51 protein-coding genes and 1 pseudogene (1 of these 52 only partly in view) are annotated in these 56,766 nt (G+C 55.1%); 23 read left to right on the forward strand and 29 right to left on the reverse strand.

The window, feature by feature from the left end; all coding sequences use genetic code 11:
• Positions 1 to 87: 87 nt before the first annotated feature.
• A complete protein-coding gene (locus tag HEQ34_RS08085) occupies positions 88 to 1,086 on the reverse strand; it encodes an NAD(P)H-quinone oxidoreductase (protein ID WP_296199515.1) in 999 nt (332 codons plus the stop codon).
• Positions 1,087 to 1,168: 82 nt separating this feature from the next.
• Between HEQ34_RS08085 and HEQ34_RS08090 the strand changes: the two genes are divergently transcribed.
• Positions 1,169 to 1,366 (forward strand): DUF1192 domain-containing protein, encoded by a 198-nt coding sequence (locus HEQ34_RS08090; protein ID WP_296199516.1) that lies wholly within the window; start codon positions 1,169 to 1,171, stop codon positions 1,364 to 1,366.
• Between the two features lie 146 nt (positions 1,367 to 1,512).
• Positions 1,513 to 3,855, forward strand: coding sequence for an ATP-dependent Clp protease ATP-binding subunit ClpA (gene clpA / locus HEQ34_RS08095; protein WP_296199517.1), 2,343 nt, complete (start codon positions 1,513 to 1,515; stop codon positions 3,853 to 3,855).
• A 62-nt stretch (positions 3,856 to 3,917) separates the two neighbouring features.
• Here the strand turns inward: clpA and recF are convergent, their stop codons facing one another.
• Positions 3,918 to 4,976 carry a DNA replication/repair protein RecF gene (recF, locus tag HEQ34_RS08100; RefSeq protein ID WP_296199518.1) on the reverse strand — a complete coding sequence of 353 codons (1,059 nt, stop codon included), beginning with the start codon at positions 4,974 to 4,976 and terminating at the stop codon, positions 3,918 to 3,920.
• A gap of 380 nt (positions 4,977 to 5,356) precedes the next feature.
• Here recF and HEQ34_RS08105 point away from each other — a divergent pair, with 380 nt between their 5' ends.
• On the forward strand, positions 5,357 to 5,533 hold the full coding sequence (locus HEQ34_RS08105) for a PspC domain-containing protein (protein ID WP_296199519.1): 177 nt from the start codon (positions 5,357 to 5,359) through the stop codon (positions 5,531 to 5,533).
• Positions 5,534 to 5,688: 155 nt separating this feature from the next.
• Here HEQ34_RS08105 and HEQ34_RS08110 read toward each other — a convergent pair whose 3' ends face one another.
• Positions 5,689 to 6,828: a beta-ketoacyl-ACP synthase III gene (locus HEQ34_RS08110; protein WP_296199520.1), complete on the reverse strand. Its 1,140-nt coding sequence runs from the start codon at positions 6,826 to 6,828 to the stop codon at positions 5,689 to 5,691.
• A gap of 119 nt (positions 6,829 to 6,947) precedes the next feature.
• Here HEQ34_RS08110 and HEQ34_RS08115 point away from each other — a divergent pair, with 119 nt between their 5' ends.
• Together HEQ34_RS08115 and HEQ34_RS08120 are read left to right on the forward strand one after the other, a co-directional pair.
• Positions 6,948 to 7,553 carry a lysophospholipid acyltransferase family protein gene (locus HEQ34_RS08115; protein ID WP_296199521.1) on the forward strand — a complete coding sequence of 202 codons (606 nt, stop codon included), beginning with the start codon at positions 6,948 to 6,950 and terminating at the stop codon, positions 7,551 to 7,553.
• Entirely contained in the window at positions 7,550 to 8,359 is an 810-nt protein-coding gene (locus HEQ34_RS08120) for a DUF1295 domain-containing protein (RefSeq protein WP_296199522.1), read from the forward strand. The genes HEQ34_RS08115 and HEQ34_RS08120 overlap by 4 nt, the downstream gene beginning before the upstream one ends.
• Here the strand turns inward: HEQ34_RS08120 and rimO are convergent, their stop codons facing one another.
• Positions 8,360 to 9,724, reverse strand: coding sequence for a 30S ribosomal protein S12 methylthiotransferase RimO (gene rimO, locus HEQ34_RS08125; RefSeq protein ID WP_296199523.1), 1,365 nt, complete (start codon positions 9,722 to 9,724; stop codon positions 8,360 to 8,362).
• A 90-nt stretch (positions 9,725 to 9,814) separates the two neighbouring features.
• Between rimO and HEQ34_RS08130 the strand changes: the two genes are divergently transcribed.
• Complete coding sequence (locus HEQ34_RS08130; protein ID WP_296199524.1) at positions 9,815 to 10,216, forward strand: DUF1761 domain-containing protein; 402 nt, start codon at positions 9,815 to 9,817, stop codon at positions 10,214 to 10,216.
• 78 nt (positions 10,217 to 10,294) lie between these two features.
• On the opposite strand, the gene HEQ34_RS08135 is transcribed toward HEQ34_RS08130, so the two are convergent.
• From HEQ34_RS08135 to serS, 3 genes are all read right to left on the reverse strand, one after another.
• Complete coding sequence (locus HEQ34_RS08135) at positions 10,295 to 11,323, reverse strand: TrkA family potassium uptake protein (RefSeq protein WP_296199525.1); 1,029 nt, start codon at positions 11,321 to 11,323, stop codon at positions 10,295 to 10,297.
• Positions 11,324 to 11,412: 89 nt separating this feature from the next.
• Entirely contained in the window at positions 11,413 to 12,180 is a 768-nt protein-coding gene (surE, locus tag HEQ34_RS08140; RefSeq protein ID WP_296199526.1) for a 5'/3'-nucleotidase SurE, read from the reverse strand.
• The gene (gene serS / locus HEQ34_RS08145; RefSeq protein WP_296199527.1) at positions 12,180 to 13,460 is read right to left on the reverse strand and encodes a serine--tRNA ligase; all 1,281 of its coding nucleotides are present in this window, start codon (positions 13,458 to 13,460) and stop codon (positions 12,180 to 12,182) included. The genes surE and serS overlap by 1 nt, the downstream gene beginning before the upstream one ends.
• A 460-nt stretch (positions 13,461 to 13,920) precedes the next feature.
• On the opposite strand from serS, the gene dksA reads away from it, so the two are divergent.
• The gene (gene dksA / locus HEQ34_RS08150) at positions 13,921 to 14,286 is read left to right on the forward strand and encodes an RNA polymerase-binding protein DksA (RefSeq protein ID WP_296199528.1); all 366 of its coding nucleotides are present in this window, start codon (positions 13,921 to 13,923) and stop codon (positions 14,284 to 14,286) included.
• Between the two features lie 136 nt (positions 14,287 to 14,422).
• Positions 14,423 to 14,809, forward strand: coding sequence for a PilZ domain-containing protein (locus HEQ34_RS08155; RefSeq protein WP_296199531.1), 387 nt, complete (start codon positions 14,423 to 14,425; stop codon positions 14,807 to 14,809).
• Here the strand turns inward: HEQ34_RS08155 and pgl are convergent, their stop codons facing one another.
• The 7 genes from pgl to HEQ34_RS08190 all read right to left on the reverse strand — a co-directional run bounded on the left by pgl (position 14,810) and on the right by HEQ34_RS08190 (position 23,981).
• Entirely contained in the window at positions 14,810 to 15,517 is a 708-nt protein-coding gene (gene pgl / locus HEQ34_RS08160) for a 6-phosphogluconolactonase (protein ID WP_296199533.1), read from the reverse strand.
• A gap of 16 nt (positions 15,518 to 15,533) precedes the next feature.
• On the reverse strand, positions 15,534 to 16,148 hold the full coding sequence (gene eda / locus HEQ34_RS08165) for a bifunctional 4-hydroxy-2-oxoglutarate aldolase/2-dehydro-3-deoxy-phosphogluconate aldolase (protein WP_296199535.1): 615 nt from the start codon (positions 16,146 to 16,148) through the stop codon (positions 15,534 to 15,536).
• A gap of 13 nt (positions 16,149 to 16,161) precedes the next feature.
• Positions 16,162 to 17,133 carry a glucokinase gene (glk, locus tag HEQ34_RS08170; protein ID WP_296199537.1) on the reverse strand — a complete coding sequence of 324 codons (972 nt, stop codon included), beginning with the start codon at positions 17,131 to 17,133 and terminating at the stop codon, positions 16,162 to 16,164.
• Complete coding sequence (gene edd / locus HEQ34_RS08175; RefSeq protein WP_296199539.1) at positions 17,130 to 18,953, reverse strand: phosphogluconate dehydratase; 1,824 nt, start codon at positions 18,951 to 18,953, stop codon at positions 17,130 to 17,132. The genes glk and edd overlap by 4 nt, the downstream gene beginning before the upstream one ends.
• Positions 18,946 to 20,391 (reverse strand): glucose-6-phosphate dehydrogenase, encoded by a 1,446-nt coding sequence (zwf, locus tag HEQ34_RS08180; protein WP_296199541.1) that lies wholly within the window; start codon positions 20,389 to 20,391, stop codon positions 18,946 to 18,948. Before zwf ends, edd begins: the two co-directional genes overlap by 8 nt.
• 366 nt (positions 20,392 to 20,757) lie before the next feature.
• Positions 20,758 to 21,792 (reverse strand): ACP S-malonyltransferase, encoded by a 1,035-nt coding sequence (locus HEQ34_RS08185; RefSeq protein WP_296199544.1) that lies wholly within the window; start codon positions 21,790 to 21,792, stop codon positions 20,758 to 20,760.
• Positions 21,789 to 23,981: a thiamine pyrophosphate-dependent enzyme gene (locus tag HEQ34_RS08190; RefSeq protein ID WP_296199546.1), complete on the reverse strand. Its 2,193-nt coding sequence runs from the start codon at positions 23,979 to 23,981 to the stop codon at positions 21,789 to 21,791. Before HEQ34_RS08190 ends, HEQ34_RS08185 begins: the two co-directional genes overlap by 4 nt.
• 398 nt (positions 23,982 to 24,379) lie before the next feature.
• On the opposite strand from HEQ34_RS08190, the gene HEQ34_RS08195 reads away from it, so the two are divergent.
• On the forward strand, positions 24,380 to 27,034 hold the full coding sequence (locus tag HEQ34_RS08195; protein ID WP_296199548.1) for a TonB-dependent receptor: 2,655 nt from the start codon (positions 24,380 to 24,382) through the stop codon (positions 27,032 to 27,034).
• Between the two features lie 71 nt (positions 27,035 to 27,105).
• Here HEQ34_RS08195 and HEQ34_RS08200 read toward each other — a convergent pair whose 3' ends face one another.
• From HEQ34_RS08200 to HEQ34_RS08210, 3 genes are all read right to left on the reverse strand, one after another.
• Positions 27,106 to 29,301 carry a 3-hydroxyacyl-CoA dehydrogenase NAD-binding domain-containing protein gene (locus tag HEQ34_RS08200; protein ID WP_296199550.1) on the reverse strand — a complete coding sequence of 732 codons (2,196 nt, stop codon included), beginning with the start codon at positions 29,299 to 29,301 and terminating at the stop codon, positions 27,106 to 27,108.
• Positions 29,302 to 29,446: 145 nt separating this feature from the next.
• On the reverse strand, positions 29,447 to 30,661 hold the full coding sequence (locus tag HEQ34_RS08205; protein WP_296199552.1) for an acetyl-CoA C-acetyltransferase: 1,215 nt from the start codon (positions 30,659 to 30,661) through the stop codon (positions 29,447 to 29,449).
• 2 nt (positions 30,662 to 30,663) lie between these two features.
• A complete protein-coding gene (locus HEQ34_RS08210; RefSeq protein WP_296199554.1) occupies positions 30,664 to 31,821 on the reverse strand; it encodes a CaiB/BaiF CoA-transferase family protein in 1,158 nt (385 codons plus the stop codon).
• Positions 31,822 to 32,165: 344 nt separating this feature from the next.
• On the opposite strand from HEQ34_RS08210, the pseudogene HEQ34_RS08215 reads away from it, so the two are divergent.
• From HEQ34_RS08215 to HEQ34_RS08225, 3 genes and pseudogenes are all read left to right on the forward strand, one after another.
• A pseudogene (locus tag HEQ34_RS08215) lies at positions 32,166 to 32,938 on the forward strand (IS5 family transposase).
• Positions 32,939 to 33,119: 181 nt separating this feature from the next.
• The gene (locus tag HEQ34_RS08220) at positions 33,120 to 34,115 is read left to right on the forward strand and encodes an aspartate carbamoyltransferase catalytic subunit (RefSeq protein WP_296199556.1); all 996 of its coding nucleotides are present in this window, start codon (positions 33,120 to 33,122) and stop codon (positions 34,113 to 34,115) included.
• Positions 34,112 to 35,329 (forward strand): dihydroorotase, encoded by a 1,218-nt coding sequence (locus tag HEQ34_RS08225; protein WP_296199559.1) that lies wholly within the window; start codon positions 34,112 to 34,114, stop codon positions 35,327 to 35,329. The genes HEQ34_RS08220 and HEQ34_RS08225 overlap by 4 nt, the downstream gene beginning before the upstream one ends.
• Positions 35,330 to 35,614: 285 nt before the next feature.
• Here HEQ34_RS08225 and HEQ34_RS08230 read toward each other — a convergent pair whose 3' ends face one another.
• Genes HEQ34_RS08230 through HEQ34_RS08240 form a run of 3 tightly spaced genes read right to left on the reverse strand, consistent with a single transcriptional unit; the run spans position 35,615 to position 38,283 of the window.
• Positions 35,615 to 36,892 carry a tetratricopeptide repeat protein gene (locus HEQ34_RS08230; protein WP_296199562.1) on the reverse strand — a complete coding sequence of 426 codons (1,278 nt, stop codon included), beginning with the start codon at positions 36,890 to 36,892 and terminating at the stop codon, positions 35,615 to 35,617.
• A gap of 33 nt (positions 36,893 to 36,925) precedes the next feature.
• Positions 36,926 to 37,549: a hypothetical protein gene (locus tag HEQ34_RS08235; RefSeq protein ID WP_296199564.1), complete on the reverse strand. Its 624-nt coding sequence runs from the start codon at positions 37,547 to 37,549 to the stop codon at positions 36,926 to 36,928.
• A 17-nt stretch (positions 37,550 to 37,566) separates the two neighbouring features.
• A complete protein-coding gene (locus tag HEQ34_RS08240) occupies positions 37,567 to 38,283 on the reverse strand; it encodes a ParA family protein (RefSeq protein WP_296199566.1) in 717 nt (238 codons plus the stop codon).
• A gap of 254 nt (positions 38,284 to 38,537) precedes the next feature.
• Between HEQ34_RS08240 and HEQ34_RS08245 the strand changes: the two genes are divergently transcribed.
• The 6 genes from HEQ34_RS08245 (at position 38,538) to HEQ34_RS08270 (ending at position 43,492) form a co-directional block, all read left to right on the forward strand.
• Positions 38,538 to 38,879 carry a hypothetical protein gene (locus HEQ34_RS08245; RefSeq protein WP_366934852.1) on the forward strand — a complete coding sequence of 114 codons (342 nt, stop codon included), beginning with the start codon at positions 38,538 to 38,540 and terminating at the stop codon, positions 38,877 to 38,879.
• Between the two features lie 128 nt (positions 38,880 to 39,007).
• Positions 39,008 to 39,892, forward strand: a complete 885-nt coding sequence (locus HEQ34_RS08250) for an IS1595 family transposase (RefSeq protein WP_296199568.1) — start codon at positions 39,008 to 39,010, stop codon at positions 39,890 to 39,892.
• The gene (locus HEQ34_RS08255; RefSeq protein WP_296199570.1) at positions 39,889 to 41,763 is read left to right on the forward strand and encodes an N-6 DNA methylase; all 1,875 of its coding nucleotides are present in this window, start codon (positions 39,889 to 39,891) and stop codon (positions 41,761 to 41,763) included. Before HEQ34_RS08250 ends, HEQ34_RS08255 begins: the two co-directional genes overlap by 4 nt.
• The gene (locus tag HEQ34_RS08260; RefSeq protein WP_296199572.1) at positions 41,760 to 42,716 is read left to right on the forward strand and encodes a restriction endonuclease subunit S; all 957 of its coding nucleotides are present in this window, start codon (positions 41,760 to 41,762) and stop codon (positions 42,714 to 42,716) included. Before HEQ34_RS08255 ends, HEQ34_RS08260 begins: the two co-directional genes overlap by 4 nt.
• Positions 42,717 to 42,725: 9 nt before the next feature.
• Positions 42,726 to 42,869: a hypothetical protein gene (locus tag HEQ34_RS08265; RefSeq protein ID WP_296199574.1), complete on the forward strand. Its 144-nt coding sequence runs from the start codon at positions 42,726 to 42,728 to the stop codon at positions 42,867 to 42,869.
• Positions 42,870 to 42,874: 5 nt separating this feature from the next.
• Positions 42,875 to 43,492: an SPOR domain-containing protein gene (locus tag HEQ34_RS08270; RefSeq protein WP_296199576.1), complete on the forward strand. Its 618-nt coding sequence runs from the start codon at positions 42,875 to 42,877 to the stop codon at positions 43,490 to 43,492.
• Here the strand turns inward: HEQ34_RS08270 and HEQ34_RS08275 are convergent.
• A protein-coding gene (locus tag HEQ34_RS08275; protein WP_296196779.1) for an IS630 family transposase occupies positions 43,438 to 44,501 on the reverse strand; the annotation gives its coding sequence in 2 pieces (ribosomal slippage) (positions 43,438 to 44,007 and positions 44,010 to 44,501; 1,062 coding nt in all). The genes HEQ34_RS08270 and HEQ34_RS08275 overlap by 55 nt on opposite strands.
• Positions 44,502 to 44,515: 14 nt before the next feature.
• On the opposite strand from HEQ34_RS08275, the gene HEQ34_RS14455 reads away from it, so the two are divergent.
• Positions 44,516 to 44,698: an SPOR domain-containing protein gene (locus HEQ34_RS14455; RefSeq protein ID WP_366934853.1), complete on the forward strand. Its 183-nt coding sequence runs from the start codon at positions 44,516 to 44,518 to the stop codon at positions 44,696 to 44,698.
• 35 nt (positions 44,699 to 44,733) lie between these two features.
• On the opposite strand, the gene HEQ34_RS08280 is transcribed toward HEQ34_RS14455, so the two are convergent.
• Positions 44,734 to 45,198, reverse strand: a complete 465-nt coding sequence (locus HEQ34_RS08280; protein WP_296199578.1) for a hypothetical protein — start codon at positions 45,196 to 45,198, stop codon at positions 44,734 to 44,736.
• A 59-nt stretch (positions 45,199 to 45,257) separates the two neighbouring features.
• The gene (hisI, locus tag HEQ34_RS08285; RefSeq protein WP_296199580.1) at positions 45,258 to 45,617 is read right to left on the reverse strand and encodes a phosphoribosyl-AMP cyclohydrolase; all 360 of its coding nucleotides are present in this window, start codon (positions 45,615 to 45,617) and stop codon (positions 45,258 to 45,260) included.
• A gap of 128 nt (positions 45,618 to 45,745) precedes the next feature.
• On the opposite strand from hisI, the gene purF reads away from it, so the two are divergent.
• Together purF and HEQ34_RS08295 are read left to right on the forward strand one after the other, a co-directional pair.
• On the forward strand, positions 45,746 to 47,203 hold the full coding sequence (gene purF, locus HEQ34_RS08290; RefSeq protein ID WP_296199583.1) for an amidophosphoribosyltransferase: 1,458 nt from the start codon (positions 45,746 to 45,748) through the stop codon (positions 47,201 to 47,203).
• Positions 47,204 to 47,205: 2 nt separating this feature from the next.
• The gene (locus HEQ34_RS08295) at positions 47,206 to 47,916 is read left to right on the forward strand and encodes an SDR family NAD(P)-dependent oxidoreductase (protein ID WP_296199585.1); all 711 of its coding nucleotides are present in this window, start codon (positions 47,206 to 47,208) and stop codon (positions 47,914 to 47,916) included.
• A gap of 143 nt (positions 47,917 to 48,059) precedes the next feature.
• Here the strand turns inward: HEQ34_RS08295 and HEQ34_RS08300 are convergent, their stop codons facing one another.
• Both HEQ34_RS08300 and HEQ34_RS08305 read right to left on the reverse strand, forming a co-directional pair.
• Entirely contained in the window at positions 48,060 to 49,457 is a 1,398-nt protein-coding gene (locus HEQ34_RS08300; RefSeq protein ID WP_296199587.1) for a deoxyribodipyrimidine photo-lyase, read from the reverse strand.
• A complete protein-coding gene (locus tag HEQ34_RS08305; protein WP_296199588.1) occupies positions 49,454 to 50,413 on the reverse strand; it encodes a metal-dependent hydrolase in 960 nt (319 codons plus the stop codon). The genes HEQ34_RS08300 and HEQ34_RS08305 overlap by 4 nt, the downstream gene beginning before the upstream one ends.
• A 225-nt stretch (positions 50,414 to 50,638) precedes the next feature.
• On the opposite strand from HEQ34_RS08305, the gene HEQ34_RS08310 reads away from it, so the two are divergent.
• The gene (locus tag HEQ34_RS08310; RefSeq protein ID WP_296199590.1) at positions 50,639 to 51,598 is read left to right on the forward strand and encodes an alpha/beta hydrolase; all 960 of its coding nucleotides are present in this window, start codon (positions 50,639 to 50,641) and stop codon (positions 51,596 to 51,598) included.
• Positions 51,595 to 52,080, forward strand: a complete 486-nt coding sequence (locus tag HEQ34_RS08315; protein ID WP_296199591.1) for an RNA pyrophosphohydrolase — start codon at positions 51,595 to 51,597, stop codon at positions 52,078 to 52,080. Before HEQ34_RS08310 ends, HEQ34_RS08315 begins: the two co-directional genes overlap by 4 nt.
• Positions 52,081 to 52,104: 24 nt before the next feature.
• Here HEQ34_RS08315 and HEQ34_RS08320 read toward each other — a convergent pair whose 3' ends face one another.
• The 4 genes in view from HEQ34_RS08320 to HEQ34_RS08335 are tightly spaced (at most 54 nt apart) and all read right to left on the reverse strand, a layout consistent with a single transcriptional unit that may run on beyond the window.
• Complete coding sequence (locus tag HEQ34_RS08320) at positions 52,105 to 52,632, reverse strand: tetratricopeptide repeat protein (RefSeq protein WP_296199593.1); 528 nt, start codon at positions 52,630 to 52,632, stop codon at positions 52,105 to 52,107.
• A 35-nt stretch (positions 52,633 to 52,667) separates the two neighbouring features.
• Complete coding sequence (locus HEQ34_RS08325) at positions 52,668 to 53,849, reverse strand: RsmB/NOP family class I SAM-dependent RNA methyltransferase (protein ID WP_296199595.1); 1,182 nt, start codon at positions 53,847 to 53,849, stop codon at positions 52,668 to 52,670.
• Positions 53,850 to 53,852: 3 nt separating this feature from the next.
• On the reverse strand, positions 53,853 to 55,313 hold the full coding sequence (guaB, locus tag HEQ34_RS08330) for an IMP dehydrogenase (RefSeq protein WP_296199596.1): 1,461 nt from the start codon (positions 55,311 to 55,313) through the stop codon (positions 53,853 to 53,855).
• Between the two features lie 54 nt (positions 55,314 to 55,367).
• Positions 55,368 to 56,766, reverse strand: partial view of a M28 family peptidase gene (locus HEQ34_RS08335; protein ID WP_296199598.1) — the 3' portion only. The gene runs 86 nt beyond the window's last position; the window shows 1,399 of its 1,485 coding nt (coding positions 87-1,485); the start codon falls outside the window, past its right edge; the stop codon is at positions 55,368 to 55,370.

Raw genomic sequence — 56,766 nt, forward strand, 5'->3', positions numbered from 1 at the left:
AGACGATAATTATCTCGCCTCTGTCCAACTCGCATCAATCCGGATCTGGTTGAGACATAATGAGTCTGTGGCCTAGGGTCAGGACCACTAAACCGCCAACATGATCTTCCCGACATGCGCGCCGGATTCCATATAGGCATGCGCATCGGCGGCTTCGGCCAAAGGAAAAATCTTGTCTATTTCCGGACGCAACGCACCATCGCAGACCAGTGGCCAAACGGTTGCAGATATTTCCTGGGCAAGCATCGCCTTAAACGTGGGGGTTCGAGGGCGCAGCGTTGACCCTGTCAGCGTCAGGCGGCGAGACATGACAAAAGCCATGTTGATTTCTGCTGTCATTCCACCTTGCACCGCGATGGTTACATGCCGCCCATCTTCACGCAAGCACTGCAGGTTTCGCGCCACGTAATTCCCTGCGACCATATCAAGCACCAGGTGAACGCCCTCGCCACTTGTGAGCGCCTTCACACGTTCGACAAAGTCGGAACTGTTATAGTTGATGGCGTGATCCGCGCCAATTTTTTGCGCTGCTTCGCATTTGTCGTCAGAACCGCAGGTCACAATCACAGTCAGGCCGAAAAGCTTGCCCAGCTTGATCGCCATGGTGCCAATTCCGCTGGTCCCGCCGTGAATAAGCACGGCCTCGCCAGGAGAAGCATAGCCCCGCTCAAACACATTATGCCATACGGTGAACAATGTTTCAGGCAAAGCAGCCGCTTCGGCCATCTCCATGCCCGCTGGAACCGGCAAGCACAGTTCCATCCGTGCAAGGCAATATTCGGCATACCCACCGCCAGATACTAAGGCGCAGTAACGGGCACCGACATTAGTCGGGTCGACATCATCACCCACGGCGACGATTATTCCCGACACTTCAAGCCCGGGTAGATCACTCGCGCCCGGAGGCGCGGGATAAAGCCCCTTGCGCTGGATAACGTCAGGCCGGTTGACGCCCGCATAAGCGACTTTCAACAGCACCTCGCCCACACCCGGAACGGGCAGCGGCCGACGCGAAGCGACAAGCACTTCGGGCCCGCCTGGCGTCGAAATTTCGATTACGGTCATTAGATCCGGTAACTGTACCATTACTGAGTTATCCCTTTTAAGTGCTCCTGACCCTAGGCAAGCTTCATATTGACAGCAACTGCCCATCGGTAAAATATGCGTTATGGATATTGACGAAAATCTACCGCGCCGGCGCGACGATCCTGTGGCCAATCTTGTCAAGCAGGATATTGACGCCCTATCTGTAGCGGAACTTGAATTGCGGATCGCTGCGCTAAAGGCCGAAATCACGCGCTGCGAAGCCAAAATTACCTTTGCAAGCAAGCACAGAAGCGTTGCCGACGCGTTATTCAAGAAGTGACTCATCGCGGGCCAATGTTAAGTGGTCCTGACCCTAAGAAAGCGGGAACCGAAACCGTTATCTCTCTCATCATGCTTGAAAGCACCGAAGGCCACGCCGATATAGTGTATAGACCGCGCAGCGACTCATTTTAGGGAGACGAAGTTATGCCATCATTTGCAGAGTCGCTGGAAACCACTCTTCATAACGCATTGAAGCATGCTGGCGACCGCGCGCATGAATACGCCACGCTGGAGCATCTCCTGCTGGCGCTCATCGAAGATGCGGACGCCGCGAAAGTCATGCAGGCTTGCGGTGTCGATCTCGGCGAACTTTCGGACATCATCATTACATATTTGGATACAGAGCTGGAAAGCCTGCGCGTGGAGGGCAAGGTTGACCCATCGCCGACAAGTGGTTTCCAGCGCGTTGTTCAACGCGCAATTCTGCATGTCCAAAGTTCCGGCAAAGACGTCGTAACCGGGGCAAATGTCCTAGTCGCTTTGTTCTCGGAACGCGAAAGTTATGCCGTATACTTCTTGCAACAGCAGGATATGAGCAGGCTAGATGCCGTATCTTATATTAGTCACGGCATTGGCAAGGACGGCAAGTTAGCCGAGCCTCGGCCAGGAGCCGACGCTGAGCTGAAAAACGAAGAGCCAGAAGACGCAAAGGCGAAAAAGGACAAAAAAGAAGGTGCACTGGATCAGTTCACCGTCAATCTGAATGAAAAAGCGAAGCAGGGCCGCATTGATCCCCTGATCGGGCGAACGGCCGAAGTTGACCGTACCGTCCAGATTTTATGCCGCCGGTCTAAAAATAACCCCCTTTATGTAGGCGAGCCGGGCGTTGGGAAAACAGCGATTGCCGAAGGCCTTGCCCGACGCATCGTGGAAAAGCAGGTGCCTGAGGTTCTGTTACCAGCAGTGATCTATTCGCTCGACATGGGCGCGTTACTGGCTGGAACGCGGTATCGCGGTGACTTTGAAGAGCGCTTAAAGGCGGTTGTGTCCGAACTGGAAAAGCTTCCGGATGCAATCCTGTTCATCGACGAAATCCACACGGTCATTGGCGCGGGCGCAACCAGCGGCGGGGCGATGGACGCATCGAACTTGCTAAAGCCGGCGTTGTCAGGCGGGACAATCCGTTGCATCGGTTCGACCACTTACAAGGAATTCCGCAACCATTTCGAAAAGGACCGCGCATTGCTGCGCCGGTTCCAGAAGATTGACGTCAACGAGCCAAGCATTGAGGACACGATCAAAATCCTTGCGGGCTTGCGCAGCGCATTTGAAGAGCATCACAAAGTTAAATACACCCCCGATGCCATCAAGGCCGCAGTGGAGTTGTCCTCACGCTACATCAATGACCGTAAGCAGCCAGACAAGGCCATCGACGTCATTGACGAAGTTGGTGCCATGCAGATGCTTGTTGCCCCGTCAAAACGCCGCAAACTGATCACAGCCCGCGAAATCGAAGCAGTTATCGCCACAATTGCTCGCATCCCGCCAAAGCAGGTTTCGACCGATGACAAGACTGCGCTTGGCACGCTTGAGGCAGATCTCAAGCGCGTGGTGTTCGGGCAAGACAAGGCGATTGAAGTGTTGGCGAGCGCCATCAAGCTCAGCCGTGCCGGCCTGCGCGATACCGAAAAGCCAATCGGCAGCTATTTGTTCAGTGGCCCGACCGGTGTCGGTAAAACCGAAGTCGCGCGGCAATTGGCGTCTATCCTTGGCATTCCGCTCAAGCGGTTTGACATGTCGGAATATATGGAACGCCACAGCGTCAGCCGTCTGATTGGTGCGCCTCCCGGCTATGTCGGCTTTGACCAGGGCGGACTTTTGACCGATGCCGTCGATCAAAGCCCGCACAGCGTATTGTTACTCGACGAAATCGAAAAGGCGCATCCGGACCTGTTCAACATCCTGTTGCAAGTCATGGACAATGGCCGCCTGACCGACCATCACGGCAAGACAGTCGACTTCCGTAATGTCATTTTGATCATGACAACCAACGCGGGCGCCAGTGATATGGCGAAAGAAGGCATCGGTTTTGGCAACAATATCAGCAAAGAAGATGCTGGCGATGAGGCCGTGAAGAAGATGTTTGCGCCGGAATTCCGCAATCGCCTCGATGCGACGGTACCATTCAGTTATCTGCCGACCGAAGTCGTCGCGCGCGTCGTTGACAAGTTCATACTGCAATTGGAACTGCAGCTTGCCGACCAAAATGTCCACATCAAGCTTGATGATGAAGCACGGGCCTGGTTGACCGAGCGTGGCTATGACAAGCTATACGGCGCGCGGCCCATGGGTCGTCTTATCCAAGAAAAGATCAAGCAGCCGCTGGCCGAAGAGCTGTTGTTTGGCAAACTCATTCATGGCGGCGAAGTTGCTGTGCGCATCAAGGACGACCAGCCCACATTTGAAGTGACACCTGCGCCGCCTAAGTCTGCCAAGCCCAGGCCGCCAAAGAAGAGTGCTGTTAAAAAGTCCAGCAAAGCCCGCTAAATGAACGCTCCCCTGTAATCAGGGGAGCATTCTAGGCCGTGAATGCCTAGGGTCAGGACCTCTTAAATCTGGCCGATTGGCAACAACTGGGCTGACGGCCCAATATCCTTAAACAATTCGGGTTCAGTTCCGGTCATCCAGACTTGCGCCCCAGTATCTGCCAACAACCCAAATAACGAAGCACGTCTTGACGGATCGAGATGCGCCGCGACCTCATCCAACAACAAGATTGGCGGGGCATCGCGTTGCGCCGTTACAAGCGCCGCATGCGCGAGGATGAGGGAAAGCAGCAATGCCTTCTGCTCTCCTGTGGAACATTGCTCAGCGATCCGCCCTGAGGCGCTGTGCAATACTTCGAGATCGGTACGATGCGGGCCAAGCAAAGTGCGCCCGGCAGCCGCGTCACGGTTACGTCCCTTACGCCATGCAGACGCAAGATCGCCATCTACAGTTGCAACCTTATCGACCAATCTGATTTGCGGCGTGGCAAATGGTCCGGACGTTGTCGTCAGCAATTGTGCACTTAACGCCTCAATGACCCAAAAGCGGGCCGCCTGAATAAAGTTTCCGCTCTCCACCATCTGCCCCTCAAGCGCATCTAACCAAAGTGGGTCGGCGGCAACACCGCCCGCCAAAAGCCGGTTGCGTTGTTGCATGGCCTTTTCATATCGGCTGCTGTGCCGCGCGTGGCCCGGGTTTATCGCCAATACCAAGCGATCCAGAAACCGCCGTCGCGCGGCTGCGCCATCCGCAAACAAGCGGTCCATCGCCGGGGTTAGCCAGATAACCGACAGCCATTCGGCAAGGCTGTTTATCGTAGCATTGCTCTCGTTCACCCGTACCTTGCGCCGTTCAGGCTGCTCTGCGCTGACGCCCGTGCCAATAACATTGCCACCGGCGTGCGCAACGATGGCAAAGCCGCCGCTGCCCTCGTTGCGCACCATGTCAGACATGGCCGCCCGGCGAAGACCTCGGCCTGGCACCAACAGCGAAACTGCCTCCAAGATATTGGTCTTGCCAGCGCCATTTGACCCGTGAAGTGCAATGAACTGTGCCACTGGCCGGATGTCCAGCGCAGCATGATTTCGAAAATCACTCAGGGTTAGTCGCGACAGCGTCATATCATGCGTCTGCTATAGTATGGCCGCTTTTGGTCAAGCGGCTATTGGCAATCTTCTACTACCAAATATTGGTATTATTTCCCAATATGTGAATTTATTCCAATATTGTAATTGTCCAAAAATTACCTAAAATACTGATTTTAATGTATATATTGATTTTGGCATAGGCCGTGCAAAGTAGTTCGCATAGCCGGAATGGTCCGGGACATACAAAAGGAAATCAACATGACACAATATGCACGCATACAAGTTCTATCGGCTTTCGCAGCAGTTGTCTGCGCATTCATCACCATCGGCATCAGCGTGGCACCTGCAGTTGCGCCCGCCGCAGCATTCATCGCATAACATAAACCCGCGTTTTGGAATTAGGGAGCAATTTAATGGCACGTTTAACACTTGATAAAGCCAACAAGAAAATTCTTGGCGTTTGCGCTGGCCTGGCAAACTGGACTGGCATGGATGCCATGATCATTCGCTTGATCTTCGCCGTTGCAACAGTTGTCGGCTTTGGTTCGCCGGTTTTGATTTACATTTTGCTGGCGTTGATACTCGACTAACGGGCATAAAACCGCCGCCAGCGCGCTTGCGTGAAAGAAAAATGACTTGAACAACCCATCACAGACCTGCCCATCACAGACCGGATTGCGCAAAGAACTATTAGCTGACGTCAACTGGCAACCAAGTTTACCTCGTAAATCCGCAGCCCAATGGATTAAGCAACTTTCCGCACGAATATCGAGCCCGCCGAATATCCCGCGCCGAACGAGCATATTAAGCCAATATCCCCTGCAGTGAGGTCTTCATTATGCTTGTGAAACGCAATGATCGATCCGGCACTTGAGGTGTTGGCATAGGTATCAAGCACTGTGGGACTTTTATCCTCATTTGCTTCATGCCCCAAAACCTTTTGTGCGATCAGCCTGTTCATGCCCGTATTGGCCTGATGCAACCACAATCGGCGCAAATTTGATCCCGATAGGCCCAAGCTTTCGGCATGTTCAACAATCATTTGCCCGACCATCGGCACAACCTCTTTAAACACCTTCCTGCCCTCTTGAACGAATAACTTGTCATTGCGCGGCCCGCTTTGGTTGACCGGGCCTTGCCCATGCGCGCGGTTGAGAAAACCAAAATTGTTGCGGATATTGTTCGAGAATTGCGTTTTCAGCCGCGTGCCCAAAATTTCCCAATGTTGTGCAGGGGCCATATCCTTTGCCTCAACCAATATTGCTGTGGCCACATCACCAAAGATGAAGTGGCTATCGCGGTCGCGCCAGTTAAGATGCCCTGAAGTAATTTCGGGATTTACGACCAATACCGAGCGCGCGTTGCCGCTGCGGATATAGTCCGCAGCAGTTTGAATACCAAATGTCGCGGACGAACACGCCACATTCATGTCGAAGCCAAAGCCGCGCTGCATACCAAGCTCATGTTGGATCTCGACCGCCATGGCAGGATAAGCACGCTGCATATTCGACGCAGCGCATAAGACGGCATCTACATCTTCGATGCTCCGCCCGGCGCGCTCAAGCGCATCACGGCATGCCGCGACACCGATTTCGGCCATTAACGAAATCTGGTCATTTGGCCGCTCGGGGTAACGTGGCTCCATGATGTCGGGATCGACGATGGCACGCTTATCCATCACATGCCGGGATTTTATTCCGCTGGCCTTCTCGACAAATTCAACTGAGCTATGCGTGAGCGGTTCTGCGTCAGGGTTAGCCGCATTGTATCGGTCGGCATAGGCGTTGAAGCTCGCGACCAGTTCCTCGTTGCTGATGGTGTCCGATGGCGTAAACAATCCTGTCGACGAAATGACTGGAGTGGAACCGTGTGCATGTTGCGACATGTATTTTCCCGCGTTGATTTTTATTGCGTCCGGATGCCTAGCCTTTGCGTATTTACGAAACAAGCCGTTTGAAATGCATCGTAACGGCGTTATGTGAGCGACGGGGGAGGAATATCTTAATGTCGTTGAATGAACGCCAGCCAAGCTGGTTGTCCCGGCTGTTTCGGCGGGCGCTGGTCGGTATATATAAACACGGCGGATGGCGGGCGCATGGCGTCGTTCCGGAACCACGCAAATTCGTGCTCATTGCCGCACCGCACACCAGCAACTGGGATTTTGTCTATTTTTTAGGACTGACCGAGGACTTAGGATTTAAGCCACATTTCATGGCTAAAACCTCACTTTTCCGCTGGCCGTTTACCAACTTCATGCTCGATATGGGCGGCGTTCCTGTCGACCGCAGTTCAAACCGCAATTATGTGCAGCAGATGATCGATGAATTCGGCCGTCGCGACGAATTCATGCTGACCATCGCGCCAGAAGGGACGCGTGGCACCGTCAAGGCTTGGAAAACTGGGTTCTACCACATTGCCGTGGGTGCAGGCGTACCGTTGGTATTGGGCATGATGGATTATGGTTCCAAAACCGGCGGGCTTGGGCCTGCCATCTGGCCAACCGGCGATTATAGAGCCGATATGGCAAAGGTTGCAGAAATCTACGCGAAGGTTAAACCAAAGCACCCTGCCAAAGGAATGACAGAGATATTTGCAAGGGACGATGCATGACTGATCTTGGTTCGACGATGCTTATCAATGCTGCGGCGTTGCTGACCGTGATTCTTGCCTTATGGGCTTACTCCGTCAAAATTCGGGATGTGTCATTCATCGATGCCTTTTGGGCATTCGGGATGGTGTTACTGGCTTGGGCGACTTGGGCGCAGTCAAGCGCGCCGGGCGCACGGTCCCACCTGCTGCTTGGCCTGACCAGCCTGTGGGGCTTACGTCTCACATTCCATCTGTGGACACGCTGGCGTGCGCATGGCGAAGACCCACGCTACGCAAAAATTATGGGCAGCGTCATGGAAAAGAAAGGCTGGAGTTGGAGTAAGACATCGCTTCTGTCGGTGTTTCTCACCCAAGCGCCACTGCTCTTCATAACCGCCCTACCCGCGCAACTTGGGATTTGGGCAAGCGAAGGCGGGCGCTCAGTGTTGGGCCCGTTGGCATTCTTCGGTACCATCATTGCGATCATCGGCATATTGTTTGAAACCATCGGTGATGCGCAGCTTAACGCATTCCGCGCCAATCCGGCGAATAAGGGCAAGGTTCTTAATACCGGCCTGTGGCGCTATACGCGTCACCCCAATTATTTTGGTGATGCCTGCACATGGTGGGGCATCTGGCTCATCGCGTGCGAAGTAGGGCTGGTCGGATGGATTAGCGTCATTGGCCCGATATTCTTGACATTCACCCTGACGCGTTGGTCGGGAAAGCCATTATTGGAACGTGGCATGAAGAAGACGCGGCCCGAATATGCTGATTATGTCGCCCGAACATCGGGCTTCTTTCCCTTACCGCCAAAGCGCAAATAATCAGGCGACCACTCCAAACAAGTCGTGTTCGTCAGCGTCTTCAATGTTGACCATCACGACATCACCCGCCTTCAAAGTTGGTGCAACATCGCGCAGATAGACATGGCCGTCGATCTCAGGCGCATCGGCCTGCGACCGTCCGGTCGCACCGATGCTGTTGTCTTCGTCCACGTCGCCGATTTCGTCTATAATTACGGGGATGCTGCGGCCAACCTTTGCCGCAAGCTTGGCGGCGCTGATCGCGGCGGTTTTCGCCATGATACGCTGGAACCGCTCTTCCTTGACTGCTTCGGGCACTGGGTTGGGCAGATTATTCGCCTGCGCGCCGTCCACCGGTTCAAAGCGGAACGCGCCGACACGATCTAGCTGCGCTTCCTCTAGCCAATCGAGCAGATATTCAAAGTCGGCTTCGGTTTCGCCAGGAAAGCCGACGACAAAACTCGAACGTATCGCGATGTCTGGTGCAATACTGCGCCATTTGCGGATGCGTTCAAGTACTTTTGCCTCATTGGCTGGCCGCTTCATGGCCTTGAGGACATTGGGTGCCGCATGCTGGAACGGAATGTCGAGATAAGGCGTCAAATACCCTTCCGCCATTAACGGAATGACATCATCCACATGCGGGTAAGGGTAAACATAATGCAGCCGGACCCATGGCGCGACGCCATCACTGGTGCGCAAGCCGCCTAATTCGCGCGCAAGGTCGGTCATATGTGCACGCACCTGACGCCCCTTCCACGCACGCGGTTCATGCCGCGTATCCACCCCATAAGCCGATGTGTCTTGCGAAATGACCAGCAGCTCTTTGGTGCCAGCGGAAACAAGCTTCTCCGCCTCACGCAGCACAGCGTCAATCCGGCGGCTTGCAAGCTTTCCGCGCAGGGACGGAATAATGCAGAACGCGCAGCTGTGGTTGCAGCCTTCGGAAATTTTCAGATAGCTGTAATGGCGCGGCGTAAGCTTCAATCCGCCTTCAGGCACAAGATCAACGAACGCACCGCGCGTCGGCGGCGCCGCTTCATGGACCGCCGATACGACAGCCTCATATTGATGCGCGCCCGTAATCGCCAAAACATCGGGAAAGCGTGCGCGAATGACATCGGCTTCGTTGCCCATGCAGCCCGTCACGATGACACGGCCATTTTCCGCGATAGCCTCGCCAATAGCTTCCAGGCTTTCTTCCTTTGCAGAATCGAGAAAACCGCACGTATTGACGAGCACGACATCGGCACCGGCATAATCGGGCGACAGCCCATAGCCGTCTGCACGCAGTTTGGTGAGAATCCGTTCGCTATCGACCAGCGCCTTGGGGCAGCCAAGCGATACCATGCCGACCTTGGGCGCTGCTTTAATTACTGTTGCCATGATGATGGGCCGCATAGCGGGTTTCGGTGCGCTTGTCACGGCTAGTGAACAAGCGCATGATTAAGGCCCGAAATGACGAAAGGGATATTGATGGCAAACGCAAATCTGTTGGCGATATTGGTGGCCGCCGCGACGGGCTTTTTGATTGGTGGCTTATGGTATGGGCCATTGTTCGGTAAAGCGTGGATGGCGGAGCATGGATTTACCGAGGAGCAACTGCGCGGTGGCAATATGCTGAAAATCTACGGCCTGACCTTTGCCTTTTCGGTGCTATCGGCCGTTTTCCTTGGCCATTTACTAGCATTTTTTGATACAAATGCACGTTCTACACTGATGATATCTGTCGGCATTTCGCTTGGCTATATTATCCCCGCCATTGGCACCAATTATCTGTTTTCGCGCAAATCAGGCCGGTTGTTCGCCATTGATGCGGGGTATTGGATCGTGTTTTACGCGGCAATGGGATTGGTTTTTCTGTTACTTGGGCATTAGGGTCAGAACCTGTTAAATCCACCTTCGCGGTTTGAGGCCATTTTGACGCCGCGAAGGCGGATTTAAGTGGTCCTGACCCTAAGCTTCTGAAGGGATGATCTGCACTAGCAAATCGCCGGCTTCCAATTTTTGCGCTTCGGGCTGCCAAAAGCCAAAGTTCACGCCGTTGCGGTAAATGCGAAGGCCAATTCCCTCGGGCAAATCGCGTAAGCTTTTGCCAACTTCGCTTGGCGTTACTTCACGTTCCTTGATAATGACCTCGCCGCCGACAGACGCCAAATCTGTCAAATATTCCGAAATATGTTCGCCATGGCACGAACTGGCCAACAACAACCCGGTAAAACTGACCGGATTGATAACCGTCGTTGCCCCGGCCTGACGCGCGAGCAATTCATTATCGTCAGCACGTATAACGACGCTGATTGGCACATTGGGCGACAGATGGCGTACAGTCAGCACCATCAAGATTGACGCATCATCGCGTCCGGCAGAAACAATCACCGACGACGCCTGCTTAATGCGAACGGCGTTTAGAATTTCGTCTCGCGTACCATCACCGCACAAAATATTGCAACCCAGATATTCTGCCTCGGCAAGCCGTTCCTCGCTGCAATCAATTACCACGATGTCTTTGGGCTTGGTTCCGCGCTTGATGAGCTCATTAACGGCTTGCGAACCGCTGATGCCGAAACCCAATGTCACAATATGTCCGGACAAGGTTTGCTGAATATTTTTCATGCGCCATTTTTCCCAACTGCGTTTGATGACAAAGTTATAGGCTGTACCTACGAAAATAAAGATGACGGCAATGCGTACCGGCGTCACGATAATCGCTTCGATAAAGCGTGATCGGTCTGAGACAGGGGCAATGTCGCCAAATCCCGTCGTCGTGACCGAAATCATCGTGAAATAGACGACATCCAGAAAGCTGATTACACCGTCATGATTGTCTTTCAAACCAGCCCTGTCAAACCAGTGAATGATGATGACCAGCACAATCAGGAAGAACGCCAGCGATAGCCGAAGGAGCACGTCCGCCCATACCGGCAACTTGCTTGCACGACGAAGCGCAACTCTGAATTTGGAAGGGACGTCAGGATCAGCCATGAATGGACCCATATAGCTTAGAGAACTTACCTCCGGCAGGATTTGTGGACTTCGACGCTGCCATCAACCTCAACCGCATCCTCGACCCCCTAGCCGCCATATCTTTGCTGCAATGTTCCCAAAGATTCATGGTGCGTCAGGTCAAGTTGCAAGGGGGTCACGGCAATATAACCATCTTCAATAACCTCAAGGTCGGTGTCATGGCCCGGCGTGTGCAACATGCCATGGAGGCCAAACCAATAATAATCATATCCGCGCGGATCAGTACCTTTGACAATTGACCCACGACTATAGTCGTGAAAACCCTGACGTGCGACTTTGATCCCCTTCACGTCTTGCGGCAGCAGAGGCGGAAAGTTGATGTTGGTCAATGTCCGCGGCGTATTTGGCATATCGAGCAGCGGACGAAGGACGCGTTCGCCCCATGCTTCCGCCGCCGAAAAGGGGACAGCGTCGGCCATGCCTTCTTTGCTATAGACTTGGCTCAGTGCGATAGAACGAATGCCCGCCAACGCCCCTTCCATCGCGGCAGACACAGTGCCGGAATAAGTAATGTCATCCCCCAAATTGGCACCACGGTTCACGCCGGACAGGATCAGGTCAGGTTTCGCATCCTTCATGATCACGCCAATGCCAAGCATTACGGAGTCCGTAGGCGTGCCTGCAACCGAGTAATGCTTATCCCCATGCTGGCGAATGCGCACAGGCTTGGTCAAGGTAAGCGAATGACCGGCGCCCGAGTTTTCCTCCGCAGGCGCAACGATCCATATATCATCGCTGATCGTGCGGGCAATCGCCTCCAACACCTTAAGGCCTGGCGCATTCACGCCATCATCATTGGTCAACAATATACGCATCAGGCGGTCGCCTCCAACTTTGTAAGCCCGCCCATATAGGACAGCAAAGCCGCCGGAACGGTGACGCTACCATCGGCCTGCTGATAATTTTCAAGCACCGCAACAAGTGTGCGGCCAACTGCAAGGCCGGAGCCGTTCAGCGTATGGACAAAGACATTGCCCTTGCCTTCGGCTGGACGATAACGGCTATTCATCCGACGTGCCTGCCAGTCACCGCAATTCGAGCAGCTGGAGATTTCGCGGTATAGCCCTTGGCCCGGCAACCAGACCTCGAGATCATAGGTCCGCCGTGCGCTTGCACCCATATCACCAGTACACAACAGCATCTTTCGATACGGCAATTCAAGCGCTTGCAATATGCCTTCGGCGCTTTGCACCATGCGTTCATGCTCTGCCGCGCTGTCTTCGGGCCGGACGATGGAAACCAGCTCCACCTTTTCAAACTGGTGCTGGCGAATGAGGCCCTTGGTATCGCGGCCGGCGGCGCCTGCTTCGGAGCGGAAACATGGGGTCAGCGCCGTCAGCCGGATCGGCAGGGCGCTTTCGTCCAAAATCTGTTCCCGCACGCTGTTGGTCAACGACACTTCAGCAGTGGGAATCAGCCAGCGGCCATCGGTTGTCTGAAAATTATCTTCGGCAAATTTAGGAAGCTGCCCGGTTCCAAACAAAGATTCCTGTCGCACCAAATAAGGCGTAGCGCACTCGGTATAGCCGCGCTGCGTAGTCTGATGGTCAAGCATGAATTGGCCAAGCGCGCGGTTCAAGCGCGCCATCTGCCCCCGCATGAAGGAGAACCGCGCGCCCGAAATGGCAACACCGGTTTCAAAGTCGAGACCAAGGGCGGGACCGATATCAGCATGGTCGCGGGGTTCGAAATCAAACTCCCGTGGTTCGCCCCAGCGGGCAATTTCGATATTCTCGGTCTCATCTGCGCCATCGGGGGTGTCAGCAGCTGGCAAATTCGGTAAACCCGCAAGCAAGGCGTCGAGTTCGATGCCCGCCGCACGTTCGCGTTCTTCCAACTGCGGCAAAATATCTTTCAACTGGGCAACTTCGGCCTTTAACACCTCCGCCGTTGCGGCATCGCCCTTGCCCATGGCTGCGCCGATGGATTTTGACGCATCGTTACGGCGGGCCTGCGCATTTTGCATCTCAGTCAAGATTGCGCGCCGGTTTTCGTCCAAAGCGAGGATGGACGCGGCAACGGGTTCAGCGCCCCGGCGCATCAATGCAGCATCAAAGTCTTTTGGATTTTCACGGATATATTTTAGGTCATGCATGACGGCAGGCTATGCCCCGCGAGTGGCGGTTTCGCAATGAAAAAGGGCGACGCAAAGTAGGCGGCGTTTGCGCGGCACTTGCACAAACTGGCTTGCCATCGTTTTCTTAGCGGAACGGCTGCCCGCACAAAGAAGCAACGGATGCTTTCGCAGCGAACTGAGCAATTGAACGCGAAATTGCCCATGCATAAAACGCAAACCAGTCCGCGTTTGGACACCTTCAAAAGCTTTTGCCCAATTGAAGACGCCACGTAACATTTGGCTTGTGCCGCATTTGGCCCGAGTCTATAGCGCCGCCAAGTGTGGATTGGACGCAGACTACTTCGTTCTGGAGGGGCTGCCCTGGGGGTGGAGAATTACGATGGGCGTGAGCGCCAAGCCTCAAGATACGACCAACGAAACAAACGATGCTGACTTTGGCTTCGACGATTCATATGTTCCTGGCGACAACGAACCATTTATGAACGATCGGCAATTAAGATATTTTGAAAAGCAGCTTGTTGACTGGAAGAATAGCATCTTGGCGGAGGCACAAGGAACGCTGAACCAGCTTCAGGATGGCCCCATGCGTGAGCCAGATCTCAACGATCGCGCTTCGAGCGAAACCGATTGGGGTATCGAACTTCGTACCCGCGACCGACAACGTAAGCTTATCGCCAAAATCGAGGCCGCCTTGCGCCGCATCACGGAGGGCGAATATGGTTACTGCCAAGTGACCGGCGAGCCTATTTCGCTCGCACGCCTGCGCGCTCGTCCGATTGCAACAATGACACTCGAAGCGCAGGAGCGCCACGAACGGCAAGAACGCGTTTCACGCGACGATTAAACGGCGCTTGCGTTTACCGCCTTTGGTTAAGAATTAGAGCGGAATACCGGAAAGGTTCGCCGCATTAACCTTTTGGCGATGTTTTAATGCCAGTGTGCAAGGCCGAATTAACACTAATCTTGTTTGGCGCTGTAATATGGACGACCCATTAAGCGATACATTATTCTCTGTCGCAAAGCGTAGCGTGAAACGCGATAGCCTTTTGCTGACGGCTATATTACGTTTTCCAAATACACAAGAAGAACGGCCGGTACGCATCCGAAATCTGTCCGCCGGTGGCTTGATGGCCGAACTCCCAACTGGCCCAATGCGGGGCGAGCTTGTCGAAGTGAACCTGCACAACATTGGCTGGGTCAGTGGACGCATAGCGTGGGTCACCGAGGGGCGCGTGGGCATCGCGTTCGAAAATCCGATCAATCCGAAAGATGCGCGCAAACCCGTTGCGGTCTCCGAATTGGATATCCCGCCTTATCTTAAGAAACTGAACGCAGCGACTATCCCCGGCAAATTGCGCCGAGCCTAATCAGTCGTCGAGGCAGTAAATGTCGACAGGCACGACAATTTTGTCAAGCACGCGGCCAACCGGATAGGTCGACTTTCCACCCTGTTCGATTGCCGTTTCAAGCACTTTGCGCTTTTCGGCACCGTTGATCACCAAAATAGCGGTCCGCGCCGCGCCAATGGCTGCACCTGTTAATGTCACCCGATTGACGGGCGCTTCGGGTGGTAACGGATCGGGCGCAACGCCTACAGCGCGCACATCTTTGCCGCTGTCCATCGCCGATTCCAAATCAGGACCGGGGAAGATTGATGCGGTATGACCGTCTGCGCCCATGCCGAGCCAGACCAAATCCGGCGGCCAGTGGAGGTCGGCCAACCGAGCATTCGCCGCGCTGCCCGCCAGTTTATGATCGGCGGCATCACTTGCGATTGGCAACACCCGCGCACCCTTTGGAATGAAGATTTTGGCAATCATCGCCACATTGGACAAGGGATTGTCCACAGGTACCAATCGGTCATCGGTTGGGATAATCGTAACATTTTTCCAACGAATATTGGCTTGAGCAAGCTTTTCCAAAATCGGTTTAGGCGTTGAGCCGCCGGGGAATGCTACCAGTGCCTGTCCACGGGCATCCAACGCGCTTTCGATGATGAAGCTGACGTCGCCGACAACGGCCTCAATCAGATCTTCCGCAGCGTCAAAATCCCACCATTCGATTTCTTCGGCCATATGCCTTGCGTCTCCGTTAGTTCCGTAATGCCGATGCGGCTCGCGCTGCCGATTCAATCGCGGCAACATCTGGAACGCCTTTACCAACAAGCCAGCTACCGCCAACACATAAAATTTCCGGCACCGCCAACCAATCTGCCGCTGTGTCCTGTTTTATCCCACCCGTTGGGCAAAATTGGCACTGGCCGAATGGACCAATGAGAGCCTTGAGCGCGGGAAGGCCACCATTACCCTCTGCCGGGAAGAATTTGAAATGCGTCAGTCCCAAATCTAGCCCGCGCATGATGTCGCTGGCGCTGGCGATGCCGGGCAAGAACGGTATACCTTTGGCGATGGCTGCCTTACCCAAATTGTTGGTGAGGCCAGGCGATACAATAAACTCAGCGCCAGCGGCGATCGCGCATTCGAGACCGGGTACATCAATGATAGTGCCAGCGCCGACAATCGCGCCGGGGACCTTCTTCATCTCGGCAATCGCGTCCAAGGCCGCAGCGGTGCGCAAGGTGACCTCAAGCACGCGAAGCCCTCCTGCAACTAGCGCCTGCGCTATGTCACGCGCATGCGCGGCATCCTCGATGACCAGCACCGGAATGACGGGCGCGGTGCGCATGATTTTTTCTATTGCGACCATATGGTGTAAATCCTCAAATATATTGCTGGGCGTAGGCGGCCGCTGCGCCAAAAAGGCCGGGTTGGGGATGTGTGATCAGTTTTACCGGGATGGTGGACATCAGCCCTTCGAAGCGGCCCTTTGCCCGAAACCGTTCGGCAAAGCCCGAACGGATGAGGCTATCTTTGATCCGTAAGCCCAGCCCGCCCGCAATCACAACGCCAGCAAACCCGCCCTGCGCGAGCGTAATGTCACCTGCCACACTGCCAAGCGATAGACAGAAGCGGTCAACCGCTGCGGCGGCAAGGCTGTCCTCGCCTGACATTCCCATTTGCCACAAGGTCTTGTCATCATATTGCTGGACCGCACGCCCCTCAATCCCGGCAAGCGTTTCATAGAGATCAACAAGGCCTGGTCCAGACACCACGCGTTCGATCGATACCCGGCGGTAACGTTTGCGCAACCGCGCCAAAACAGCGTCCTCAATCGCATCTAGCGGAGCAAAATCGATATGCCCGCCTTCGGTCGCCTGCACATTATAGGCGCTGCCCCTGCGCCAGACATGTGCCACGCCAAGACCCGTTCCCGGCCCTATAATGCTCAACGTGCCGTCCGTAGCAAAGTCCTGATCCGGCCCCGTCAAATGCTGAAAGTGCTCTGGCCCCGCCTGCGCAACTGCATGGCCCACCGCGCCGAAGTCATTGACGATGACAAAGCTGTCGACGTCCAATTTCTCGCACACCATTGAACGGCGGATAATCCATGGATTGTTGGTAAGCTTGATAACATCGGCGTCCACTGGCCCCGCAATCGCAATTGCCGCCCCGCGGGGAAGTGGCGCACCATTGACCCGTTCAAATTCCTGCCACGCCGTCTGGAAACTCGCATGTTCAGCGGTTTTCAGCGTCACCGCTTCGCCCAAGGCAAGCACGCGGCCGTCCATAACTTCGGCAATTGCGAAGCGGGCATGGGTTCCGCCGATATCGACAGCGACGATAGCAGTCATAGTCCAGCAACCGCCAACATGGCCGACCCGCCTTTCTCCGCCTCATCCGCGCCGGCCTGCAGCAACGCGAACAGCTCACGCCCCGTGCCAACATGCCGTGCCGGCGTCGGCGCTGGCGCGCGGGCCGCCCAAATATCTGCGTCGACCAGAACCGACAATGTTCCGGTATTCGCGCAGAGCCGAATGATATCACCATCCTGAAGCTTGGCGATAGCTCCGCCGCGCGCCCCTTCTGGACTTAAATGGATCGCGGCAGGCACTTTGCCCGACGCGCCGGACATGCGGCCATCGGTTACGAGCGCCACATTAAAGCCCTTATCCTGCAACACGCCTAAGGGCGGGGTCAGCTTGTGCAATTCGGGCATGCCGTTGGCGACAGGCCCTTGGAAACGGATGACGACAATGACATCTCGATCCAATTCGCCCGCCTTGAACGCCGCCAATGCGTCATTCTGGTCATGAAACACGCGGACGGGCGCTTCTATCGTCCAGCGGGCAGGATCGACTGCGCTGGTCTTAAATGTTGCGCGGCCCAAATTGCCCGTCACCAAACGCATCCCGCCATCGGGGCTGAACGGCGCAGATGGTGGACGCAGCATAGTGTCATCGGCAGTGACGGCTGGCGCATCGCGCCAGACAAGCCGGTCATCCTCTAACATTGGCTCACGCCCATAATCGGCCAAATCATTGCCTGCGACGGTCATGATATCGCGGTGCAGCAGGCCGACATCTATCAACTCCCGGATGACATAACCCATGCCGCCCGCCGCGTGGAAATGGTTCACATCACCCGATCCATTTGGATAGACCCGCGCAATGAGCGGCACAGCCGAGGACAGTTGGTCCAAATCTTCCCAATCGATAATGATCCCCGCCGCCCGCGCGATTGCCGGAATATGCAGCGCATGGTTGGTTGAACCACCCGTTGCGAGCAAGCCAACACATGCGTTCACAACAGCCTTTTCATCCACGCAAAGGCCCAAGGGCCGATAATCATCGCCATCCCACCCAATTTTACTGAGGCGATGGACGGCGGCACGGGTCAATTCGGTCCGCAATTTCGTGCCGGGGTTGATAAAGGCGGAACCGGGTATATGCAGCCCCATCACTTCCATCATCATCTGGTTTGAATTTGCGGTGCCGTAAAAGGTGCAAGTGCCCGCGCTATGATAAGACGCGGCCTCCGCCTCAAGCAATTCAGCGCGGCCCACTTTACCCTCGGCATAAAGCTGACGCACGCGTTGTTTTTCCTTGTTGGCAAGGCCCGACGGCATGGGCCCGGCTGGCACAAGGATGGTCGGCAAATGGCCGAAGCGCAAAGCGCCGATCAACAGACCAGGCACAATCTTGTCGCAAATGCCAAGCATCGCGACGCTTTCGAACATGCCATGGCTCAGACCTACCGCCGTTGCCATCGCGATTACGTCGCGGCTGAACAACGACAGCTCCATCGAATCCTGCCCCTGCGTGACACCATCGCACATGGCAGGCGTTGATCCTGCAACTTGCGCGGTAGCACCAACCTCACGCGCGAAAATTTTCATCTGCTCTGGATAACGGCCATAAGGCTGATGCGCGGAGAGCATATCGTTATACGCGCTGATAATGCCGATATTCATTGCCTTGCCATCGCGGATCGACGCCTTGTCCTCGCCACTGGCGGCAAAGCCATGCGCAAGGTTACCGCAGCTTAAAGCCGGGCGGTTAACACCAGCGTCGCGTTGCTTGGCGATCAGGTCGAGATAGGCCCGACGCCCCGGCTTGGAGCGTTCAATAATCCGCGCAGTGACGGCTTCGATGGTAAAGTGCAATTTATTCATGCCAGCTCACTCCATCGCGTTCAGTCAGCGCAATCGCCGCATTCGGACCCCAGCTTCCCGCGCCATAGGCCTTCGGCTTAAGTGCCGTGGCGTTCCACAACGCCCGTATGGCATCGATCCATGCCCACTGTGCCTCAACTTCATCCCGGCGGACAAATAGCGTCTGGTCGCCTTCTATGAGGTCGAGAAGCAGTCTTTCATACGCAATCCGCCTGCGCGATCCGGCAAAGGCTGCCGTTAGCGACAAATCCAGCGGCACTTCGCGCAAAGTAACCCCGCCCCGGTCCAGTCCGGGTTCTTTTGCCATCACCAACAACCGCACATATTCCTCCGGCTGCAAACGGATGATAAGCGTATTTGCCTCAAGTTTACCGCCACGGTCGCGGAATACATTGTGCGGCACGGGCTTGAATTGGATAACAATTTCACTGCGCCGTTCGGGCAGGCGTTTGCCGGTGCGCAGGAAAAACGGAACACCCTGCCAACGCCAATTGTCGACATAAGCCTTTATCGCAACAAATGTTTCGGTGTCGGACGCTTTGCCCAGATCGCTTTCGTAGCTTTTGACCGCATCGCCTTGGACTGCGCCTTCGGTATATTTACCGGTCACAACATCGCCTTCGGCCACAGGACGGAGCGCGCGCAGAACCTTGACCTTTTCGTCACGAATGGCGGTGGCATCAAGGCTGGCGGGCGGCTCCATCGCGGTCAGTGCGAGCAATTGCAGCATATGGTTCTGCACCATGTCCCGCAGCGCGCCCGTATCATCGTAAAAGCCCGCGCGCCCCTCAAGTCCGACAGTCTCGCTCACGGTAATCTGAACATGTTCGATGGCATTGGCATTCCACAATGGTTCAAACAACATATTGGCAAAGCGCAACGCCATCAGGTTCTGAACGGTTTCCTTGCCCAGATAATGGTCAATGCGGAAGGTTCGTTTTTCGGGGAATACGGCATTGACGGCGTCATTGATGTGGCACGAGGACGCAAGATCATTGCCCAAGGGTTTTTCGAGACCAATACGGACATTCTCGCCAGACAGACCGGCATAATGTAGGCCCTTGATCGTCGCCTCGAACAAAGACGGCGCTGTGGACAGGAAGATCGACAAACCCCCCGAGATATCACCAATTGTCGCCGCCAGTTCGGCAAAGCCATCAGGATTGGACGCATCCAGCGCGACATAATGCAAACGCAGGAAGAAGGCATCAATCAACCCTTCGGCCTTGCGATCATCGGGTAGAAATTCGCACAATGCCGCACGCGCCATCTCGCGGAAGGCGTCGTCGGTCAGGGCGCTTCGGGCGGTGCCAAATATCCGCAAGTTCGGATCGATCAAGCCATCGGCATGCAAAGCGTATAAGGACGGCAGCAGCATTCGGCGCGAAAGGTCGCCCGTCGCCCCGAACAGCAGCAAGGTTGAGCTATGGTCGCGCATTCCGTCGATCTCCTGGCAAGGCAGCAGACATTTGCCGTGCAATTCGTCCTTCCCTTTATCCGGAAGCGGCGGGGCGTCTAGCGCTTATTCGTATGCAAGACTTAGGGTCAGGACTACTTAAATCCACCTTCGCGGCGTCAAAATGGCAAAGATATCGAAGGAAAATGTCCGCCGCAGGCAGTTATTCTGCCTGCAAGGGCATTTTGCTTTGAGATCGCAGCCATTTTGGCGTCCTTCGGATTTGACCCATATTGTCCATTGCCACGTTGGCAAGCTTGGACTTAGAACCACTAAGTCCTGCGCTTGCCGCCTTGCACTGAACAATATGGCCTCAAACCGCGAAGGTGGCTTTAAGTAGTCCTGACCCTAGCTTTGTGCCCAAGCGCGCTGTTCGGCCATGCCCATGGAAATGAGGATCGGTTCATCCTGCTGCCGCGCCTGAAAGTCCGCTTTGCTCGACAGACCGCGCCAGCCCGAAGCGATCAGCGCCTGCACCGTTGGTGCGCCTAAGGTTGTTCCGGGGCCGAGGACAATGATCGTGTCGGGCGCGAATTCGGCGGCTGCGACCTGAACTGCGCGGGTAAAATCATAGCTGTCGGTCAGTTGCGCGCCAAGCGTGTAGTTATAAATGGCCTCATGGCTGAACGCGCGGGGGGACCAAATCCGGCCCTGCCCGTCAATCGCGGGAATTTCGCCAGCCCCGAAATCGGTCATTGGGTTTTCGGCCCGCGCCATTGGAACGATGTGGTTTAGCAAGGGGCTATGGAATGCGGCGTGGTGCATAAGGCGCATCGGGAAGCGGTCGTCCTTGGGCAACCGCTCCATCAGCCATTTCAGCCCGGCGTCGTCTGCGGCGAACACAATCATCCCGCCCAAGCGAATGGAAATGTGGACATTAATGTGTGATACTGTCTGCGCTTCCTTCAACAAGTTATTGATAAGAAGTATTTTGTCTTGGATAATTTTCCAGTCATTATCAACGATTGACCAGACAATCTGCCCGCCGGTTCCATGCTGATGCATGATCCCGCCCATATTGTTGACGAGCCGCGCCCCGCCCGCAAGATCGACGATGCCCGCGCAAGCCAATGCCAGATACCAACCCATGGAGTTGCCTGTTATCGCGACAATCTCATATTGTTCGCGGTCAATCGCGGCGAAGTCCGCCATTGCGCAGGCGTAGATCAACGCCGAGGCATTATCGCCGGTCATATGAACCGATGGCGTGTATTTGTCTGCACTATCAAGCTGCGAGACAGTCTCCTGCCCCTTCGCCGCCCGCACGGCGTCCAAGGTGGCTATTATCCCCCCTCGCGCCGCATGATGCGCCCGAAGATAGCCAAGCTCTGCGGCGTTATATGTCCCGCGTCCGGGGCAGATTACTAAAGCGCGTTTTTTCATGCCACCGCCGCCCGTGCGGCTTCGATAATGGACTCTTTGCTCGGCAAAACCAGTTCCGCCGCCGGTCCCAACGGAATGAAGCAGTCCTCGGCAGTAATCCGGCTGACGGCATCGCCGCGTCCTGCCTCGGTCAATAGGGTCATCAACTTCTCGCTGAGGCTTCCCGACTTACGGCATTCATCGACTATCAGGATTTTCCCGCAATCCGCCACCGCCGCAACAATCGCCTCGGCATTTAACGGGTGTAGCCAGCGTAGATCGATAATCCGCAGGTCAATCCCTCCCGCCTTCAACTCATCCGCAGCCTGACGCGACAGAAAATAACCATTTCCGTATGTTATGATCGCAAGTTCATTACCTTTGCCAAATTGACCAAGCGCACCAAGCAAAATAACATTGTCCTGATCCGGTGCCATATAAGGTGCAGTCCACGCACCGTCGCCCGGCTGTTGCAGGTCGGTTATATGATAGAGCGCGATAGGCTCAATAAAGACCACAACCCGCCCGTCCTCATGCGCCAGACGGACGCATTCCCGCAACATCGCTGGCGCGTCAGCGGCGCTGGACGGACAAGCGACGATGATACCGGGAATATCGGTAAGGACGGCCAGGCTGTTGTCATTGTGGAAATGCCCGCCAAATCCCTTTTGATAAGGCAGGCCAGCAATGCGGATGACCATCGGGTTGCGATATTGCTTGTTTGAAAAGAAGGATAAGGTTGCCGCTTCGCCACGGATCTGATCCTCGGCATTGTGCAGATAGGCCAAAAACTGGATTTCGGGAATCGGCACAAAGCCGTTATGCGCCATGCCAATGGCGAGGCCCAAGATCGTTTGTTCGTCCAGCAATGTGTCGAACACACGCACGGCGCCGAATTTCTCCTGCAACCCCTGCGTCACGCCATAAACGCCGCCCTTGCGCGCGACATCTTCGCCAAACACCGCGACATTGGGATATTGCAGCATGATGTCCGCTAAGGCAAAATTGATGCTCTTGGCCAAGGTCGCTGGCTTGGCAAGGTTACGCGCGTCATGCGCGAACAGGGCATCACGTTTCGCCGCATCGGGCATGGGTTGCGGCGGCTTTTCGAATTTTGCGGGTTCAATCGACGCCATAACCTCTGCCGCCGTTAACAGTCGCGGCTTCGCCAGCGCATCGCGTGCCACGCTGTCGACCCGGGCACGCATATCTTCATAGCGCGCCACTATCTCCGCGCCTGACATGCCCGCTTGTTCATGCAAGATACGCGCGCTGTGTAGCAAGGGGTCCTGCGCCTCGGCAGCCTCGATCTGTGCAATAGGGGCGTAGCTTAATTCAACGTCCGCCCCGGCATGCCCCATCAGTCGGATCGTCTGCATGTGCAGGAAAACCGGCTTGCGCCGCGTGCGGGCATAGGTCACCGCTTGTGCGCATCCGCGCAAGGCATCGTTCATGTCCGCACCGTCGCAGCTAATGTAATGCAGCGCCGGCCTATGTGCGAAATTGGCCGCGATCCACCCGCCCGGTGTGCGCACGGAAATCCCAATGCCATTATCCTCACACAGGAACACGATCGGCATAGGCAAATGCTGATACGCCGCCCAACATGCGGCGTTGAACGCACCTTGCGACGTTGAATGGTTCGCAGACGCATCACCAAATGAACATAGGATTATCGAGTCATGCGGCAACACCGCGTCAGCAAGCTGCAGCCGCTGCGCCATGCCAAGCGAATGCGCCGCGCCCACGGCCTTAGGCAGATGTGAGGCAATCGTACTGGTCTGCGGCGGAACAAAGGTGTGGGCGCATCCCAATACTTTGTGCCGTCCGCCCGAAATCGGGTCATCGGCTGACGCGGCGAAGGACAAGGCCATGTCATGCAAGGGCGTCAGGCCGCCGGCTTGCTTCTTACGCTGGATCAGGAACGCAGCATCGCGGTAATGCAGGAATGCCATATCGGTCGAGCGTGTTGCGGCGGCCATGGCCGCAGTGCCCTCATGCCCCGAACTGCCAATGGAATAGAAAGTCTTGCCCTTGGAACGCCGCGCCCAAAGGTCGAGATGGCGACTCATGATTTGTGTGTCGAACAAATCGACAAGCACGTGCGGCGCAACCATTTCGGCGGTGGGGTTGGTGCGCGAAGATGGAAAGTCATGCGCAGCGACGCGACGGGAAAATGTCTCGTCCAAGATCGTGGGGCGGTCAAACATAGCCCGCGATGATTAGCGCCAAAAGACGCAAAAGCCACAGCAAAGTGATAGGGACAGGACCACTTAAATCCACCTTCGCGGTTTGAGGCCATACTGTTCAGTGCAAGGCGGCAAGCGCAGGGCTTAGTGGTTCTAAGTCTAGCTTTGCCAACGCGGCAATGGACAGTATGGGTCAAATCCGAAGGACGTCTTGACGCCGCGAAGATGGATTTAAGTGGTCCTGACCCTAATTTCAATCGCGCGATTAAATTGCTGGATTTGTCAAATTTCGGCGATAAGATGGGACGAAGAGGGTTCTTCTTCCCGGACTTTTCCCACCCGGGAAGCGTTGAGAGCGCCGCCAGCCTTATATGAGCAGCAAATGCCAATGGGTTGTCGGTTAAATGGAGGAGAGAGAAATGCGTCGTTTTAATCGTGTAATCACGGCTGCCTTGTGCGGCACCATCTGCAGCGCGATGTTAGTGCCAGCAGCTTATGCTCAAACAGCCCAAGCCGAAGAAGATAGTGGTGATGAACCCATTATCGTGACCGCCACATTGCGTGCAATGGATGTGCAAGACATTCCGCTTGCCGTGACCGCAGTCGCGCCAGAGGCACTTGAGCGTGAAGGCGTGTCCGACATTAAATCGCTTTCGTCGATTTCGCCAAGCTTTAACATTCAGTCATCACAGACCGAAACGCAGGGCACCTCTATTAAAATCCGTGGTGTTGGCACAACGGGCAACAACACCGGCCTTGAAAGCTCGGTCGGTGTTTTCATTGATGGTGTTTATCAATCCCGCCCCGGTGTTGCGTTGGGCGATCTTGTCGACCTTGAGCGCCTCGAAATTCTGCGCGGTCCACAGGGCACGTTGTTCGGGCGCAATACCTCAGCAGGCGCTTTGAACATCTCGACAAAGCGCGCCAATCTCTCTGAAGTCGAGGGATTTGCTAACGCCTCTTATGGCAACTACAACTTCATGAATGTGCAAGGCGGGATCAGCGTCCCCATTGCACAGGATGTCGCCGCAGTTCGCTTGTCAGGCACCTGGCGCAAGCGTGACGGTTTCTTGAAAAGCTCTACTGGCGCCGAAAGCAATAACCGCGATCGCTATATGCTTCGTGGGCAGTTGTACATGGAGCCAAACGCCGATCTAAGCATCCGCCTGCTGGCGGATTATTCTAAGGTCGACGAAAACTGCTGTGACGCTGTGATAGTTCGCGAAACGGAACTGGCGCCATTTTCTGCGTTCCATGGCTTGGCGAATGATGGCGTTGTCGAATCCGGCCAGTCGGCGCTTAAAAATCTGGCAACGAACAGCCAGACGTTTTTCAATGGCGCAAAACAATGGGGCGTTTCTGGTGAAGTAAAATGGGATTTTGGTGGCGCAAAGCTGACGTACATCGGTTCCTATCGCGACTTTAAATCCAGCTCGACAGCTGAGTCCGATTTCACAAGCCTGAAAATTTTCACAACAGGTGTCGGTGGCTCAATCCAAGCGCCGGGCGTTTTGCCAAACGGTGACCGGATTAAAACCTTCACCCAAGAACTGCGGTTGCAAGGCACGGCTCTTAACGACTCTCTGGATTGGTTGATCGGTGGTTTCTATTCCAAGGAAAAGATTGCCGCTCAGCAAACCATGTCCTTCGGTGCCGATTTTCAAGCGGCAAATAGCGCATTTAACTTTGGCCCAGCAGCAGGTGTGAACCCGCTATTTGCCCTGACTGCTTTGGGATCTGGCGGAACAGCAGCTGCTCCGACGTTTGGTGCGCCGGTCAATTCGAACAATTCTTTTGGCAACAACCTGTTTTCTCAAGATGCCGAAAGCTATTCAATCTTCACCCACAACGTTTTCAACGTAACGGATAAGCTAAGCCTTACCATCGGCGCACGCTATGTTTCTGAGACGAAAAAAGCGGCGTTCAATCAGCTTAGTGCAAGTAATCAGGCATGTCAGGCTATTGCAAATGGCGCACTTACACCGAACGGACCACTTTCGTTATTGACGAACGTCGGTGGCCTCAACCCCACTGGTCTGGCGGGGTATTACGGTGTTGTAGGTCTCTCATGCTTTCCATTCGCCGTGCCTGTTAACTTGACGGCACCCACCGTCGTGGGCGGAGGCCTCGCGAGCAGCTACCTTCCATTACCGCGGCTGTGGTCTAATACCTTCAAAGATGATGAAATCACCTACACTGCGCAAGCTGGTTATAAAGCCAATGAAGACCTGTTAATCTACGCTGGATTTAGTCACGGCTTCAAGTCAGGTGGTTTCAATCTTGATCCAACGGCAGCCAATCTTCAGAACTCGGTGGCAATAATTCAGGCACAGAGACTGGGCCTCCCAGCAGTAGCACCAGTTTACGCCGACCCACGGTTCAAATCCGAAAAGGTGGATCAAATCGAAATTGGCGTGAAGGCAACCTTTGGCCCGATTAAGGCAAATCTTGCATTGTTTGACATGAAGATGAGCGACTTCCAGGTCCTTGAATTCACTGGCGTCCAATTCTTGACCTTTAACGTCAATTCGGCGCGTTCAACCGGCGCGGAACTCGAATTGTTTGGTGACTTCGGTAACTACATGAATGCTAATCTTGCCCTGACCTACGCCGATGCACGTTACCCAAGCAATTGCGCCGACGGTGTTGCCGCAAGCGCTCTTGGCTCTGTGGTGCGTCTCTGCGGACAAGACCTGACCAATGCGCCGAAGTTCACAGGCGTAGCCGGACTGACCTATGATGGCCCACTCAACAGCTCAGGTTGGGGTTTACTGGTTAACGGTAGCGTCAATTATTCGGACAGCCGAACAACCCGGACAATTGATCTCGACACGAACAATCTACCCATCCCGCTCGCTCGGCAGGAAAACTACTTCAAGATGAACGCACGCATTGGGCTTACCACGCCGGATGAACGTTATACCTTTGAACTATGGGGTACGAACCTGACGAATGAAATCACACGCGGCATTACGGCCAATACGCCGCTGCGTGGCGCAGCTGGAACGCGCTCGTTGATCGGTTTCGTGGAAGAACCCCGCATGTACGGCCTGACCGTCCGCGCTAAGTTCTAAATAAACGACACAAACAAAAAGGGCGGCCTCCGCGTGGAGGTCGCCCTTTTTTGTGCCTTGCTTTCTGGTTTTTATGCAGCAGCTTTATACAAAGTCTCGCCCTTGTCCGCCATCTCGCGGAAGCTTTTCGGTGGTGCAAAACGGCTCCCGAAACGTTGCGCAAGATTGTCAGCGGTACGGACAAAATTTTCCAGTCCGACCGTGTCGATATAACTCATGGGACCGCCCGTATAAGGCGCAAAGCCCCAACCAAATATCGCGCCCAAATCGGCGCTTTGCGGGTCTTTGACAACATCTTCTTCAAAGCACTGTGCCGTTGCAATCAGTTGGATATACAACAAACGCTGCTTCACCTCTTCCACCGACGGCTGTTCGGCGGCGAGCGGATAATGCTGGGCCATGCCCTGCCATAGGCTCAAGCGCTCGCCCTTGGCATCATAGTCATAAAAGCCAGAGCCAAAACGCCGGCCCTTGCGGCCAAGCGTGACCACCATCAACTCCATAAAATCTTCGGTGCCGCTTGGTTGATAGGCGTCGCCCAATTCCTTCTTCGTTGACTGCATAACGTCATAGCCCAGTTGCAGCGTGGTTTCATCGAGCAACGCCAGCGGGCCGATGGGCATGCCAAGTGCCTTGGCTGCATTTTCGATCAAAGCGGGCTTCACACCCTCCGTCACCAGCTTCATCGCCTCACCCATATACGGCGGGAACACGCGATTGGTGAAGAAGCCACGGACATCCTTTACGACAATCGGGGTCTTCTTGATTTTGGCGTTATAGTCAAACGCCGCCGCCAAGGCACGATCACCCGTCAACGCGCCAGGGATAATTTCAAGCAACGGCATCTTTTCAACGGGTGAGAAAAAGTGCAGTCCGACAAACAGTTCCGGCCGTGACGAATTTTTGGCGAGGCCAGTGATCGGCAACGTGGACGTATTCGACGCGAACACAACATCAGGGCCGATGACGGCTTCGGCTTTCTTGATAACGTCCGCCTTTACATCGGGACGCTCAAATACCGCCTCAATGATAAGATCGACGTCTTTCAGGTCATCATAATTGTCGGTCGGCGTGATACGCGCCATGAAGGCGTCACCGGCTTCTTTTGTCATCTTGCCACGGCTGACGGCCTTGTCGATGATCTTGCGGCTGTAATTGACTGCCTTGTTGGCGTCTTCCAAGCTGCGGTCGAGAACGACAACATCCATGCCGCCCTTGACGGTGACATGCGTAATTCCCGAACCCATGAGCCCGCCACCCAATACGCCAACCTTCTTGATCTCAACCGGAGGCACGCCTGCGGGACGGCCAGCACCCTTTTCGGCAGCCTGCTTGTTGATGAACAAGGTACGGATCATATTCTTCGCTTGGCTGCCCGAAAGCAACTTGGTGAAATATTTCGATTCCACACGTAACGCAGTGTCGAATGGCAGGATCGAGCCTTCATACAAGCAGGACAAAATCGCCTTTATGGCATCGAAATTGCCCTTGCTTTCCTTATGCGCCATGGCGTTGAGGCCAACGAATAATTGCACGGCGCGCGGGTCCATTGCCCCTGCCCCGCCCGGGAATTTGAAATCCTTCTTATCCCAAGGTGCCGTGACCTTCGGATTGGCTTTCACCCATGCCTTCGCATGCGCAATCAGGTCAGCCGCTGGCACGACGTCATGGACCAGGCCTTGCGCCTTTGCTGTAGCCGGATCGAGCGCCTTACCTTGAATGATCATCATCGCTGCATTCTGCAGGCCAATCAGGCGCGGCGTCCGTTGTGTGCCACCGCCACCGGGCAGCAAGCCAACCATGACTTCTGGCATACCAAGCTGAATTTTCGGATGGTCAATAACGACGCGATAATGGCACGCCAAAGCCAGCTCAAGCCCGCCGCCCAGGGCAAGTCCATTCAGCGCGCAAGCCACTGGCTTGGCCGAAACTTTGCCGGAACTCAGGTCCTTGGCCGACTGACCGCCCGTTTCCATTTTGCGCAGTAATGCGTTCAACGCAAATGCCTGGTCAAAAGCTTCTTTGGTGCTGTTCGCCTTCGCGCCGCCCAGCATAGTCAGGTCAGCGCCCGCCAAGAAACCGGATTTCTTGCCCGAGGTGATGACCGCGCCTTTAACGGCGTCGTTGGTCGTGAAATCATCAACCCATTTGGCGAATTCTTCAATCAACGCGCCATTCCACACATTCATGGAGGCGTCGGGAAGATCGATGGTCAAAAGTGCAATGCCATCGGCGTCGATTTCGACGGAGAAAGTTTTGTAAGTCATATCTTCGTTCCTTGTTCGCGCGTTTTCGCGCCAATCTAAAACTTTGTCACCCCCGGCTTGATCGGCGGTCCATGGCCATATCCGTCGGTTTACGCTGACGTGCCGGACTATGGATCCCCGCGTTCGCGAGGATGACAAAACTAGGTTAATTCACGCGTTCGATGATGGTTGCGGTGCCCATGCCTGCGCCGATGCACAAGGTTGTGAGCGCAGTCGACTTGCCCGACCGCTCCAGCTCATCCAATACAGTCCCTAGGATCATCGCACCCGTTGCACCCAAAGGATGGCCCATGGCGATTGCGCCGCCGTTCACGTTGATGTCCGAATGATCGATGTTCATCGCTTCCATGAAACGCAGGACAACCGAAGCAAAAGCTTCATTCAATTCCCACACGTCAATGTCGCCTTTGTTCATGCCTGCGCGCGCCAGCGCCTTTTGCGCAGCAAATTCGGGGCCGGTAAGCATGATGGCAGGTTCCGAACCGATAGATGCCATCGATACGATCCGCGCACGCGCCTTAAGGCCGTATTTTTCGCCAGCTTCCTTGGTTCCGATAAGGACAGCCGCCGAGCCATCGACGATACCCGAACTGTTGCCAGCATGGTGAACATGATTGATCTTTTCGACGTCGGGATAGCGCATGATGGCAATGTCATCAAAACCGGGCATCATCGTGCCCATCATCTGGAATGCGGGGGCCAACGCGCCCAAGGACTGCATATCGGTTTGCGGGCGCATCAATTCGTCATGGTCCAGCACGACCTCACCAATGACGTCCTTGATGGGCAGAATCGAACGCGCAAAGCGCTTCTCGGCCCATGCGCGGCCAGCGCGCTTCTGGCTTTCAACAGCATAGGCATCAACATCATCGCGGCTGTAGCCATATTTGGTGGCAATAAGATCAGCAGAAATGCCTTGCGGGATGAAGTAATTGGCAATCGCCGAACGCGGATCGATGGGCCATGCGCCGCCGTCTGAACCCATGGGCACGCGGCTCATTGATTCAATGCCCCCGCCAACCGCTAGGTCGCATTCGCCCGACTTCACTTTTGCCGCAGCGATGTTCGACGCTTCAAGGCCGGAACCACAGAAACGGTTCACCTGAATCCCTGACGTCGTGTGCGGATATCCCGCGGCAAGAATTGCCGTTCGCGTGATAACTGCGCCTTGTTCACCCACAGGGGAGACACAGCCAAAGGCCACATCCTCAATCTCTTCGCCCGACAGACCATTGCGGTCGCGGATCGCGGCCAAGACCTGCGATGCCAGATCGATAGGCGTAATTTCATGCAGCGCGCCATCAGGGCGCCCCTTGCCACGCGGGCTACGCACCGCATCATAAATATAGGCTTCGGTCATATTTAATCCTTGGTTACGACCACGGCGCCTGCCGCGATCAGTTGGGAGATTTCTTGATCACCGAGTCCAGCCTCGGTCAATATGTCGGCATAATCGCCGCCTTTTGTTGCGATATCGAAATGGGTAGCCAGTGGCTGCGTTGCAAGTCGCGGCGCAACCTGCGGATGTAACCAACGACCGTCCTGCACAAAGGCCTGCCGCGCGGCGTTTGCGGGATGGGATGCGGCTTCGACATAATCCAGCACGGGCGTAACACAGGCGTCGGTTCCGGCAAAAATCGCTTCCCATTCGTCGCGCGTTTTGGTCGCGAACACATCTTCAAGCATTTCATGCTGCTTTGCCCAAGCCGTTCGGTCATGCTGACCGCCATATACGCCCTTGTCGACGGGCAAACGCTCCATCATCGCGGCGAAAAACTGCGGTTCAATGCAGCCAACGGCCATAAACTTGCCGTCAGACGTCATAAAACAACGGTAGAATGGCATCGCCCCGTCGAGCAAATTTGCCGCACGCTGCGTGCGCCATTGGCCAAGCCCTGCCATGCCATGCACAAAGCTCATCAGGCTATTGGTGCCATCAACAATCGCCGCATCCACTATATTGCCTTTACCCGTCCGTGCGCGTTCGACCAAAGCGGCAAGGATACCGTTGACGAGAAACATCGACCCGCCGCCAAAATCGCCCACCATGTTGAGCGGCGGAACCGGTGGCTGCCCGTCCTTGCCAATCGCGTTCAAAACACCTGTCATGCCGATATAATTAATGTCATGCCCGGCCATTTGGTTCCACGGACCCGTTTGGCCCCAGCCAGTCATCCGGCCATAAATAAGACCAGGATTGACCGTGTGACAGACATCGGGGCCAACCCCCATCCGTTCCGTCACACCAGGCCGCAGTCCTTCAATCAAGACATCCGCGGACTCAACCAGCTTCAACAATGCGGCAACCGCTTCGGGTTTCTTCAAATCAAGGATCATGGATTTTTTACCGCGCGCATCAATGGCCTTGGGCACGATTGCGCCACCCGGCCTGTCGATGACAATCACATCCGCACCCATGTCCGCCAGCAACTGGCCAGCATAAGGCCCCGGCCCAATACCAGCAAGTTCGACAATCTTTATGCCGCTTAACGGACCGGATTTGGCGGAAGAATCGGTCATGAAGTGGGCTCCGTTACGATAGGCATTTAATCGTATGATTAAGGTGCCCACGCACTTGACGCAAGCGTCAACTAAGTTTTTTAGCATGGTTTATTTGCCAGGCGGAGCTTTGTGCGCATATCTGTTAGGGTCAGGACCACTTAAATCCACCTTCGCGGTTTGAGGCCATACTGTTCAGTGCAAGGCGGTAAGCGCAGGACTTAGTGGTTCTAAGTCTAGCTTTGCCATTTTGACGCCGCGAAGGTGCATTTACGTGGTCCTGACCCTAATTGGTGTTTACATTCATGCTTCCCAATCGTGTAATTTTCTGATTCAAGCTGCTTGCTGTATGGAGGTCAGCATGAATGGATCGACAGGAACTGAGTGACGCGGTTTGGGAGCGGATATCCCCGCATTTGCCGGGCAAGGTGACAGACCCTGGATGCAGTGGGCGAGAAAAATGGGCAATTTGTGGAAGCTATTCTGTGGCTGGCCCGGTCGGGTGCGCATTGGCGGGTTCTACCGAAGGAGTTTGGTCGGTGGCACACCGTTTACCAGCGCTTTAACTGCTGGTGTCGTCGCGGCGTTTGGGAGAGTCTTTTCAAGGTGTTGAGCCAAGACGCCGACTTTGAATACATCCTCGTCGACAGCACGATCGTGCGTGCCCACCAGCACAGTGCCGGTGCCCAAAAAAAGCGATCAATCCGAAGACCGGTTTGAAGCTCACGCGCTGGGACGGTCAAAAGGCGGCCTGAGCACCAAGGTTCATGCCGCCACCGATGCGCTTGGCAATCCCGTCCGCTTTATCCTGACGGGCGGCGAACGCAATGACATCACCCAGATCGAAGGCTTGCTCGATGGCCTGAGGGCAGGTCATGTGCTGGCCGACAAGGGTTATGATGGCCAGCGTGCCATGGACGCTATCGCTGCCACCGGAGCAAAACCCGTCGTCCCACGCAGAACCACGACAGCACAGTGGCGCACCTTTGATGCCACGATCTACAAGGATCGCAATCTGATCGAGCGCTTCTTTAGCAAGATCAAACACTTCCGACGCATCGCCACACGATACGACAAGCTCGCCAGAAACTATGCTGGCTTCCTCAATCTCGTCGCAGCACTCAAATGTTGCCGATGAATGTAAACACCACCTAGCTCTGGGCGTGCTGCGCGATAGACCCTGGAACGACAGTCACCGAAGGTGAAACAAGTTCAGGGTGACGGATAATTTTTTAGAACCTTGCTCCACGGCGCGCCCAGACCCCAACCCGACAAATCATTTGAGTCTCACCCAAATTCCCATTAAGGGCATATCTTTAATGACATGGACAAAACCCTTCGCCGCCGACAGCTTTCCAAGCGGGTCGGATGCCTTTCCGCACAAACATTTGCTTGGCATCGCCGGACTTCAGACGTGGGAAATTCTCTACATCCTCAAAGAGGCGGAGCAATGGGTTGCGCTAAACCGCGCTGGCGCTGCAAAACATGCTGACACGCTTTCCGGCCTGACAATCATCAACGCCTTTTTTGAAAATTCAACGCGCACCTTATTATCGTTCGAAATCGCCGGAAAGCGGCTCGGCGCGGACGTCGTGAATATGCACGCGGCGCAGTCGAGCGTGAAAAAGGGCGAAACGCTCATCGACACGGCAATGACGCTTAACGCCATGCGCGCGGACGCCATTGTGATTCGCCATGGCAGTTCAGGCGCCGTGCAGCTCATCTCCAGCAAAGTCGACTGTCCCGTGCTGAACGCCGGTGACGGCAGCCACGAACACCCGACTCAAGCCTTGCTCGATGCGCTGACCATCATGCGCCGCAAGGGCAAGGTCGAAGGTCAAACTGTCGTCATTTGCGGCGACGTTCTGCACAGCCGTGTGGCAAGATCCAATCTGTTTTGCCTAAAATCGCTGGGCGCAGACGTGCGCGTGGTTGCCCCCCCTGCCCTCATGCCAAGCGGCATTGAAGGCTTTGGCGCCGTTCCCTTTAGCAATTTCGATGCCGCATTGAACGGGGCCGATGTCATTATGATGCTGCGTCTGCAAAGCGAACGGATGCAGGGCGATTTCATCCCGTCGCCGCGTGAATATTTCCATCTTTATGGCCTCGACGAACGGCGGTTGGCCTTGGCCAAGCCGGATGCGCTTGTCATGCACCCCGGTCCCATGAACCGCGGCGTGGAAATTGCCAGCAGCGTCGCTGATCATGTCGAGCGATCGGCCATTACCGAGCAGGTCGAAATGGGCGTTGCGGTGCGGATGGCTTGCCTCGACATATTGACCCGCAAGGCGCGTGGTCAGGAGGGGTGGGTATGACCGGCGTGAACATCATTCAAGGCCATATCATCCTACCCGGCGCGGATAAGGCAGAGCCGTTGCATCTGCATATCGAGGACGGCAAAATTGCCTCGGTTGGCAAGGCAGCCCCGATTGCCGAACATATCGACGCCAGCGGGTTGATCGTTGCGCCGGGCATAATTGATTTGGGTGTTTTCAAAACCGATAAACCTGCATTCAGATTTGGCGGGATAACCCGCGCGGCATTGATGCCCGATCAGTCACCTGTGCATGACGATCCAGCGACCGTCCGCTTTGCCGCATTAAAGGGTAAGCCCGATTTGTGGGTTCACCCCCTTGCCGCCGCAACTCAAGGCCTTGACGGGCTTCGTATGGCGGAAATTGCGCTAATGAAAGAGGCAGGCGCTGTGGGTGTGGCGACTGGCCGCAAATGGATATCCGATAGCGGCGTCATGCTCCGCATCATGCATTATTGCGCAGCTTTAGACCTTCCCGTCATCCTGCATAATGAGGATTCAGGGGTAACCGGCCATGCCGTAGCAACGGCGGGTGAAACGGCCACTTTGCTTGGCCTTTCAAGCGCGCCAAGCGTTGCCGAAACACTCGCGATCGCCCGCGACCTCATGTTGGCGGAAGAAAGCGGCGCGCATGTGCATTTCCGGCAAGTCACCACCGCACGCGGCCTTGACCTGATCCGTACGGCAAAGGCGAAGGGCCTTCGCGTTACCTGCGGAATCACGCCAGCGCATCTGTTCCTGTCGGACAACGCCATTTCGGATTTCCGCACCTTTGCGCGGCTGTCACCGCCGTTGCGCTCCGAAAGCGACCGGCTGGCGTGCATCGCCGCAATTGCCGATGGCACGATTGACGTCATCGCATCGGGCCACGACCCGCGCGGGCCAGAAGACAAGCGCCTGCCTTTTTCCGAAAGCGCGCCTGGCATGGCGGGGGCAGAAACATTGCTGGCGCTGGCGCTCAACCTCGTGCGCGATAATGTCATCTCAACCGGCCGCATGTTTGAATTGCTCGCGTCGAACCCGGCAAAGATATTAGGATTAAATGCAGGCCAAATTGTTGAAGGACAAGAGGCCGACTTGATCTTGATCGACCCTGATGCGCCGTGGCAGGTCGATGGTGACCGCATGGCTGCGTTGGCAGGCAACACACCCTTTGACCGCTTGCCCGTTCAGGGCCGCGTTCGGCAGATGTTAAAAGGCGGCAAGCTTATTTAGGGTCAGGACCTATTAAATCCACCTTCGCGGCGTCAAAATGGCAAAGATATCGAAGTAAAATGTCCGCCGCAGGCAGTTATTCTGCCTGCAAGGGCATTTTGTTTCGATATCGAAGCCATTTTGGCGTCCTTCGGATTTGACCCATACTGTCCATTGCTACGTTGGCAAGCTTGGACTTAGAACCACTAAGCCCTGCGCTTGCCGCCTTGCACTGAACAGTATGGCCTCAAACCGCGAAGGTGGATTTAAGTGGTCCTGACCCTAGCGACATCTCGTTGCGTTTTGTTATCGTACTGCGATTTTTAATCTTCCGCCTTGTGCCAACCGCACAGACTGCGATCCTGTGATTGGAACAACGAAACACGCGCCCCCTTGCGATTTGATTTGCCTGCAGGTTGCGCTGGCACGCGCCGCATCGCCCAACGCCATAGCCGCAATACGTGTCAATTTCCGTCCGTTTACAGTGACGGTCGAACTGACCGATTTTAACCCGCGCAATGCGCCATATCGCGCCGCATATCTCTTCCACGCCGCTTGCGCGCTGGCCGCCGAAGAAAAAGCCCCAAGCTGGATGAGGTAGCTCTTGCCCACAAATGCTGGTCGAGACGCTGGGACTTCTGCCAAACCAAGCTTTGCAGGCCTATTCGAAACCTTGATCATCGGCTTTTCAACCGCTGCAAAGCCGGCGCTTTGGGCAACTACAGTCGGCGCGATCGCCGCAAGCTCGGTTGCGGGGTCGGGCGACAATGCGTCAAACGCGGGCGCGGCTGGTACATTATCGGCCACGGCTAATGCAGGGGCGGCGGCATGGTTCAGCGCCAAATGCGCGGGTTGACCCAAGTCGGACATGTCCGGCCGAATCTTCAGCAGACCCGCCACGCGCAGGGTGTAGGCGCCAGGTTGCGCAAACTGCGCCCATTCCGCAATATGTTCGTTTACGGCGTCCTGCGCCATATCTTGCGACGCCATGACGCGGGCATCGCGCCAACGACCGTCCAATGCATATGCCAAAGCCAGATTCTGCCGGGTACGTGAAGACGCGCTATCATTGCGGACGGCGTCGATCAGAATGCGGATCGCCTCACCGGACCGCCCCGCCAATGCCAAGGTCAGGCCATAATCGCTGACGGGAAGGATGGATCGCTGCGAATCGATGAGCGCCACGGCAGATTCGGTGTTGCCTTGGGCAATCCGGCTGAGCGCGAGACTAATGACCGTACGGGGGTCGACTTTCCCTAGTTCAATCACGTCCATCAACGTCCGTTCGGCGGAGGCAAAACGGCCTTTGGCCATATAGATACGGGCCAAAAGCGCGCGGTAATCTGGGCTTTGCGGTTCGGCCTCCACAACAAGTTCGGCAAATTGCAGCGCGCGGTCATTCTTGTTTTTGGCAATCGCCTGCTCGGCTTTTTTCGCCCATTGTAACGCCTTCTCGGGGCTTGCCTGCTTTGCAGATTCCTTGCTTGTTCTAATTGCCCCCGTCGCCGACGCCGTCGGCGTCATAGCCAGTACCGCCACAAAGGCGGTCGACAAGGCAAGCTTTACGATAAAATTGCTCTTCATGACATCACCTCTGATATGGTCCAAATTCAAATATCAATGTCTCTTGTCCGGAATTTGGGACGCAAGGAGACCAATTTCGGGCATCGATTCGATCAAAGCGTCGAGCGCGGCGGTAACTAACTGCTGCGCCGATTCGTGCTGAACCGCACAAGCCAGCCGGAGCTTCAAATGGCGCTCACTATCGAGGCGGAGCGTGAATGCAGCTTTGTCTTTCGAGCCGGACTTGGACCGCGCGCGCGACCGCGGTGCATCGGTTTTTCCAAAACGCGAGATTGGCCGTGTCACGGGCTCTGGCGTCACAGTGACAATGGTCAAAGCATCGGTCACCAATGCGGGTTCCATCGCAAAGCTGTCAAAGCCAGCTTCTACTTCGTTATTGGCTTCCATAGCTTGTTCCAAACGGTCTTGCTGATGCTTGACCTCGGGCACCGCGCCCGCCAGCATGTTTGCTCCATGGAAATTGTGATCATAATCCATCGGTGTCGACGGATCAGGATCAACATCAAATCCCATATCATTCCATCCCAAGTCATCCTGCGCAATGGAAGCACTCATGTTGCCATTGAACATCGAAGGACGCCGCATGGCAGGCCGTGCCAGGCCCTTGCGCGCTAGCAAGATGCCGGAAAGAGAAGCGATCGGTTTCAGTTCACCCATTTTCTTGCCCTCTCCGGTTAGCCAACGACCCGGCGACCGAAGCCACCGTTAGGACGGGCGACAGATACCTGCTGACTGGTTGCGGCGGGCGCGCTGAAAACAGTACGGCGAAAATTCTTCTCCAAACGGTCGGAAATATAGGACCATAATTGAACAACTTCCTGTGAAGACCGCCCCTTGGGATCGATCTCCATAACCGTGCGGCCATCAATCATCGACGCTGCAAAATCAATACGTTGATGCAGGGTGATCGGCGCAACTGTACCATGCTGAGAAAGCGCAACAGCGGCCTCAGAGGTAATCCTGGCCTTTGGCGTTGCGGCATTGACGACGAAGATGAGCGGCTTTCCAGCGCGTTCACACAGGTCGACCGTTGCACCAACGGCCCGCAGGTCATGCGGGCTTGGACGCGTTGGCACGACAATGATTTCAGCAACTGATATGACGCTTTGGATCGCCATGGTGATCGCCGGTGGCGTATCAATGACCGCAAGCTTAAAGCCCTGTTCTCGCAAAATAGCGAGATCAGCGGTCAATCGGGCTACCGTAGTCTGCGCAAAAGCAGGCAAGTCGGCTTCACGTTCGTTCCACCAGTCGGAGAGCGACCCTTGCGGATCGATATCGATAAGCACAACGGGCCCGGCGCCTGCCAGTTGCGCCTGAACCGCCAAATGGCCAGATAGGGTTGTTTTACCCGATCCGCCTTTCTGTGATGCCAATGCGAGAACTCTCACATCATTCCCCTTTTGCAAATGTTACAAATGGGGGTGTGACAGAACGGGGCTAAAAATATGTTAACGCCGCCTGCAATGGCGCAATCGGGTTTTATATCGTCATATTGAAATTCCTTAAAAGAAAATCCAAAGGAATTGAACAGTTCTTGAAAGTTTCTTGCTTAAGATATTAATCCAAAACATTTACCGAATATATGTTTTTGCATGATAAATTGAGAAACGATATGAGATGTTGTCAATTTGGAGTGCAAAAAATGGGCAGGCGTTCGGATATTGTCAAACTGGTAATTGGCTTGTTTGCGTTGATATCCGGCGCAGTCGCGGCAAAGGCGGATACAAAGGCGGGAACCGATGCCTGGTCGCGCGGCGATTATGTGGTTGCGGTGGAAGAGTGGCGCCAACCGGCACTTGAAGGCGACGCCGAAGCCCAGTTTCATCTTGGTCAGGCCTATAGACTTGGCCGTGGCGTAAAAACCGACCTAAATACTGCGTTGGATTGGTATCGCAAGGCAGCCGCACAAGGTCATATACAGGCGGGGGACAATTGCGGCCATTTGTTGCATTACCAAAAAAAGGGGAATTATATACGAAACTAGACAAAATCGCTTGCACTCAACGTCTAATTAAAATATATAACTAGATAGTAATTGGAGTGAGTTGAATGTCTAAGAAAGCACCCGGCAAGAGCGAACGGACAGGCCTAACGGTCCTCCAACTTTTCCAGATGTTCCCAGATGAAGCGGCAAGTCGCAAATGGCTTGAAGATATTCGATGGTCGGATGGTGAGCGGTTTTGCCCACACTGCGGCTCGCTCAAAACAACAGCCGTAAAAAACGAAATTCCGATGCCTTATCACTGTGGCGAATGCCGCCAGTATTTCAGCGTCAAAACCGGCACGGTGATGCAGTCCAGCAAAGTTGCCCTGCAGAAGTGGGTGATTGCGATGTATCTCATGTCCACCAGCCTCAAGGGCGTATCGAGCATGAAGCTGCACCGTGATTTGGGCGTCACGCAAAAGACCGCTTGGATGCTTGCACAGAAAATCCGGCAGGGCTGGATTGACGGCAGCGATCAGCTGACGGGCAAAGTTGAAGTTGACGAAACCTACGTTGGCGGCAAAGAGCGTAACAAGCACCGGAACAAGCGACTGAATGCTGGTCGCGGCGCAGTCGGTAAAACGGCTGTTATTGGTGCGAAAGAGCGCAACGGGAAAGTAAAAGTCGCCGTAATCGAGAAAACCGATGCTGCGACGTTGGAGGGTTTTATCTTGAACAGCGTGCAAACAGGCGCGACGGTATTTACTGACGAGCATCGGGGCTATAGCGGCCTGTCGAAATCATTCAGCCATCAATCGGTCAAGCACAGCGTCGGTGAATACGTCAACGGCATGGCGCACACCAATGGCATTGAAAGTTTCTGGGCGATGCTCAAGCGCGGATATAAAGGCACCTATCACCAGATGAGCGCCAAGCACATCGAGCGCTACGTCACGGAATTTGCTGGTCGGCATAACGTCAGAGGCTGCGATACCATCGTTCAAATGACGATGCTGGCAAAAGGACTGGATGGTAAACGGTTGCGCTATGACGATCTGGTAGCGGTGCGATGAAAAACGAACGCATCACCGAAGATTTTGTCCGCGACCATTTCAAGAATGACCCGCTGTTCGGGGCCGTTCGGTTTGATGAACAAAAAACGTCGATTACCAAGGCAAAGTCCTGCCTGTCGAAAGCGTCGAAAAGCATGACGGGCAAATCTGGTTTTCCCGAATTTATCGTTAGTTTTCCAGCGCTTCCGGATGATATTATCGTTATTGAGTGCAAAGCAGACGCAAAGGCGCATCGAAGCAAATTGGGTGATGATCCTTGCGGATACGCCGTTGACGGCGCGCTACACTATTCCGCTTTTCTGGCACAGGAATACAATGTCATATCTATTGCCGTAAGTGGCAGCGATCCGAAAAATCTAAAAATCTCGTCATTCTATCAAAAGCAGAATGAAACTGAAGTAACAGAAGAAGATGAAAAGCTAATAGGTATATTTTCCTATATCGAACGTCTCGGGGGAGGGGCGCAAGCGCATAATATAGAGAGTACAGAAATAACTAAAACTGCGATTGATCTGAACAATGATTTTGACGATTACTCAATAGCCGAATATGAGAGATGCACTATAGTTAGCGCAATTTTGTTGGCGCTTCACAACCCCGCCTTTAAGAGCTCATACAAGAAAATGGCGTCATCAAAGGAGATGACGCCTACCCCCGAGCGTGTGGCAAAGTTGATTATTACTGGTATTGGCAACGTGCTTGAGGACAACGAGATTGATGCCGAGCGCGTAAAATCCATGCTTGGGGAATTTCAGAAAATCCGCAACCATGACATCGCCAAATCCGAAAAGATAAAACGCAAAAAAGCCGCAGCAGAGGATGATAACTATGTCCTGCGCAACCTCATCGAACGGCTCGAAAAATCAATTCTACCCCTGATTTCAATGGGCGAAAAAGGGTATGATGTTCTCGGTCGCTTCTATCGGGAATTTATCCGTTACGCAGGCTCTGACAAGAAAACGGGGCTAGTGCTGACGCCGCAGCATATCACCGAGTTTTGCGGGGATTTGGTGAATCTAAACGTCAATGATGTTGTATATGACAGTTGCTGCGGAACGGGCGGCTTTCTGATCGCGTCAATGAAGCGGCTTATTGGCCTTGCCGGTAACGATGAGATAAAGAAGGGTGAGATCAAAAAGAACCAGCTTATCGGGATTGAAAAGCGAACGGATATGTTCACCTTCGCTTGTTCCAATATGATGATGAGCGGTGATGGCAAATCTCATATATATCGTGGTGATTCATTCTCGCCCGACAACACCACGATAATTAAGGCGCTCAAGCCAACAGTGGCCTTCCTCAATCCGCCTTATAATGTGGGTGAGGATGGACAATTGGCGTTTATCGAGAGCGCGCTGTCATGTCTCCAACCCGGGGGAAGGTGTGCCGCAATCGTTCAGATGAGCTGCGCAACGTCAACTGGGGCTGCTGCAATACTTGTTCGCGAGCGCTTGCTCAAAGCGCATAAACTGACGGGCGTTTTCTCAATGCCAGACGATCTATTTCATCCGGTCGGCGTCATTACTTGCATAATGGTTTTTGAGGCGCATAGCCCGCATCCAGTGGGTTACAAGACTTTCTTTGGCTACTACAAAGATGATGGGTTTAGGAAAACCAAGCATATTGGCCGCGTAAACAAGGGCCAGTGGGACGCTATAAGGGCAGGCTGGCTAAGCACATACATCAACCGCGAAACTCAAGCCGGGCTTAGTGTCATGAAGGTAGTTTCCGCATCGGATGAGTGGTGCGCGGAAGCGTATATGGCAACAGATTACTCCAAGATCGATCAAACTGACTTTGAAAAGGCGGTTCGAGATTATGCTGTTTACCGGCTGCTAAATCTGGGCACGATAGAGGGTGCTGCACAATGACGGCCATTGTCTCTGAAATTTTTGATATTCGTTACGGACATTCGCTAGAATTGAATGGCCTTGTCCAGACATCTCTTGATAACGGGATAGCCTTCATTTCTCGAAAAGCTGGCGACAATGGAATTTCAGCATATGTGGAGGCAGTTGATGACCTTGAACCAGCAAAAGCGGGGGAAATTTCCTGTGCGCTTAGTGGGAATGGTGTCTTAACAACCTGCCTGCAAGAGCGCCCGTTTTACACAGGTTATCACGTTGCGATATTGCGACCGAAGCAAACAATGTCGAAAGCTGAAATACTATTCTACTGTCTTTGCATCAAGTCCAACCGTTACCGATACAGCTATGGGCGGCAGGCGAACAAAACCCTTGGCCGCTTGATCGTGCCGTCACCAAACGAATTGCCCGAATGGGTAAATTCATCAAATTTGGAGCCATTTGAAGATGCTAAATCCGCAATTTCCGCAGGAATGCCGGAAACAGCGCCCCATGAAATATGGTCGGATTTTAGATATGATGAAATCTTTGATATCGAGCGAGGGAAAGGGCCAAGAAAGGCTACTTTGACAAGCCACGGCGCCACACCGTTTATTTCGTCCACCGATAGCAACAATGGCCTGACAGGTTACACCTCCGAAAAACCACGGCACAGTGGAAATGTTATCACGGTAAATCGCAACGGCAGTGTTGGAGAAGCATTTTACCAACCCATACCTTTTTCCTCCACCGAGGATGTTCATGTTTTTAAGCCAAAATTCGACATGAACAAATACATCGGAATCTTTTTAGCAACACTTATCCGGCAAGAAAAGTATCGCTTCAACTATGGGAGAAAATGGGGGTTAGGTCGCATGAATGAATCCATCATCAGGCTACCGGTCACGACGGACGGGCAACCTGATTGGGATTTTATGGAAAGATATGTTAAAGCGCTACCATATAGCGTTAGTTTGTAAGGCAAGAGAATGACCGATAAGCCACCCGCCCAAAAAGGCCGTCCAGTCACGAACAAACTGGATCAAATTCCAGCCTCGCCAGAGGACATCGCCAAAGCTATTTTTCGGTCTGCCGACAAGAAAATCAAAAAGCCGAAACCGAAGCCGAATTAAATGGCTTGTCTAGTTTCGTATATAATTCCCAAAAAAAGTATAATGAAGCACTTCCGTTTCTAATCGCATCCTCGGACCGCGGCGAACCGCGCGCGCAATATCTGTTGGCAACCGAATTGTTCAACGGCGTCAACATCGAAAAGGACTGGATCCGTGCCTATGCAATGATGACGCGCGCTGCATCGGCGGGCATAGCACCTGCGTCACGCAGCTTAGCGCTCATGGACCAATATATCCCGGCTGAACAAAGGCAGGCGGGAATCTTGCGCGCGCGTGCACTGGATCAAAGCGCCGACGGTGCACGCGGGGCGCAGGTCGATGGTCTTGCGTTGGACAGTCGCTCGCGTGAATCGGTTACGCTTGCTCCCGTATCAATGGGAGTGGCGGTTTCGGCAAAGCGCGCATCGGACTCAGTCGCTGACGAAAAATGGCGCATTCAGCTTGGCGCGTTCAGCCATGCCGCCAATGCAAAAAAGCTTTGGACGAAAATTGCCAAGGATATACCCAGGCTGGCGACGATGAAGCCAATCCTGAAAAGCGACGGCGCGCTTATACCAACCTGCAATGATCATAACCCACTGGCCCATTTGCGGTGCCCGATGGTCATAATGCGCCAAGGCTGATCTATGAGTTTGTTCCACGCCTCGCAGCAGAGGTCGACGATATTGTCGTGGGAAGTGAACACCCGGTTGGAGAGCCAGTTGTCGCGCATGAACTGCCAGATATTCTCAACCGGGTTGAGTTCAGGACATTTGGCCGGAAGCGCGATGATGCTGATATTGCCGGGAACATCCAGCTTGTCAGTCATATGCCAACCGGCTTGATCCATCAGTATAACAGCGTGAGCGCCAGGAGCGACGGCGAGCGCTATTTCTGTCAGATGGAGTGTCATGGTTTCGGTATTGCAGAACGGCAGCACCAGCCCCGCGCCCTTGCCGTGCTCCGGGCAGATTGCGCCGAAGATATAGGCCGATTTGGTCCGCTGGTCTTTGGGTGCCGATGGCCGCGTCCCGCGTCTGGCCCAACGCCGCGTGATCTTGTTCTTCTGGCCAATCCGCGCTTCGTCCTGGAACCAAATCTCTATCGGCGTGCCCTTCGGGAGAGTTGCTCTGACCTTTGCAAGCTCGGCGGCAAAGCCCCCTTTTTAAAGGCCTCCATCGCAAGCTCGTTCTGGGCGTAGTGGCGAGGCCGCGCCGTCAGCTTGACATAGCCCAGTCTCTTTAGCTCACGCCCCACGGTCGTTGCATCAAGCGAGACAGCAAATTCGTAATGAAGCCACTGGACCAAGTCGACCAGCCGCCAGCGAACGACGCCATGGATCGCCGGGATCGGGCCGCACTCGACCATTTCGACAAGCGCGCGGCGCTGGGCATCATTGAGCAGCGACTGTCTTCCCGGGGCCTTGCCATCGAGCAGCCCATCGGGACCTCGGGCGTTGAACCTCACCACCCAGTCACGCACGATCTGTAAGCCCACCCCGCCGATCCGCGCCGCCCTTGTCCGGCTGCCACCGTCGTAGATCTCGGCCAATGCCAAAAGCCGGCGGGCCTGGTTCGCACTTTTCGACTTCCGCGCCAGTCGCCTCAAGGCAGTGCCGTCAAAATCATCCCGCAAGCTAATCGCTGATCCCATGTCACGTCCTCCAAATGAAGAACAACATAGAATCAGACTTTCCACCGTTTGGGAATCCCAAATCTGAGTCAGCCTCACCGCAGCTTGGTATTACCCGGCTACAAGCAGGGCCATTCGCCAGCAAAGCGGACGCCGAGGCAATCTGTAAAAAGTTGAAGGCAAGCGGGCAGCCATGCCTCACCCTATCCGCGTCTTAGGGTCAGGACCCTATCCGCATCTTAGGGTCAGGACCCTAGCGGCACAATCTTTCGATGCCTCGGCCAAGCGTGTCACGTGCGGCAGCGCTGCCAGTTTCAATCATGAAATACTGCGTGCCGGAAAAACTTACCCGGTCCGTGCAATATTGCGCGCAACCGCTGTCGAGCGCTGCGGGGAAACGCAGTTCAAAACCATCATAGCGCGCGGTGAACTTGCAAGACCCTTGCCCGCTGAGGCTGATTTCCACATTTTCGCCGTTTAATTTCGCTGTGCCTATGCCCTCGCATTTGCTTTCAGAGCCGATGGTGGAGAGAAAGCCGATGGCAAAGTTGTTTTCAGTCCTTTCGACCGCGCAAAACCTATCGACCCCAAGGTCGCCGTGCGTTTCGTATCGCCCGGCAAGGCCACTGTTCTTTGGATCAGGCAGAATGCCTGCTTCTATGGCCTTTGCATCCAGAGCCGGGCCTGCATTGTCGCTGCCCCCCAGCAAAAATGGCAATCCGTCTCCGCAAGCCATTAACAGGCAACAAAAGGGTACACAGAAAAAAGCCGACGCTTTCAAACGGGTTCCAACCCGCCATCGGTCACCTTGCGATAAAAACAGCTTCTTGCGCCGGTATGGCAGGTCGGACCTTGCGGCCGTGCGATGATCCATATTGCGTCTTGATCGCAGTCGATGCGCATTTCAACGATATGCAAGACATTGCCGCTGCTTTCGCCCTTTTGCCAAAGCCGCTGGCGGCTGCGCGAAAAAAATGTGGCACAGCGGCTTTCGATGCTTTTCGCAAGCGCCTCTGCATTCATATGCCCCACCATTAACACGGTGCCATCGGCTTCATCCGTGATGACGGCAGTCACCAATCCATTGGCGTCATATTTGGGGTCAAGCACCCATCCGCTTTCTCGTTCGTCGGTCATGCGGGTTGCGTAACCCAACCATCTTTGCCCCGCCAACATTTTCTTTCTGATAATCATACGACAAGGGGGAGACAATTGTAACAGCCATGCCTATAGGCGACGCAGCGAAGCGCAGCGGGATTCGATATATGCTGACCACCGACCCTTTTGATGACGACAAACTTCGCGAGGAGTGCGGGATTTTCGGTGTCTACGACACGGAAGGCGCTTCTGCGATGGTGGCACTTGGACTCCACGCCCTCCAACATCGCGGGCAAGAGGCCGCAGGCATCACCAGCTTTGACGATCATGATTTCCACACGCACCGCGCGATGGGCCATGTCGCGGGCAATTTTGACCGTGAAGAAATCATTGGCGGCTTGGTCGGACGATGCGCCATTGGCCATGTGCGTTATTCGACCACTGGCGAAACATCCCTGCGCAATGTGCAGCCTTTATATGCCGATCTTGCCACAGGCGGGTTCGCTATTGCGCACAACGGCAATATCTCGAACGCGATGACCGTGCGCCGTGACCTTGTGCGCCGCGGGTCGATTTTCCAGTCCACATCCGACACCGAAGTGATCATCCATCTGGTCGCGACCTCCGGCTACCGGACGTTGCTCGACCGTTTGATTGACGCGTTGAAGCGCGTTGAGGGTGCCTATTCGCTCCTGTGCCTGACAACAGAGGGCATGATTGCCTGCCGCGACCCGTTGGGCATTCGGCCATTGGTCATGGGCAAGCTGGGCGACACCATCATCTTTGCCTCGGAAACCGTTGCGCTTGATATTGTGGGTGCCGAATATATCCGGTCGGTCGAGCCCGGCGAATTGGTTGTGGTGCGCGGAACGGATATCCAGTCGCACAAGCCGTTCATTCCCATTTCGCAACGGCCCTGCATTTTTGAGCATGTCTATTTCTCACGACCCGACTCAATCGTCGAAGGCATCAGCGTTTATTCGGTGCGCAAGGCGATTGGTGCCGAACTTGCGCGCGAAAATGGCGTCGATGTCGATTATGTCATTCCAGTGCCCGATAGCGGCACGCCTGCGGCCATCGGTTATGCCGAAGCCGCCAAAATCCCGTTTGAACTTGGCATCATCCGTTCGCATTATGTCGGCCGCACCTTCATTCAACCCGGCGACGGAGTCCGCCATCTGGGGGTGAAGTTAAAGCATAATGCAAACAGAAACCTGGTTGCAGGCAAACGCATCGTCCTTATCGACGATTCCATCGTCCGTGGCACAACTTCGCTCAAAATCGTGCAGATGATGCGCGAAGCTGGCGCTGCCGAAGTGCATATGCGCATTGCAAGCCCGCCCACCATGAACAGTTGCTTTTACGGCGTGGATACGCCCGAACGCTCTAAGCTGCTCGCCAGCCGCATGGATATCGAAGAAATGCGACAGTTTATTCAGGCCGACAGCCTTGCGTTCCTGTCGATTGACGGCCTCTATCGCGCGCTGGGCGAAGATTCGCGCCATGCGGACAAGCCGCAATATTGCGACGCATGCTTCACAGGCGATTATCCCACCACCCTGACCGACCATGAAGAGCATGAGGCAAGTGACCTCATGATGCTTGGCGGCCAAAAACGGGCATAACCATGGCGAACGCATTTGCAGGCAAGATTGCGCTGGTAACCGGTGCAAGTCGCGGGATTGGCGCGGCGACGGCGACGGCACTGGCGGCGCAAGGCGCACATGTGATTTTGACCGCACGGACGGCAAAAGACCTTGAGGCTGTCGAAGACGTTATTTTTGACGCCGGCGGTAATGCGACCATCGCCCCACTTGATTTGACCGATGGCGACAGCATATCGCGCCTCGCTATTGCCGTGACGGAGCGTTGGGGCAAGCTCGATATCCTTGTCTTGAACGCCGCAATGCTTGGGACGTTAAGCCCGGTGCCCGCGATTGATGGCGCGGAATTTGCGCGATTGTTCACATTGAATGTAACGGCACAGCAAGTGATGATCGCATCATTTGATGCCTTGTTACGCAAAAGTGACGCAGGCCGATTATTGGCGCTCACATCCTCCGTGGGCGCAACCCCGCGTGCATTTTGGGGCGCATATGGCGCATCAAAGGCCGCGTTGGAAAATCTGGTCGAATGCTATGGCGATGAGGTCAAGAACCTGTCGCAAGTGCGCACTGTTATCGTCGACCCCGGCCGCACACGCACCGCAATGCGGGCGAAGGCTTATCCGGGCGAGGACCCGTCAACGGTCAAAGAGCCATCGGTTGTTGCAGATGCAATCGTGCAGATGCTCAAAACCGAGTTCGCGACCGGGCACCGGTTGGTGGTTGAGGGATAGCGTTACCAATCCAAAATTTGTCATTACCGCGAAAGCGGGAATCCATGGGCTGACGATCCAGTTTAGACCAAGGGTGCCGTTTTCGCGAACAGCTTCGGCCATGGATTCCCGCCTTCGCGAGAATGACAATCGTTGTTGGTCGATTAATCTTTCGTTACAGCGAAAGCCGCCAACGCCCGTTCACGCGCGGCTTTGTGACCAATGATCTTGCGTGGATAGCTTTTCGGGCGCGCGCCATATTCATCTGGGTCGTGGATATAAGGCTCCTGCAACGCCGCAAGTTCGGGCACCCAAGTGCGAATATAACGTGCGGCATCGAATTTCTCCGATTGCGACAATGGCGCCATGATGCGCACGAACATGTTGCTGTCAACACCCGTGCCAGCGGTCCACTGCCAATTGACGGCATTGCTGCCATAATCGGCATCGACCAACGTATCCCAAAACCACTTCTCGCCTTCGCGCCAGTCAATCAGCAGATGTTTGACCAGGAACGACGCCGTTATCATGCGCACGCGGTTGTGCATCCACCCCGTCGCCCATAATTGCCGCATGCCGGCATCGACGATGGGATAGCCCGTCTGTCCCTTGGTCCAAGCAACAAAATCCGCCTTCACCGCCGGATCGGACAGGTCGCGCCAAGGGAGCTTATCGAAGGCATCGCGCGCATTTTTTGCGCCATATTCCGGCATCTGGACAATGACATTTTGCGCATAATCCCGCCAGACCAGTTCTTTCAGGAACACATCCACCGAACCACCCGCCTGCATCGTTGCATGCCAGCACGCAGCGGGCGAAATCTCTCCAAAGTGCAAATGCGCCGACAGAAAGGATGAACCTTCTACAGACGGCAGGTTGCGTTTTTCATCGTAAAATCGGGCCTTATCAACAAACGCCTCGATCCGATCTTTTGCGCCCGCCGCACCCGGCGTCCACATGCGCACCATATCGCTCGACCAATCAGGCTTAGTTGGTAGCAAGCTCCATGCAACGATATCCTCGCTCGCTGGCCAGTTCTCTGGCGTATCGACATGCGTGGGTGGTGCCAATGGCGCTGGCGGCGGCATATGCTGCCACAAGGCGCGCATGAAGGGCGTGTAGATTTTATACTGCCCGCCGCTACCGGTTGTCACGGCCCCTGCGGGCAGCAAATAATTACCATCATGACAGATGAGAGAACAGCCTTCGCCCAATCCGTTCGCGACCGCTTTTTCGGCATTACGCCACCAAGGTTCATAATGGCGGATGCAATGAATGGCCGACGCATTGGTCTCAGCGGCCAATGCGCACAAAATCTCGTCGGATTTGCCCGCCCGCAGGATTAACCTTGAACCCAATTTCTGCAAATCCTGATCCAGCGCCTTCAGGCTATGGTGCAGCCACCAGCGTGAAGCAGCGCCCATTTTGCGATGTTTTGGCGTGTCGTCATCAAGAATATAGAGCGGAATGATCGGCGCGCCACTTGCCAGCGCAGCCGCCAATGCGGGCTGATCCGATAGGCGTAAATCACGACGGAACCAGAGAATCACGGGTGCGGTCATTTGCCCTCATCTCCGATCGGAAAGAACACAGAAAACCGGTCACCAACCATCGGGTCGACAAAGCGTTGGTCGGACACTTTCAGCGTCTTTTTATCGCCCTCGCCAACAATCTGCGCAACGGGCATGCGGGACCAGAACAGCAACGGTGACTGCTCAACGACATTTGCTGCAAACGCCCTCTTATCCTCCACGCCCATATAATGCGCGCGCGCGCTATCATCGACGCGTACATCATCGAACGCGCTGTAGCTGCCCTGCCCATAATATCTGTCGTCGCGCCACAGCATTTCCCGTTTCCAGAATATCACCGGAACCGGGTTTGCGACCACCAAAGCGGGAACAAGATCATGCTTTTGCCGCACCGCCTCCGCCGTCAATTGCTCCGCGCGGTCGGTTATCAGGCCATTAGCCAGAATATACGCGCAGATGGCCGTGAAGCTCACCAACGCCGGCATGCGCCAGTTTTTACCATGAAGTTCACGACGTTGCGAAACCCAGACACCAGCGATCAGCGCAGCCCATAGCCAGATATCAATAATGAACAAGGTATCACCGTAGAACCACTGGCTGGAAAAGGGCTCCAACAACCGAATGCCATAGCTGTTGAACCAATCAAACAACGGATGGCTGAGGCAGCCAATATAGGCGAGCGCCAGCAACCAGCCTTTATGCACTGGCAACCGCTTTTCCGGCCGCTTGCCGCGCTGTGTCTGCCAGCGGTCAAACGCAAGCATGATGCCCCACAGCAACAACGGCAAGACCAACATCGCAATCGGCCCATGCGTTAGCCCGCGCCGCAACGCGAGATGCTGTTGTCCGCCAAGCAAAGTCGCCACGGCGTCAATATCTGGGATGTTCGCCGCGATAATCAGCGTCGGCATCGCAAGGCCAGTTTTTCGTTTCAAACCCATCTGCCCAATAAGCGCGCCGACGAGGCTGTGTGTGAGATTATCCATGAAGCAACTGCTGACGGATTAGGGCCGGAATGGCAATACGGCGTTATCGCGATGCGGACTTTGTTCATGCAAAGTGACGGAGAACGTGCAACGGGGAGCCCGGGTTCAAACAGCCGGTAATGTCTACCGCTTTCGTGTCTTTGTGCGCACCAAATCGCCGCACGACCCAATATGCTGGACCTACCTCGCCAGCCGACCTATGAGCCTTTGAACATGGAGATACAAATGACTGAAACCACGCCCTTTGTCCGCCCTGATGTGGCCTTGTTCCTGCAATTTTTGAATGCCGTTCCCGGCCCTAAATTTTGGGAAGTTTCCGCCGATGAAGCGCGCGCGATAACGACTGCCATGCGTGATGTTGCCGATGCGCCAGTGGGTGAACTTGCCGTCATTCGCGATATAGACATTCCCGGCCCCGCAGGAACAATCCCGGCACGGATTTATGACAACCGCGCCGATCGTGGCCCTGGCCCTGTTATGGTGTTTTACCATGGCGGCGGCTTTGTGATCGGCAGCCTGTATACGTATGAGCCTTATTGCGCCGAAGTCGCGCGATTGCTCGACCTGCCGGTTATCTCCATAGATTATCGTCTATCGCCGGAATATCCCTTCCCCGCGCCTGCGGAAGATTGCGAAGCCGCAACGCGGTGGATCGCGTCTAGCCCGGCGGAATTGGGCCTAAAGGTAACTGGTCTCATCACATCGGGCGATAGCGCGGGCGGCAACCTGACCATTGTGACCAGTATGGCACTGCGCGACAAGCCCGCTGCCGTTCCAGTGCTATTGCAGTTTCCCATTTACCCTGTCGTCACACTTGACCCCGATTGGCCAAGCATGCGCGAATTTTCCAATGGCTATTTGCTGACCGAAGAAGCCATGACCTATTTCGGCCAAGGCCATGCAGCGGTGCCGGGTGACTATCGCTCGGAACCACTTAACTTCCCACAGGAAGGCATGCCGCCCAGCCTGGTGACTACCGCCAGCTTGGACCCCTTGCGTGATCAGGGCCTTGCCTATGTGGAAAAGCTGGAACAAGCAGGCGTTCATGTTCAACATATCAGCGCCGATGGCAATATCCACGGCCATATCAACATTCGCCAAGCCATTCCGTCGGTTCAGGCCGATATCGAAGGCTATGTTAAGGCTCTCAAAAATATGCTCGCCGAAGTGATGCCATCTGTATGACCGCTCCATTGGACGAACTGCCTTACCGCCCCTGCGCCGGCATCATGCTTGCCAATATGCAAGGCAAGATATTCGTGGGGCAGCGCATGGACAGGCCCGAAGGCACCGACGCATGGCAGATGCCGCAGGGTGGAATTGACGACGGCGAAGAGGCAGAGACCGCTGCTTTACGTGAATTGTTCGAAGAAACCGGCGTCCGCGCTGACCTCGTGAACATTCTCGCCCGCAGCAAGGAAGAGCATTTCTACGATTTACCCGACGATATGATTGGGCAGATATGGAAGGGCAAATATCGCGGTCAGCGGCAAATGTGGTTTCTCATGCGGTTCAAAGGTACAGACGCCGATATCAACATTGAAACCGAGCATCAGGAGTTTAGTAGTTGGCAATGGGTGGACGCCCCCCGATTGCCGCAGCTTATCGTGCCGTTCAAAAAGCGGCTATATGAAAATATTCTCTCTGAATTTGCCGACCTGATTTAGGGCCCCGACCCTAAGCCTAAGCGGTCAATTCGCCTTAGGCTCTGGCGTTGCGCCCAATGTCGCTTTCAGGTCAACCGCACTGGCCTGCGCCTGTTCTTTGCGTGACGCCGCGTCAATGGCGCGTGAAAGCCGGGTGACGGAGGCGCAATCGGCGCGGCACACATTGGTCAGACGGGCCATATTCTTGCGTGCCTGTTCCAGCGCGCCTTTTGCAATAAAGGCATCGGCTTGCTCGGCCAAAGCGATCTGGTCGTTAGGATCAATCTCAAGCGCTTCTGTGTAGAGACCAATAGCCTTACCGTTCAACCCTTGGGACTTTACGGCGCGCGCCATCGCGACATAAGCGGCGCGGTTGCGCGGGTCGACCGCGAGCGCGGTCTCATACCAGCCAATTGCGCTATCGACGCGACCAGCGCTGACTTCTTCGTCGCCGGTTTTAACCAAAGCGATTGAGCGCGCATCAACATCATCGTCCGCCCGCCCGCTAATGCTGGCGCTCGACATAATGGCGAACGTAAGTGACAGGGCAATAGTTGCGGGAGAAAAACGCATAATCAGTATCCAAATATTTTTGCCTCGCGACGCTATCACAGCTTTTGGAGCCTCGCGAAGAAAAATCCATCGCTATTATCATGTAACGGTGTCAGCAGCACACCATCGCCATCGGCACGGCCCATAGAAACGCCGGTTTGCACCGTGCGCCAGCCATTATGCGATTTCAAAAACGCTGCCACTTGCCCCTTGCCCTCATTTTCAATGAGCGAGCATACGGCATATACCAAATGCCCGCCACGCGCGACCATTTCCGAACCAATGTCTAACAGCTTGGCCTGTTCATCGACCACACGCTTCAACCGTGCAGCGTCCAAGCGCCAGCGCGTTTCGGGGTTCCGCCGCCACGTCCCACTGCCAGAGCAAGGTGCATCGATCAGCACAAGGTCGCAGCCGCCCTTAAGGTCAGACAGCATGTCCTTCTCTTTATTTGGGTTGAGCAACCGTGTTTCGATATTTGTCGCCCCTGCCCGTGCTGCGCGCGGTTTTAGCTGGTCAAGCCGGTTCCGGTTAGTGTCGGTGGCAATTAAGCGTCCAGCGTTGCGCATCGCAGCGGCCAAAGCAAGCGTCTTGCCGCCCGCACCAGCGCACAGGTCAAGCACAGTGCCAAGCCCCTTGGCCTGACAGGCCTCGACGATGAGCTGGCTACCCAAATCCTGAATTTCAACCTGGCCATTTTCAACCGCAACATGGCTGTCGATCGCAGTGCCGCCAGGCAAGCGCAGCGCAAAGTCGAGCGCTGGCAATATTTCCGCCTCTGGCAGCAACGCGGCAACTTCGTCCCGGCGGGCCTTTAACGCATTGACGCGCAGGTCCATCGGCGCGCGGTCCAGCAAGGATGCCTGCTCCGTTTCATCGACAAGTGCGGAGAATAAAGCCTTTATCCATTTGGGCAAGGCACCCCCCGTCGACCGGGCCTCCGCCGGGTCAATGACTGCTGGGCCATAATCGCTGCCGTCGAATAAAGCGGCCAATTCCGGATCCGCATCCGCCATCGCGGCGAAGGCCGAACGCGCGGTTGCCGGTCGTTTACCAAAACGCCGGATAACACCCCACGCCAAATCACGCACCGCGCGGCGGTCCTTTGACCCCGCATAGCGACGCTCGGCAAAAAAGCGTTTGGCAATCTGATCTGCGGATGCTCCGCCATCGCGGGCCGCAAGGATGATGTGGTCAACCAGCTCAATGGCCGATTGCAGGCGCGCAGCGGGCCTCATGCCTTAACGCGTCGGGTAATTGGGTGCTTCGCGTGTGATGGTAACGTCATGAACATGGCTTTCCCGTAATCCGGCATTGGTGATGCGCACAAACTGCGCGCGTTCCTGAAGGTCGGCGATAGTGCGCGAACCTGTATACCCCATGGCAGCCTTCACGCCGCCCACAAGCTGATGAATGACGTCGCGTGCAGGCCCTTTGAAAGGTACCTGCCCTTCAATGCCTTCGGGGACCAGCTTAAGCTGATCCTTGATATCTTGCTGAAAATAGCGGTCGGCGGATCCGCGCGCCATCGCCCCGACACTGCCCATGCCGCGATAGCTTTTATAAACGCGGCCTTGATACAGGAATGTCTCGCCCGGTGCCTCTTCGGTGCCCGCCAGCAATGATCCGACCATCACCGATGATGCACCCGCCGCAAGCGCCTTGGCAACGTCACCCGATGTCCGCAAACCGCCGTCGGCTATCACGGGAATCCCGGATTTTGCAGCTTCTGCTGCCGCTTCCATAATCGCCGTCAATTGCGGCACGCCAACGCCCGCAACCACGCGAGTGGTGCAGATTGACCCGGGGCCAATTCCGACTTTGATGCCATCTGCGCCCGCATCAATCAACGCGCGGGTGGCGGCGGCGGTTGCGACATTGCCGGCCACAATTTGAACCTCTGGCGCCATACGCTTGATTTCGGCAACGGCAGCGGCAACCATCGCGCTATGGCCATGCGCGGTGTCCACAACGATCAGGTCGCATTCCGCGTCAATTAACGCTTTTGTATACGCCAAGCCCTTTTCACCCACGGTGGTTGCTGCCGCAACGCGCAAGCGTCCGGAGCTATCCTTGGTGGCATTGGGGTATAAAACTGCTTTTTCGATATCCTTGACCGTAATCAGCCCAATGCAATGATAGGCATCGTCGACAACCAACAGCTTTTCAATCCGCCGCTGATGCAGCAAACGCCGCGCTTCTTCTTGTGTGACGGATGCAGACACCGTCGCCAAATTTTCATGCGTCATCAGCTCGGACACAGGCTGCGCAGGATTTTCGGCAAAGCGCACGTCGCGGTTGGTCAATATACCCGCAAGCTTGCCACTCGCCTCGACCACTGGAATGCCGGAAATGGCATTTGCGAGCATCAACGCCTGCGCCTCGGCCAAGGTTGCATCCGGCGCGATGGTGATTGGGTTGACGACCATGCCGCTTTCAAAACGCTTCACCTGACGCACCGCGGCGCATTGCTCTTCGATGCTGAGATTGCGGTGCAAGACACCAATGCCGCCAAGCTGCGCCATGACGATGGCCATCCGCGCTTCGGTCACGGTGTCCATCGCCGATGACAAAACGGGGATATTCAATGAGATGCTTTTGGTCAGCCGCGTGCGCGTGTCCGCTTGGCTGGGCAAAATGTCCGACGCGCCCGGCTGCAACAGCACGTCGTCAAATGTCAGACCGAGGGGAATTTCTTTCATGGGGCCACCGCTTTAAGCTTTGATTCGTGGCGGCCCATGTAAACAGTAACCCTTTTATTCGCCAGCCTTCTTCGATTTATATTTTCGCGTGTCGGCAAAATGGCGGCCAAGCGCAATGTGCAGATCGGTATCTTCGGCTGCACCGCCCAATTCGGTGCTGTCGGTCAACTCATCATTTGGACCATGATAATCACTACCCAAAAATTTCTGCAAGAGGTTCAGGTCGGCGAATGAACCGCCCACCATCAACGCAGGAACACCCTTTTGCGCCAGCGCCCACCCGTCCTGCCGTTGAATGAAGGCATTGGCGTCGTTTGATTCTTCAATTGCACGGCCCGTCTTCTTTGCCACGGTTTCAACCACGGCATCTAACGGCGTTGTTCCCCGACCAATAATCGCCACCTTTGACCCGCGCGGTGCAATCGCAATCGTGTCGACATTTAACGACAATATGATCTGGTCCAAAGGCAGCACAGGTTTATCGGCAAAGGCATAAGCGCCCAGCAAACCGCTTTCCTCTGCTGTGGTCGCCAGAAAATAAATATCGCGGTCATGTTTCTTCTTTGCCAAGGCTTCGGCAACTTCGTTCATCATCGCAATGCCGCTGGCGTTATCAACGGCGCCATTACAAATACGGTCGGGCGCGCCTTCTGGCGCACAAATGCCCAGATGGTCCCAGTGCCCCATGAACAACAACGCGCCGCTATTTTTCTTGCGCCCAGCGATCTTGCCGATGACATTTGAACTGTTGAAACGATAAAGGTCTGTTTTTACGTCAAAATCTGCATCAATGCTAAGCGCTTCGCCCGCATAATCCGCCTGCTTTGCGTTGGCGCGCAACGTGTCCCAATCTTGCCCAGCCGCCGTGACCAGCCCGACAACGAACTCCGTGCTGATGGCGCCCTCCAACGCTGCGCGCTTTTCCCGGGCCTCAAGCGCGATGGGTCGCGACAAAAGCTGACGGCGCAATGTTAGCCAATTGCCTTGGCTATCCCCTACAAAAATCACCGCCTCTGCACCCGCCGCGATTAAGGCTTCGCGCCGCGCTCGGGGTGATTTCATGTTATCGGGCACATTTTCGGCTTCAAATAGAACAATCGCCGCCTTACCTTTGACATCAGCGGCGACCTGACCATTTGCTGTCACGCCTGATCCGGTGAACATCAATGGCAAATTGCTGCGCGCATAGTCCGCTTGCTTACCGATTAGAACAATATCGTCCGAAACGATCCGCAATTTGCGTCCCTTTGCCGTAAAAGCATAAGTAGAACTGCCCTGCCCGCGTTGAATGAGGGGCACCGGGTCAAACCAGCTACCGTCGGCAGCCGCAGGTTTCAGTCCGGCCTTGGCCCATGCTTCGGCAATATATTTTACCGTCTTTGCCTCGCCCGCAGTGCCAGGCTTGCGGCCTTCAAATTCATCGCTGGCGAGTATCTCGATATGATCGCGCAAA

It is taken from the genome of Sphingorhabdus sp. (assembly GCF_023910635.1).
GTDB lineage: Bacteria > Pseudomonadota > Alphaproteobacteria > Sphingomonadales > Sphingomonadaceae > Sphingorhabdus_B.

What these genes read in the sequence shown, in the direction of transcription:
- HEQ34_RS08085 (WP_296199515.1), bottom strand. Translation starts at nt 1,086, where the DNA reads ATGGTACAGTTACCGGATCTAATGACCGTAATCGAAATTTCGACGCCA.
- HEQ34_RS08090 (WP_296199516.1), top strand. Translation starts at nt 1,169, where the DNA reads ATGGATATTGACGAAAATCTACCGCGCCGGCGCGACGATCCTGTGGCC.
- clpA (WP_296199517.1), top strand. Translation starts at nt 1,513, where the DNA reads ATGCCATCATTTGCAGAGTCGCTGGAAACCACTCTTCATAACGCATTG.
- recF (WP_296199518.1), bottom strand. Translation starts at nt 4,976, where the DNA reads ATGACGCTGTCGCGACTAACCCTGAGTGATTTTCGAAATCATGCTGCG.
- HEQ34_RS08105 (WP_296199519.1), top strand. Translation starts at nt 5,357, where the DNA reads ATGGCACGTTTAACACTTGATAAAGCCAACAAGAAAATTCTTGGCGTT.
- HEQ34_RS08110 (WP_296199520.1), bottom strand. Translation starts at nt 6,828, where the DNA reads ATGTCGCAACATGCACACGGTTCCACTCCAGTCATTTCGTCGACAGGA.
- HEQ34_RS08115 (WP_296199521.1), top strand. Translation starts at nt 6,948, where the DNA reads ATGTCGTTGAATGAACGCCAGCCAAGCTGGTTGTCCCGGCTGTTTCGG.
- HEQ34_RS08120 (WP_296199522.1), top strand. Translation starts at nt 7,550, where the DNA reads ATGACTGATCTTGGTTCGACGATGCTTATCAATGCTGCGGCGTTGCTG.
- rimO (WP_296199523.1), bottom strand. Translation starts at nt 9,724, where the DNA reads ATGGCAACAGTAATTAAAGCAGCGCCCAAGGTCGGCATGGTATCGCTT.
- HEQ34_RS08130 (WP_296199524.1), top strand. Translation starts at nt 9,815, where the DNA reads ATGGCAAACGCAAATCTGTTGGCGATATTGGTGGCCGCCGCGACGGGC.
- HEQ34_RS08135 (WP_296199525.1), bottom strand. Translation starts at nt 11,323, where the DNA reads ATGGCTGATCCTGACGTCCCTTCCAAATTCAGAGTTGCGCTTCGTCGT.
- surE (WP_296199526.1), bottom strand. Translation starts at nt 12,180, where the DNA reads ATGCGTATATTGTTGACCAATGATGATGGCGTGAATGCGCCAGGCCTT.
- serS (WP_296199527.1), bottom strand. Translation starts at nt 13,460, where the DNA reads ATGCATGACCTAAAATATATCCGTGAAAATCCAAAAGACTTTGATGCT.
- dksA (WP_296199528.1), top strand. Translation starts at nt 13,921, where the DNA reads ATGAACGATCGGCAATTAAGATATTTTGAAAAGCAGCTTGTTGACTGG.
- HEQ34_RS08155 (WP_296199531.1), top strand. Translation starts at nt 14,423, where the DNA reads ATGGACGACCCATTAAGCGATACATTATTCTCTGTCGCAAAGCGTAGC.
- pgl (WP_296199533.1), bottom strand. Translation starts at nt 15,517, where the DNA reads ATGGCCGAAGAAATCGAATGGTGGGATTTTGACGCTGCGGAAGATCTG.
- eda (WP_296199535.1), bottom strand. Translation starts at nt 16,148, where the DNA reads ATGGTCGCAATAGAAAAAATCATGCGCACCGCGCCCGTCATTCCGGTG.
- glk (WP_296199537.1), bottom strand. Translation starts at nt 17,133, where the DNA reads ATGACTGCTATCGTCGCTGTCGATATCGGCGGAACCCATGCCCGCTTC.
- edd (WP_296199539.1), bottom strand. Translation starts at nt 18,953, where the DNA reads ATGAATAAATTGCACTTTACCATCGAAGCCGTCACTGCGCGGATTATT.
- zwf (WP_296199541.1), bottom strand. Translation starts at nt 20,391, where the DNA reads ATGCGCGACCATAGCTCAACCTTGCTGCTGTTCGGGGCGACGGGCGAC.
- HEQ34_RS08185 (WP_296199544.1), bottom strand. Translation starts at nt 21,792, where the DNA reads ATGAAAAAACGCGCTTTAGTAATCTGCCCCGGACGCGGGACATATAAC.
- HEQ34_RS08190 (WP_296199546.1), bottom strand. Translation starts at nt 23,981, where the DNA reads ATGTTTGACCGCCCCACGATCTTGGACGAGACATTTTCCCGTCGCGTC.
- HEQ34_RS08195 (WP_296199548.1), top strand. Translation starts at nt 24,380, where the DNA reads ATGCGTCGTTTTAATCGTGTAATCACGGCTGCCTTGTGCGGCACCATC.
- HEQ34_RS08200 (WP_296199550.1), bottom strand. Translation starts at nt 29,301, where the DNA reads ATGACTTACAAAACTTTCTCCGTCGAAATCGACGCCGATGGCATTGCA.
- HEQ34_RS08205 (WP_296199552.1), bottom strand. Translation starts at nt 30,661, where the DNA reads ATGACCGAAGCCTATATTTATGATGCGGTGCGTAGCCCGCGTGGCAAG.
- HEQ34_RS08210 (WP_296199554.1), bottom strand. Translation starts at nt 31,821, where the DNA reads ATGACCGATTCTTCCGCCAAATCCGGTCCGTTAAGCGGCATAAAGATT.
- HEQ34_RS08220 (WP_296199556.1), top strand. Translation starts at nt 33,120, where the DNA reads ATGACATGGACAAAACCCTTCGCCGCCGACAGCTTTCCAAGCGGGTCG.
- HEQ34_RS08225 (WP_296199559.1), top strand. Translation starts at nt 34,112, where the DNA reads ATGACCGGCGTGAACATCATTCAAGGCCATATCATCCTACCCGGCGCG.
- HEQ34_RS08230 (WP_296199562.1), bottom strand. Translation starts at nt 36,892, where the DNA reads ATGAAGAGCAATTTTATCGTAAAGCTTGCCTTGTCGACCGCCTTTGTG.
- HEQ34_RS08235 (WP_296199564.1), bottom strand. Translation starts at nt 37,549, where the DNA reads ATGGGTGAACTGAAACCGATCGCTTCTCTTTCCGGCATCTTGCTAGCG.
- HEQ34_RS08245 (WP_366934852.1), top strand. Translation starts at nt 38,538, where the DNA reads ATGGGCAGGCGTTCGGATATTGTCAAACTGGTAATTGGCTTGTTTGCG.
- HEQ34_RS08250 (WP_296199568.1), top strand. Translation starts at nt 39,008, where the DNA reads ATGTTCCCAGATGAAGCGGCAAGTCGCAAATGGCTTGAAGATATTCGA.
- HEQ34_RS08255 (WP_296199570.1), top strand. Translation starts at nt 39,889, where the DNA reads ATGAAAAACGAACGCATCACCGAAGATTTTGTCCGCGACCATTTCAAG.
- HEQ34_RS08260 (WP_296199572.1), top strand. Translation starts at nt 41,760, where the DNA reads ATGACGGCCATTGTCTCTGAAATTTTTGATATTCGTTACGGACATTCG.
- HEQ34_RS08265 (WP_296199574.1), top strand. Translation starts at nt 42,726, where the DNA reads ATGACCGATAAGCCACCCGCCCAAAAAGGCCGTCCAGTCACGAACAAA.
- HEQ34_RS14455 (WP_366934853.1), top strand. Translation starts at nt 44,516, where the DNA reads ATGAAGAACAACATAGAATCAGACTTTCCACCGTTTGGGAATCCCAAA.
- hisI (WP_296199580.1), bottom strand. Translation starts at nt 45,617, where the DNA reads ATGACCGACGAACGAGAAAGCGGATGGGTGCTTGACCCCAAATATGAC.
- purF (WP_296199583.1), top strand. Translation starts at nt 45,746, where the DNA reads ATGCTGACCACCGACCCTTTTGATGACGACAAACTTCGCGAGGAGTGC.
- HEQ34_RS08295 (WP_296199585.1), top strand. Translation starts at nt 47,206, where the DNA reads ATGGCGAACGCATTTGCAGGCAAGATTGCGCTGGTAACCGGTGCAAGT.
- HEQ34_RS08300 (WP_296199587.1), bottom strand. Translation starts at nt 49,457, where the DNA reads ATGACCGCACCCGTGATTCTCTGGTTCCGTCGTGATTTACGCCTATCG.
- HEQ34_RS08305 (WP_296199588.1), bottom strand. Translation starts at nt 50,413, where the DNA reads ATGGATAATCTCACACACAGCCTCGTCGGCGCGCTTATTGGGCAGATG.
- HEQ34_RS08310 (WP_296199590.1), top strand. Translation starts at nt 50,639, where the DNA reads ATGACTGAAACCACGCCCTTTGTCCGCCCTGATGTGGCCTTGTTCCTG.
- HEQ34_RS08315 (WP_296199591.1), top strand. Translation starts at nt 51,595, where the DNA reads ATGACCGCTCCATTGGACGAACTGCCTTACCGCCCCTGCGCCGGCATC.
- HEQ34_RS08320 (WP_296199593.1), bottom strand. Translation starts at nt 52,632, where the DNA reads ATGCGTTTTTCTCCCGCAACTATTGCCCTGTCACTTACGTTCGCCATT.
- HEQ34_RS08325 (WP_296199595.1), bottom strand. Translation starts at nt 53,849, where the DNA reads ATGAGGCCCGCTGCGCGCCTGCAATCGGCCATTGAGCTGGTTGACCAC.
- guaB (WP_296199596.1), bottom strand. Translation starts at nt 55,313, where the DNA reads ATGAAAGAAATTCCCCTCGGTCTGACATTTGACGACGTGCTGTTGCAG.